This is a genomic window from Anoxybacteroides tepidamans (assembly GCF_014201465.1).
Classification (GTDB): domain Bacteria; phylum Bacillota; class Bacilli; order Bacillales; family Anoxybacillaceae; genus Anoxybacteroides; species Anoxybacteroides tepidamans.
In genome coordinates this window covers 158,176-215,200 of sequence record NZ_JACHEP010000001.1, presented here as the reverse complement: position 1 = coordinate 215,200, position 57,025 = coordinate 158,176, and the positions used below count along the sequence as shown (strand labels likewise).

The following is a 57,025-nucleotide window of genomic DNA, read 5'->3' as shown; positions in this document are numbered from 1 at the left end:
CGTCCGCAAATGGCAACCGTTCGCCCGAAAGTCATGAAAGCGTTACCACCAGATCCGTCAAGAACAGGAAAAATAGTAGAAGAACATATTAAACTGCGCGAAGAAGAGATGCGGACGAAAGTGTTAGAGATTGTAAGAGAGACGACGAAAAAAGCGCGCATTGATGAAGCAGATATTATTGTTGCTGGCGGAAAAGGGATGGGCAGCAAAGAAGGATTCCAACTCATTCATCAGCTCGCAGAAGTGCTTGGCGGTGCGGTTGGGGCGAGCCGCGATGTCGTGGAGGCAGGATGGATTGACCATCATCACCAAGTCGGACAAACGGGTGTGACGGTGACACCGAAAATTTATTTTGCGATCGGTATTTCGGGAGCGATTCAGCACGTCGTCGGCATGCAAAACTCGGAGTTGATTATTGCGATTAATAAAGACGCAAACGCGCCCATTTTCCAATCATGCCATTACGGAATTGTCGGCGATGCGTTTGAAATTGTGCCGCTATTGATTGAACGGTTCAAAGAAGAGATTTCTAAAATAAAGGCGGCAGCTGGAGCGAAGGAGGGGATTGCCAATGCCTGAAAAATTTGATTGTATCGTCGTTGGTGCAGGGCCAGCGGGAACGGCTTGTGCCTATGAACTAGCAAAAGCAGGGGTAAACGTACTGCTGCTTGAGCGCGGCGAATATCCTGGCGCGAAAAACGTCATGGGCGGTGTGTTGTATCGGAAAATGATGGAAGACATCATTCCGGAATTTTATAAAGAAGCTCCGCTTGAACGGCCGATTGTCGAACAGCGGTTTATGATGATGGATAAAGAATCGGCCATAACGTTTAGCTATAAAGGGTTAGAGTGGGGACGTGAACCGTACAACAACTTTACCGTATTGCGTGCGAAATTTGACCAATGGTTTGCGGAAAAAGCCGTCGAACAAGGAGTGCTACTTGTTTGTGAAACGGTGGCGGTCGAATGTATTGTTGAAAACGGCCACGTCGTCGGTGTCCGTACAGACCGTCCAGATGGCGACATTTATGCCGATGTCGTTGTGTTAGCGGACGGCGTCAACTCCCTTTTAGCAAAACAGCTTGGCTTCCATCGTGAATGGCGACCGGATGAAGTCGCTTTAGCAACGATGGAAATTTTAAAACTCGATAAAAACATCATTGAAGACCGGTTCAATCTCGAGCCGAACCAAGGCTGTACGATCGAAATTTTTGGCGATGCAACAAAAGGTATTTTAGGAACCGGATTTTTATATACGAATAAAGATACGTTAAGCGTCGGGGTCGGAACGCTTTTATCAGGATTAATTAAACATAAAATTAAGCCGTATGAGTTGCTTGAGCATGTGAAAAATCATCCAATGATTCGCCCATATATTCAAGGAAGCGAACCAGTCGAATATTTAGCGCACTTAATTCCAGAAGGCGGTTATCATTCGATTCCGAAAGTTGCGGGCAACGGGGTGCTCGTCGTCGGCGACGCTGCACAGCTTGTCAACGCGATTCATCGCGAAGGATCGAATATGGCGATGACATCCGGACGGTTGGCAGCGGAAACGATCATCATGGCGAAGTCGCAAAACGACTTTTCCGAAAGCATGCTCGACCAATACCGAATGAAACTCATGGAAAGCTTTATCGGGCAAGATTTGAAAAAATACAAAGATGCGACGCATCATTTTGAGCGATTCCCGCAATATTTTGAGCAATACATCCCGATGCTCAACCGCGCAGCAAGCCAAATGTTTACGGTCGACGGCGCATCAAAATGGGAGAAACAGCAAAAGATTTGGCGTGACCTCGGCTCGACGAAACAAAAATTTAAGCTGGCGCGCGATATGATGAAAGCATGGAAGGTGATGAAATGATGAAGGCGCAAACGATTGAAGAAAAACAATATTTAGTCCGCTTCAATGCCGATACGAAATCACATCTTCACGTGCTGGATCCGAATATTTGTTTAACGAAATGCCCGGATAAAATTTGTACGATTTTTTGCCCAGCGTCTGTCTATAAATGGGAAGAAGTCCGGATGCACGTCGGCTATGAAGGGTGTCATGAGTGCGGCAGCTGTCGCATCGGCTGTCCGTATGAAAACATTCAATGGGAATATCCACGCGGCGGCTATGGCATCGTCTTCCGTCTAGGGTGATCGCCATGTTTCACATCGGAGACTGCGTCGTCTATGCCCTTGATGGAACGAGAGGAATTGTGTTAGAGGTGACGGATGATCGTTGTCACGTCTTATGGGAAGACTACTTCGTCAGCTGGGAGAAAAAAGAGTTACTAACGATTGATGAGGAATTAACAAAAAAACAAACGATTCGCTTTTCAAATACAAGCCACCTTTTGTCATAAGGGTGGTTTTTTTCTATGGGATACAGGGTTTTTTGTTATACTATGTTTCATAGATACATAGAGAAAGGACAACGAACGATGGGACGAGAACATTTGTTATTAATCGACGGGATGGCGTTATTGTTTCGGTCGTTTTATGCGACAGCGCCGAGATGGATGATGAATAGCCGTGGCGTGCCGACGAACGCCGTATATGGGGTAGTGAAACAAATCGAAGCAGCGACAAATGTGCTTCAACCGACGCATGTTGTTTGTTGCTGGGATATGGGAAGCACGACGTTTCGCACCGAATGGTTTCCAGACTATAAGGCAAATCGTGGCGAGCCGCCGCATGAATTAATTCCTCAGTTTGATTTAGCAAAAGAAGCGGTTGCGATGCTCGGTATTCCGAATATCGGTGTGCTTGGTGCGGAGGCGGACGATTGCATCGGCTCACTTGTGAAGCAATATCGTGATGAGATGCGCATTTCGATTATGACCGGAGACCGCGATTTATTTCAGCTTCTTTCAGAGCATGTCACCGTCTATTTGTTGGCAAAAGGCATCGGCAACTATGAGGCGTACACGCTCGAACGCTTTATTAAAGAAAAAGGGATTCAGCCACAGCAACTTATCGATGTGAAAGCGCTCATGGGCGATGCAAGCGACAATTACCCAGGCGTGCGCGGCATCGGAGAAAAACAAGCGTTTAAACTTATTCAACAATACGGTTCCATTGAAGGAATCATGGAAAACTTAGCGAACTTAACAAAAGCACAGCAACAAAAAATAACCGAACATCTCGACTTGCTTCATTTATCGCGCAAACTCGCGACTATTCATTGCGACATTCCGCTTCATTTGCGGTTAGACGAAGCAAAATGGGATGGAAGACGCAAGCGATTTGTGGAAGTGTTAGAAGCGATTATGTAGTAAGCAGCTTGTGAGTGAAAGAAGTTATTAAACATGTTTTAACCAGCCTCACGTGGAGGCTGGTTTTTTATGTCCGCACTTGCCCATTCCCGTACACGAGCGTTTTTGTTGTCGTGATGGCGCGCAAGCCCATCGGTCCGCGGGCGTGCAGTTTTTGCGTGCTAATGCCGATTTCAGCGCCGTATCCGAACTGTTCGCCGTCGGTAAAGCGGGTGGAGGCGTTATGGTACAAAACAGCGGCATCGACGCGAGCAAAAAACTGTTGGACGTGTTCGTTGCATTCGGAAATAATCGCTTCCGAGTGTTTCGTGCCGTAGCGATCGATATGCTCAATCGCTTCCTCGACGTTTTTAACAGGCTTCACCGCTAAAATCGGGGCTAAAAATTCGGTTGCCCAGTCAGCTTCCGTCGCTTCGCGGATGAACGGATAGATGGTCGCCAACTGTTTATCAGCACGCAGTTCAACCCCTTTTTCGTGCAACGTTTCAAGCAATTCTTTTGTATATGGCCACTTTTCGTGAATCAATACTGTTTCGACCGCGTTGCATACGGACGGGCGCTGGAGTTTCGCGTTCAGAACAATGTCGATCGCCATTTGTTTTTGCGCAGATTCGTCGATAAAAATATGGCAGTTGCCGACGCCTGTTTCTAACACAGGGATCGTGGCGTTTTCGACGACCGATTGAATAAGGCCAGCGCCGCCACGCGGGATGAGAACGTCTAAATATTCTTTTAAACGAAACATGTGTTGTGCTGTCTCACGGCTCGTATCTTCCAACAGTTGAATGGCGTCCGCAGGAATCGGAGATCGTTCTAGCGCCTCTTGCATAACGGAAACAAGCGCTTTATTTGAATGGATGGCCGATGAACTGCCACGCAACAATACGGCATTTCCTGTTTTTAAACAAAGACTTGCCGCATCGACGGTGACGTTTGGCCGCGCTTCATACACCATGCCGACAACGCCAAGCGGCACGCGAATTTGTTTGAGATGTAGTCCATTTGGTCGCGTCCATTCTTCAATCGTTTCCCCAACAGGATCTGGAAGGGTAATCACTTGACGGACGCCATCCACGATTTGCATGATCCGTTCTTCTGTTAATTGCAACCGGTCAAGCAACGAAGGGGATAGACCGTTTTCTTTGCCTGCGATCATATCTTTTTCATTTTCTTGTAAAATGTATGACTGTTGCGCAACGAGCGCATCAGCGATCATCGCTAACGCTTCATTTTTTTCTTCCGTAGACAACACGGACAATTGTTTTGTAGCCTGTTTTAATTGTTTCGCTTTTGTAATTAACTCGCTCATTTTTTCACATTCTCCTTTCGTCTTTAGCGTATAGGCACATTTCCGTTTTTCAAACATACCCAGTTATCGCGGTGAATGACTTCGGGGCGATTGTGGAGTGAATAACGTTTCGCCTCATCGCTCGCTAAGCCTTTCACTTTTTCTAAATCAGCAGATGTGTAATACACTTGGCCTCTGCCGATGACAGTGCCTTTTTGGTTGATGACTTCGACGACATCAAGGGCTTGAAATTGGCCGAATACGTTTGTGACCCCAGCGGGCAATAAACTTTTTCCTTTATGTAAAAGCGCCATTTCGGCTCCTTCATCAATTTCAATTGCTCCAGCTACCGGTGAATGGTACGCAATCCATTGTTTCCGCATTTGCATATGTCCTTGAAAAGGAGCGCCAATATATGTGCCGTCTCCTTTTCCTTCTAAAATGTCCAGCAGTTTTTCTTTTCCTTTTCCTGTGCCGACAAACACACTGACACCGAATGAGAGCGCCTTTTGCGCAGCGAGAAGCTTCGATTTCATCCCTCCTGTGCCGACCGATGAACCGCTGCCGCCTGCTTGTTCGATTAGCTCATCAGTAATTTCAGGAAGAAAATGATACTTTTTCGCTTCCGGACGTTTCGGGTTTTGGTCGTATAGCCCGTTAATATCGGTTAATATGATAAGGGCATCGGCATGTAAAAAGCCGCTTACAAGCGCCGATAATAAATCGTTATCGCCAAACGTTAATTCCTCGACCGAAATGGAGTCATTTTCGTTAATAATCGGCAGCACCCCGCGCTCAAGCAGTGTAGTCATCGTCGAAAATAAATTGCGGAATCGGTCGCGATTGTAAAAATCTTCTCGCGTTAACAGCAGTTGCCCTGTCACGATGCCAAATGCGCGAAATGCTGAAATGTAGCTTTGCATCAGCAATCCTTGCCCGACCGCTGCGGCCGCTTGCTTTCCTGCGGTCGTTTTCGGCCGCGAACGATATCCGAGCACACCAAACCCGGCGGCAACAGCACCGGATGAAATCAAAATTACCTCGTGGCCGAGTTGTTTTAAATACGAAAGCGCTTCGACATGATCCCGCAGCTTTTGTTCAGAAAGCATTCCGTTTTCGTCTGTCAGTGAACTACTTCCAATTTTCACAACGACACGTTGTTTTTTCACATAATCCCCCCTCAAATAAAAAAACACCTTTTCCGCCTTTCATCAAAAGGACGGAAAAAGCGTTCCGCGGTACCACCTTTTTTGGCGCATAGCGCCCAGCTCTTACCCCGTAACGTGGGGAGACGGCTTATGTTTGCATAAGCGGCCGTATAGGGTAGGTTCAATCGACTTTCCGTGAGGAACCTTCCAGCCTGCGAGTTCCACTCTCTTGCACGTTCCATCGATTTACTAGTCCCGTACCGTTTCCGAATATAAACGATTTTTTCAGAATTATCTACTGAAAATGCGATTTTGTCAAGATGTAATTGATCGTTTCACTATATTCCACGTTGCTTTCACAAGATATGTAAACAAAACAACGTTCAACAGCGAAGTGATGACCATTGTAAGCTCGTAAGGAGACGGTATGGATTCGCTATAAAGAATCGAATGAGTATTGATAAAATTGGTAAGGTTGAACCTAGCCTGAAACTTTGTCGCTGACACATCATTTCGTTTTTGAATATTTCAAATCGAATAAACGCTTAGAAACGTAGCAATGAAAAGAACAACAATGAGTCCCCATTTTATTTTGCTCACGAACATGGACGCCTCCCTTTTCATATTTATAGCGGGTATGCCCGTTTTACAACATCATAGTGAAAAAAGGAATAAGAAAGCATGTTTATTGCTGTTTTGTGTGTCCATCGTTTTAGAAAATGCTCTTCTCATCATCACGATGTTGTATTATAGTTAATGAATAAAACGAAAGGATGGGGGTAAAGAGTGCGTGTTTATATTTATACACTACTAATAGCATTGTATGTCACATCCCAATTTATTTCTGATCCGATTATCGACTATAGTATTGGGATTATGGCAATGATTGCATTATTGAGCTCTGTTTTTTATGCTAGGGGAGTTTATTTTATATCGGGGGCTATTTTTTTTATCGTTGGTACGATTTTATTTTTATACAATAGACTCCCGTGGTATACATTTGTTTTGCATTTTAGGCAAGTACTAGGGTTGCTTTCTCTTTTTTTCGTATTACCGTTTATGAACTCCTTAATTCGTGTCGGCCGTTATGACCAATACCTTAGTTTATGGTTGCAACATAAGATGACGGATATGAGAACGTTGTATAGGCGCAGTTTTAGCGTTTGTCATTTGCTAGGTTTGTTTCTTAATATTGCGACTGTACCGTTGTTAGTAAAAACACTTCGTATAGCGTTAAAGAAATTTCCAAACAACGTAGCCAATAAATTTTATACACAAAACTTATTGAGGGCATATGCGTTATGCTTGACATGGAGTCCGATGGAGGTCATGATTAGCACGACGATTGATATGACAAACGTGCGTTATTATACGATTTTCCCAATCTTGCTTTTTATAGCAGTCATAGTAGCGATGATTGATTGGATGCTTGCATCCTATAAATATCGTTCTCTTTCTTTTACATCGACCGACCAGATAATGGAACATCCGAATCAAGTGTATCAAAAAGTGATCCAGTTGTTAGCAATGTTAGTTGTATTTATTTTTGTTGTTTCATCGGTTCAGCATATACTTCATAAAGGATTTTTGTTTTCCGTCGTCATTTCGCTCGTTCCTGTGTCTTTATTATGGGCAGTGTTGATTCGAAGAATAAAACGGTATGTAATGATTGCGCTGCGGCATTGGAAAGAGCGGACGAAAGGGATGGCTAATTATTTCTTTATGTTTTTGAGTGCAGGACTTTTTGTAGAAATGTTGTCTCGTTCTCGGCTAAGCACGATGTTGGAGGAAGTGTTTCAAGTTGGAGCAGAACAAACGTTGTTGCTGTACGTGATGATTGGGATCTATTTTTTTGTTACTTCTCTCCTTGGGTTTCATCCTTTAGTTGGTTTAACGTTACTTGTGCCGTTATTACAACCGATTTTACCGACAACTTCTGCTGTGCCATTGTCGATTGTGTTAATATGTTGCAGTTTATCAACTGTTATGTATAGTCCGTATAATATATCGGTGTCGATTTTAGCGGAGGAATTAAACGAAAACCCATATCGTATCGGGAGATGGAACATCGGATTTGCAGTTAGTTATATGGCGGTAGGAATTTTAGTTGCGTTTCTTATTGAAAAACTGAGCCAATTGTATAACGGATAAAGGAGAAAAATTAAATAATCCGAATATTTTGTTGTTGACAACGGTTACAAAGGAACATATAATGAAGCTTAAATAGGCGCACTTTTTTGACAAATCACTAAATTCAGACATTTTATTAGATCGATCTAATTATGTTTCATTTTTTAACGTAGGCAATAGTTCAGTGGAAAAAAGGGGGGACACGTAATAGCACATATTAGATCGATCTAATATAAATAAGATCAAGTAGATAAGTGATTAAACAAGGTTGATATACATTAGATCGATCTAAAAACACTTTTTTACTACCAGCTAGTAATTTTAGTCATCATGAAGACGAAATCGAACCAATTGAATGATAAGCATTGATGAAATATTTGCTCATCATAAGGATAGCTGAGTAAATGAAAGCGTCCACATCGCCGATTGGAGTGGTGCAAAGGGTTAGAAGGAGAGGGCAACGATGAAACAAAGAAGTGCTTTAGATATGTATGCAAACGGAACTGCTTGGTGGGATACGTCCATCAGCGATATTAAAAAAAATGAAATTATTATTAGAGGGTATCCGGTTGAAGAATTAATTGGAAACATTTCATACACGCAAATGCTTTATCTCTTATTGTGCGGAGAAATATTAAGTGAAAAAAAAGCGAAATTGTTGGAAAGTGTTCTCGTAGCAGGAGCGGATCACGGTCCGCGAGCCCCTTCAATTGCAGCAGCAAGAATGGCTGCTACTTGCGGAATATCATTTAATTCGTGTGTGGCTACAGGCATTAATGTCCTTGGCGATGTGCATGGAGGAGCCGTTGAACAAGCGATGCGATTGTTTTATTCAACAGAATCGCTTTTGGATGCACATCCAGAACAAAGTGTTTCTTCGGTTGTTAAAAAGCAGTTTGAACGTTTTCAGCGCGAAGGGAAGAAACTGCCAGGGTTTGGCCATCAATTGCATGATCACGACCCCCGTGTCAAACGGCTTTATGAATTAGCCCAACAGTTAGTGAAAGAAGGCGAAATACAAGGGTGCTATTTAATGATTGCAGAGGAATATCGGCTACAATTGGAGCGATGGAAACAGAAAAACATTACGATGAATATCGACGGTGTGGCCGCTGCCATTCAATGCGAGTTATCGATTCCCGCTGAAGCTGCAAAAGGAATTTTCGCGCTCTCAAGAGGAATGGGAATTGTTGCGCATGCTTTTGAAGAATTACAAAACGGCGTGTTAATTAAAGGACCGTGCCCGAATCGAGATGATTTAGTTCATTACTCAGGGCCTTTAAAACGTCATCTTGAAAAAAAGTAGGTGATGCAGTTGAGAAAAGCACAGCCATATATTAACGGAAAATGGATTCATTCAAATCGACCGACGGCACTTGTCAAGAGCCCTTACTCAGGTGAAGTGATTGGCGAGCAATGGTTGGCGACAACCGAAGATGTTGAAAGCGCTTTATCATCTGCGTATGAAGCGAAAAAAGAGATTGCTAGCATTCCAGCGTATGAACGGTCCAAAATTTTAAAAAAAGCAGCGATGTTGCTTGAAAACGAAAAAGAAACGTTTGCGAAGTACATTTCGCAGGAGCTTGGAAAGCCGCTGAAAAATACGTTGGATGAGGTGTCCCGTTCGATTGAAACATTAGAACAATCCGCTGAAGAAGCGAAACGATTAATGGGAGAAACGATACCTGGAGACGCTTCACATCGAGGAACGAAAGCGATCGCCATGACATTTCGTGTACCAGTGGGAGTAGTTGCTGCCATTACCCCATTTAATGCACCATTAAATCTTATTTGCCATAAAATCGGACCGGCATTTGCTGCAGGCAATAGTATCATTTTAAAACCTGCTCCGCAAACGCCGTTGATTGCCACGGAATTACTGAAATTATTGCTTGAAGCAGGATTTCCGGAGCGCGGCATTAACATGGTTCTCGGTGGAGTAGAGGTCGGGCAGCAAATGGTGAAAGATGATCGTGTAAACGTCATTTCTTTTACCGGCGGAGTGGTGGCGAGCCGAAATATATGCGCGCTTGCTGGCATGAAAAAAGTGCTGTTAGAACTTGGAGGAAACGCGGCGACGATCGTTCATGAGGATGCCGATCTGAAGCGGGCGGCGGCCTTGTGCGCGAAAACAGGATATAGCAATTCCGGGCAAAGTTGCATTTCCGTTCAACGAATTTATGTTCATGAATCTGTTGTGGAGCCATTTACACAGCTCTTGAAAAAGGAAGTGGAAAAGCTAAAAGTTGGCGATCCTCTATTGCCAGACACTGATGTTGGCTGTTTAGTCGATGAAGCGGCCGCACGGCGAGTGATGAGCTGGATTCAAGAAGCTGTAGCCTCCGGGGCCATGCTTATATGCGGAGGAATACAACGTGGTGCTACGGTCGAGCCTACTGTTCTTCTCAATCCACCGAAACGAAGCAAGGTCGTGTGTGAAGAAGTATTCGGACCGATTGTAAACATTCTTCCTTATCGCACGATTGAGGAAGCCATTGCCGAAGCGAATGACTCGTCTTTTGGCCTTCAAGCTGGGCTGTTTACAAATCGTATGGACATAGCATATAAAGTGGCACATTCGTTAGAAGTAGGTGGAGTAGTTATTAACGGAACATCCAATTTCCGGCTTGACCACTGGCCTTACGGCGGGGTGAAAAACAGCGGAATCGGCCGCGAAGGTCCTCGTTATGCCATTGAGGAGATGACAGAATTAAAAATGATTGTGTTTCAAATTCCAGAATGAGCGAAACGAACATGGTGGTGGACAGCGTGTTAGAACTATATTTAAAAAACCCAAACGAACTTGAATTGCGAACAGTAAATTCATTGCCTCCTCCAAAAGACGACGAAATAAAAATTCAGCTAATTTATGGAGGAATTTGCGGATCGGATTTAAGTGTTTTTAAAGGAAAGCTTCCTCATGCAACGTATCCTGTGCGGCCAGGTCACGAACTGTTAGGCATTGTAATAGAAAAAGGGGAGCATGCAGCATATGACATAGGAACAAGGGTCGTTGTTCTTCCAAATACGTATTGCGGAACGTGTGACTTATGTACAAAAGGCTATACGAATATATGCCGCAACAAAAAATCATTAGGAATCAATACGGACGGAGGATTTTCACAACAATTTGTTATTTCGTCTAAATACGTTTTACCGATTCCAGATGATCTGCAAGATGAACGCGCAGTATTAATTGAACCGTTTGCCGTGATTGTGCATGCATTCAAAAAGGTACACGTTACGAAAGGCACGACCGTGGCAATTATCGGCTGCGGCAATGAAGGAATGTTGGCAGCAGCGTTGGCACATCATTTAGGGGCGAAAGTGACCGCGGTCGATATTAATCCGAAGAAGCTTGAGTTAGTGAGAAAGATTGGCGATATTCGCGCTATTACTCCCCAAGAACTAAAGGCAGAAACGTTCGATGTCGTATTTGAAGCAGCAGGAACAAAAAGCTCGGTAGAACAAGCGGTACAGCTCGCTAATCCAGGAGGGATGATCGTTTTAATCGGCTTAGCGCAGGAAGCGAATTTTCCAATTGTTCATATTGTACGTAACGAACTGACGATACAAGGAACAATTATTTATCAGTTCCCCGCTGACTATTTACAGGCAATGGAATATTTGCGAGACCGATCATTTCCAATCGACCCTATCGTTTCAAAAATTTTACCGGTTACGGATTACGAATATGCTTACGAAATGGCCGCTTCCGGCAATTTCGGTAAAGTGATTTTAAGTTTCAAGGAGGTAGAACGTCAGTGAAAGAGTTAGTTGCTCAACAATTAGTGAAATATTTAGAAAGACGCGGTGTCGAGCATGTTTTCGGTCTTTGCGGCCATACGAACATTGCTGTACTAGCCGCATTGGAAAAAAGCACAATTAAGTTTGTCAACGTAAGGCATGAACAAATTGCCGCACATATGGCAGACGGATATGCGCGGGCGAAAAAAACAACATCCGTCGTTTTGTGCCATGTTGGTCCCGGATTGACGAATGCTGCTACCGGTGTGGCAAACGCTGCACTTGATTCGATCCCGATGGTCGTCATTGCCGGTGATGTGCCAAGCCATTACTATGGCAAACATCCACATCAGGAAATTAATCTTCATGCCGATGCTTCTCAATACGAAATTTATCGGCCGTTTGTGAAGCGTGCTTGGCGAGTCGAACGTCCAGAGTTATTTCCAGAAATTATTGAAAAAGCGTTCCAGCTAGCGGAAAACGGCAGACCTGGTCCAGTATTAGTGTCTGTTCCGATGGATATTTTTTCAAAAGAAATAGACGTATCATTGTTTGAAAAGCAAAATTATCATACAAAAACACTTCATAAACCTTCTATTGACGACGAAACAGCGAAACAAATCATAGGAATGATTCTTCGTGCCGAACGTCCGTTGTTTTATGTTGGCGGCGGAATTATGCTAGCGAATGCTGCGGCAGAGCTAAAAGAATTGGTCGATCATTTGAGCATTCCGGTTGCGTATACGTTAATGGGAAAAGGTGCGATTTCCGATGACCATCCGTTGACCCTTGGAATGACTGGATTTTGGGGAACAAAATTTGTGAATGATACTTGCCGAAATGCCGATGTTATTTTAGCATTGGGTACAAGGTTCTCAGAAGCGGATTGCAGTTCTTGGGAGTCGGAGTACACGTTTAATATTCCGACGACGAAATTGATTCATATTGATATTGATCCGAACGAAATCGGCAGAAATTATCCGACGGAAATCGGGATAGTGGCTGACCTGAAGCAAGCTCTCACTGTTTTAAATCGTGTTGCCAAAGAAATGGTTCCACGAGGTAGACAAAATGATGAACTGAAACAACAGATTGCTCAGTATAAACAAGAATTTAGAAAAAGCAACGAAGAACATATTCGCAATAATAGCTATCCAATACGCCCGGAACGCATTCTTCAGGAAGTGCGTGAAGTACTCCCACGAGATGCTTACATTACAACGGACGTAGGCTGGAATAAAAACGGAGTTGGACAACAGTTTCCGGCATATGAAGCTAGTACGATTCTCACACCTGGCGGATATGCAACGATGGGGTTCGGTGCTCCAGCGGCCCTTGGAGCAAAAATCGCTCAACCTGATAAAGTCGTTGTTTCTTTAGTGGGGGATGGAGGATTTGGTCAAAATCCAGCGGTGTTGGCGACAGCTGCCGAAGAGAATATTCCGGTTGTTTGGGTTATTATGAACAACTACGCATTTGGCACGATTGCTGGATTGGAAAAAGCACATTTCGGTACAACACATGGAACAGTGTTTCAGAGAGACGGAAAACCTTATTCGCCGGATTATGCAAGCATTGCAAGAGCATACGGTATTGAAGGAGTCAAAATTCAATCGGCAGAAGAGTTTAAACCAGCGTTGCAGCGTGCGATTGAATCAAACAAGCCGTTCGTCATTGATGTCGAGATGTTGAACGTTCCAACCCCAACAGCAGGACATTGGAACATCATGGATATTTACTCTCCAGGCAAGAAGGTGCATCATGTGTCTGTTAATATCTGAAAATTATATATTGACATAAATTTCAGAATTAGGGGGATGTGTCATGAAAGAAGAAATGAAAATTAAAGTGTTGGATCCGTTCAAAGATGCGAAAGCATTATGGTTGGGATTAGAGCAGCCAGAGCTGAACCAAATTCGGAAGGTGTTTCAACTTATTACGCCGGAAACGGTAGGATCAAAACATATCATGGCGGGCATTACTATTTTTTCTCCTGGAGAAGCTAGTTCGCTTCATAATCATCCCGGTTCTGAAGAAATGGATGTGGTGATTCGAGGCTCGGGAGAAGTCGTCGATGCTCATGGGAATCGCCGGACATTTAAAGAAGGGGATTATATGTTCATTCCGGACGGCGAATATCATCAACATGTTAATACAGGAAATGAGCCGCTTTGGTTATTATGGTGCTATAGCCCGCAAGGATATTTGCCTAAGGATTGACGATGATAAGGGGAGGATTTCCTCTCCATTTATCGTCGAGGAAACGTATGAAGCCGGGCAACGATGTGATGTTTAGTTTTCTCGGTTATGATGCTTTACGAGTTCTCATTGGAATTGACCCGAATTATATCTCGGACCAAGAAATAAAAAGGTTAATTCATTTAATCAATCTATGAGAAGAAGATACACATTTACAATCAAAAGTCAAAGAGATTATTCAGAAGCATCCCAATCATATGAAAACAAAAGTCGCATTATTGCTTCATCTTGAGCAATGTTACACGACAAACGGAAAGAGGGAGGAATATGAGTAGACTGCCATTAGAAGGAGTTAAAGTGTTAGATGTATCAACGATGATTGCTGCGCCATTTGGCGCGGTGTTGCTCGGAGATTTTGGCGCTGATGTCATTAAAGTAGAAATGCCAGAGAAAGGAGATACGCTTCGGCATGTCGGCCCTTTCCTTGATCACGAACCGTTACGGTGGCCTGGCCTATCGCGAAATAAAAAGTCGCTTACTCTTGATTTACGGAAAGAAGAAGGAATGAACATTTTTAAAAAGCTAGTAAGCAAAGTGGATATCGTCATTGAAAATTTTCGGCCTGGCACATTAGAAAAATGGGGAGGCGGATATGAGGAACTAAAAAAAATCAACCCTAATTTAGTGATGATTCGTGTATCAGGCTATGGTCAGACCGGCCCGTTCCGAGAAAAAGCGGGATTTGGCACACCGGCTACAGCATTTAGTGGATTTACGTATCTTCAAGGATTTCCTGACCGTCCGCCTGTCAGCCCTCCGTTCTCTTTAACGGATTATATTACAGGAATTTATGTGGCATTTGCAGCGGTGACGGCCATTTATTATCGGGATGCTCATCCAAATGGCGAAGGACAAATGGTCGATATCGCTCTTTATGAATCCGTGTTTCGCATGCTAGAATTTTTAGTTGCTGAATATGATCAGCTAGGAAAAATTAGAGAGCGGTCACCAGGTTTAGCAGGCCACTCAAGCCCAGCAGGAACTTTTATGACAAAGGATGGGCATTGGGTCGTGCTAGTGACAAGCACAGATTCTACGTTTGAGCGGTTAGCGAAAGCGATGAATAGAGAAGATCTTTTAACAAATGAGAAATTTTGTACAAACGAACGAAGATTGCAAAATAATGACGAAATGAATCAAATGGTTGCTGATTGGATTCAATCGATGCGGCGTGAAGAACTTTTACATCTTTTAGATGAATACGGTGTTCCGGTCAGCCCGATTTTAAATATTAAAGATATTTTCGAACACCCGCACTATCAAGCACGTGAGAATATTATTGAAGTGAAACATCCTCGCCTAGGGAAAATCAAAGTGCCGGGAATTGTTCCGAAATTTGAAAAAACACCGGGAACGATCCGGCATATCGCTCCTGATTTAGGAGAACATAATTATGAAATTTTACACGATATGTTGGGACTGTCGGAAACGGAAATACAAGATCTTCAAAATAAAAAAATTATATAAAGACGCTAAGCAGAGTATTTAAGATGTTTCATCGTTATTAATTCATTTTCAAAGGGGTGCGCTTATAAATGAAAAAATGGTTTGTTTTGTTGTTGGCTTGTATGTTGTCTCTTGTTGGATGTTCTTCGCAATCTTCGTCGGGAGAAAAAGATTCTGCAGGAAAAACAACGAGTCCAAAAGTTATGAAACTAGCTGTTGTGACATCAAAAGATCGATCGCTTACGAAAGGATTGTATAAGTTTGGTGAAATTGTCGAAAAAGAAACAGGTGGTTCGATTAAAGTAGAAGTTTATCCCGATGGTCAATTAGGTGGGGACTTAGCGGTTTTTGAAGGATTGAAAATGGGTTCAATTCAAGGGACGACGATGTCAACAGGACCAATTTCATCGTTTGCGCCGCGCTTTGCTGTGTTAGATTTACCATTTTTATTCAAAGATTCAGAAACCGCTTACAAAGTGCTTGACGGAGAAATCGGACAAGAGTTATTAAAAGACTTGCCGTCTGTCGGCGTCATCGGCTTAAACTATTGGGAAAACGGGTTCCGTCACTTAACAAACAATGTGAGAGAAGTTAAAAGTGTTGATGACATTAAAGGATTAAAAGTTCGGACATTAGAAAACGAGCTTCATATCGATTTATGGAAAGAGCTAGGGGCGACCCCTGTGCCAATGGCATTTACCGAGTTATTTACAGCATTGGAACAACATGTTGTGGATGGTCAAGAAAACCCTGTTGGAAACGTAAAAGCGAGCAAATTTTACGAAGTGCAAAAATACTTAACAAAAACAGGGCATGTGTACAACGCTAGCGTATTTATGATCAGCAAAAAGTTTTGGGATACACTCTCTGATAAAGAGCGAGAAATTATTACAAAAGCAGCGGAGGAAGTAAAAGATTATCAACGAAAATTAAACCAGCAAGAAGACACAGAATCATTTGACTATTTAAAACAGGAAGGAATGGTGATTACCGAATTAACTCCGGCAGAAAAACAAAAGTTTATTGATAAAGTACAACCGATTTATAAAAAATATGCAGCAAAATTCGGAGAAGATCTTGTAAACAAATTGATAGAAGCGGGAAAATAAGGCACTATGCCCATAACTCTTAAGAGGAAGTCCCTCTTAAGAGTTATTTTCCTATCACGGTCGCAAGGAGGAGTGGGGATGAAAAAGATTTTGTTTATGTTTGATAAGCTATTGCAAGTATTAATGGCATTATGCTTAGCATTTATGGCTATTCTTGTCTTCGGCAATGTTGTGTTGCGTTATGCCTTTCATTCTGGAATTACGTGGTCAGAAGAAATGTCGCGCTTTTTGTTCATTTGGATGGTATTTTTAGGATCCATTGTTGCATTGAAAGACGGAAGTCATTTAGGGATGGATCTTGTTGTGACGAAGTTGCCGGATCGCGTTCGCCGCATCGTTTTGATCGTTGGACAACTTATTATTCTATATATTTTAGGACTAGTGTTGCAAGGAAGCTGGAAAATGACGATGGATAGCTTGGAAAGCAAGGCTCCTGCTACGGGCTTACCTTTATCGTTTGTTTATGGAATTGGCATCGTATTAAGTATTGGAATGATTGTCATTACTTTTACTCAGATGTACAAGACGATATCTCAACATAAAAACTCCCCCATAAAAAAACTAGAAAATTTAAAGGAAGAACAGTATCGGGTTCGAGCATCAGGAGGTGAACAATAGTGTCGGTTGCTATTTTTGTCGGTTCGTTGATTGCTGTGATGGCGTTAGGTGTTCCAATTGCATTTGCGTTGCTCGTTAGCAGCGTTGGGCTCATGCTTTATTTAGATATGTTTGACAGTCAAATTATTGCGCAAAACCTTGTCAAAGGAGCTGATAGCTTTCCATTAATGGCTGTTCCTTTCTTTATTTTGGCAGGGGAATTGATGAATGCAGGCGGTATTTCTACCCGAATTGTGAACTTTGCGATGGCGTTTTTTGGACATATTCGTGGTGGATTAGGATATGTTGCGATTCTTGCTAGCGTTCTTTTTGCCGGTTTGTCCGGTTCGGCTGTAGCGGATGCAGCTGCTCTTGGTGCTATTCTTATTCCGATGATGGTGAAGGCTGGACATGATCGAAATCGTTCAGCCGGCTTGATCGCAGCAGGCGGCATTATTGCGCCAGTCATTCCTCCTAGCATTCCGATGATTATTTTCGGTGTATCGAGCGGGGTATCGATTACGAAATTATTTATGGGTGGCATCGTTCCTGGTATTCTTCTTGGAATTGGATTGATGATCACTTGGTGGCTGGTCGTACGCCGTGATCGTGCGGAAGTGCTTCCACGCAAATCGGCAAAAGAAAAGTGGAAGGCAACACGAGAAGCGTTGTGGGCACTTTTATTGCCTGTCATTATTGTTGGCGGGCTTCGCGGAGGGGTATTTACTCCGACAGAAGCGGCAGTAGTGGCGGCGTTTTATGCATTGTTTGTCGGATTAGTCATTTATCGTGAACTCAAAATAAAAGATTTATACGATGTTCTTGTCGCCGCAGCCAAAACGACAAGTGTGGTTATGTTTCTTGTGGCGGCGGCGATGGTTTCTGCATGGCTGATCACGGTTGCGAACGTACCGACAACTTTAATGAACATCCTTCAGCCGTTGATTGGAAAGCAAATGCTTCTTCTGTTTGCGATTCTTATTTTAGTGTTAATTATCGGAACAATGCTCGATTTAACACCGATGATTTTAATTCTTACTCCTGTACTTATGCCGGTTATAAAAATGTCAGGAATTGATCCTGTGTATTTCGGTATTGTCTTTATTCTTGCCGGATGTATCGGGCTGTTAACGCCTCCTGTTGGAACAGTTCTAAATGTTTCATGTAGTGTGGCGAAAATTAGCATTGAAGATATTTTAAAAGGCATATGGCCGTTTTTGCTCGTAGAAATAGTGGTTATTGTATTAGTCATTTTGTTTCCATCCATCATTACTGTTCCGCTTCAGTGGTTTACTGGTATGTGACAAATGCGATGATGAACCCGCCCCTTCTAGTGCCTTGGAATTGCAGGAAGGGGAATTTTTATGCTTGTAACTTTTGAGAAAACTAAATTAGTTGAATGCTCATAGTTTTAATGTAGAATGAATGGATTTTACTGCTGTACTTAGAAATATTGTGTCTTTAGTAGGAGGGGGAAGATTGCTAAGTTGCTACATTTCATGTACTCGTTTACAATATGTAATAAACGGTATAGCTATGCAACAGCGGTGGAGGAATTTGTATTATGACAGAAAAAAGAAGATCTCGAGTTACTCTGCAACAAGTAGCCAATCACGCTGGCGTGTCGCGGGCAACGGCTTCTCTCGTTGTGCGGGGAAGTCCGCATATTTCGAAAGAAACGCGAGAAAAAGTATTGAACTCGATGAAGGAACTAGGATATGTTTATGATCGGGTTGCTGCGAATTTACGGTCACATCGTTCTTCAACTGTTGGATTAATTATAACAGAAATTGGGAATCCGTTTTTTTCTGATTTGCTAGCAGGTGTTCATGAATCATTAGATCAAGAAGGATATACAGTCATTTTAGGAACTACATTTGATTCTCCGGCTAAACAAGACGAACTTCTTTCGACAATGCTTGAATATCGGGTCGGCGGAGTCATTATGAGTCCAGTTCCCGGCTGCTCTGTAGACATGGTTGAACGGCTTAAGCAATGGGGAATTCCGGTTGTTTTGGTGGCAAGAGAAGAACTTCCGATGAGGCAGTTTGATTATGTTGGAATTGATAACGTAGCCGGCGGAAGATTAGCGACAAAACATTTAATTCAACAAGGGCATCGGCGAATTGCGTTTATAGGTGGTTTTTCTGGCTCATCTGTGTGGAGGGATCGCAAAAAAGGGTACTGTGAAGCGCTTGAGCAGGCTGGCATTGAGCTTGATGAATCACTGTTGATCCAATCGCTAACGACGCGGAAAGGTGGAATGGAAGCGATGAAGCGCGCTTTAGAGCTTCCAAACCCGCCAACAGCTGCGTTTTGTTATAACGATGTCGTTGCGTTCGGGGCGATGCTTGGATTAAAAGAAGTGGGAATGATGCCGGGACGCGACATAGCGATTGTCGGTTTTGACAACATTCAAGAATCGGCTATCTTCCATCCCCCTTTAACAACAATTGCCGCGTTTCCGGAACGGATCGGCGTTCATGCAGCTCATATTTTACATAAACGCATGACAGGGGAAACAAGTGAACCAAAGCGCCTGATTTTGCAGCCGGAACTCGTTGTGCGAGAAAGTTCAAGCGGGATTCCTCATTCATCGTAGGGAAGGTGACTAAGTTATGAAGGAATATTCGGAACTTCCTCTTCGGGAGAAAAATATTGTATTAATCGGTTTTATGGGAGTAGGAAAAACAACGATCGGCCAACTTGTGGCCAAAAAGCTATATCGAGATTTTATTGATGTAGACCAAGAAATAGAAAATCGGCATCATATGTCAATTCCAGCAATTTTCGAGCAGATGGGGGAAGACTACTTTCGAAAAGTAGAGAGAGAGTTAATTGTTGACCTTTGCACAAATAAGCGATTGAAGGTTATTTCTCTCGGAGGAGGCGCCTATTTGCAAGAGGAAGTACGAAATGCTTGCTTATCCCATTGTATTGTCTTTTTTTTAGATTTATCGTGGGATTGTTGGAAAGAACGATTACCATTAATCGTTAATAATCGGCCGGTATTAAAAAATAAAACGTTAGAAGAAATAGAACGATTGTTCCTGCAGAGGAGAGAGGCTTATTCGATTCATAATTCCCGGTTGCTTACAAACGATCTTGATCCAGAAACAGCGGCAAACCAAATCGTTGAATCCATCAAATGGACATGGGAAGTGTATGAATCAAATGAGTAATAATCCTTACATTATGAAGCGAAAAATCGGCGAACCTATTTAGTTTGCCGATTTTTCTATTAATGCGATCCTTACGATTGCCCGTAGAGAATGCGGAGTTTTCGCTCATGCTGAATCGTTTTCGATGAGAGAAAATCAACCGTTTCTTGCGTTTCGGTTAGCTCAATGCGCAAGCTAGCGATTTTCATGTCAAGTCGATCAAACCGCTCATTCACTTCCGCACGAAATTCTTGCATTTCCGCGCGGAGCTGATCGCCCATTCCATGCATTTCTGCACGGAGCTGATTGCCCATTTCATGCATTTCTGCACGGAGTTGATCGCCCAATTCTTGCATTTCATGGTGAATTTTTTCCGAAAATAATTCGAGCGCTTTTACAATTTCCTGTAACAATACATTTTGTTCCATTATTTTCTCCTTCCCCATGTAAAATAGTGATAAACGATCCGTTGCGAACGTGAGGGACTACGATTGGCGATAAAGACTGCGAAGTTTTCGTTCATGCTGGAGCGTTTTGGAAGAAAGCAAATCAACGGTTTCTTGCGTGTCGGTTAACTCGTCGCGTAGTTCATCGATTTTTTCGTTTAGTTGCTCGAACCGTTCATTCATCTCTTGGCGGAGAGTATCAATTTTTGTTTCTAGTCTGCTTTCCACGTCACGAATTTCCGTGCGAAGTTGCTGCCCCATTTCATGCATTTCCGTGCGAAGTTGCTGCCCCATTTCATGCATTTCCGTGCGAAGTTGCTGCCCCATTTCATGCATTTCTGTGCGAAGCTGTTGTCCCATCTCTCGCATTTCGTGATGAATTTTGTCTGAGAATAACTCGAGCGCTTTGACAATTTCTTTTACAATCGTTTCTTTTTCCACTCTCTTTCACCTCCCTTTCCCTATTATAAAAGAAGAAAATACGAGAGCAAAGAGAAAAAGAGAGCCCCCTCATTGGCAAATGAATGAGAGGGCTTTTCTTATTCGGCTTCGTCATTAAACTTGTCTAGCATGGAAATGGTGTCAATCAAATGGTTGTTAAAAATTTGCCGGGCGATAGCTAATAACTCTTTAATCATTGGGTCGCGTAACGAGTAGACAACGCGGTTTCCGTCTTTCGTTCCGTAAACAATGTTTTTGCTTCGTAAGATCGCCAGTTGTTGCGAAACAGCCGATCCTTCACTGCCAATTAACGTTTGCAGTTCGTTGACGTTTTTATCTCCTTCACACAATAATTCTAAAATGCGAATTCGTAACGGATGAGCGAGGGCTTTAAAAAAATCCGCTTTAAATTGCTGCAGTTCTAAATTCAATGCCTATTCTCTCCTTTATTTCTTGATAACTCTTCATATCGATCGAGCGCCAATAAAATTCCTTCGATAATCGCTTCTGGTCGAGGAGGACAACCAGGGACATAAACATAGACAGGAACGATATGATCAATCCCACCGTAATTAGCATAAGTACGTCCGAAAATCCCACCGCTGCACGCACAAGCTCCAATAGCGACAACCATTTTTGGCTCGGAAGCAGCGTTGTACGTTTTTATAAGCGCCTCTTCTAAATGTCTCGTTACACCGCCAGTCACCATTAGCATATCTGCATGGCGAGGGGAGGCGACAAAATCGACGCCGAACCGTTGAATATCGTAAATCGGATTAGTTAACGTATTCATTTCAAAATCGCAGCCATTGCAAGAACCGGAATCGACATGGCGGATATGCAGGGAACGTCCGAGCACTTCTTTCATTCTTTTTTGCAGCGCCCATCGCAAATCAGCTGTTTGCTCTTTTCCGCTTTTCATTGTATCATACTTCCTTTCCCGTTGTTAAAAGTTTCGCTAATGTTGCTTGCTGGCTCACTGTTAGCTCGTTTTTATTTTTTGTCGCTAGCCGATACTCGTTTGTTAGTTGAATGGCGTTCGTTTCACATACTTCCGCACAAATGCCGCAAAAAATACAATGGGCATAAGATAAAGAAAGGGTGATGGCATCGTCGTTTTGCTGAAGCGTGATCGCCCCAGCAGGGCATGACGTTGCGCATGCTTCACAGCCGGTGCACTTACTCGATGTAAAAACCGGTTTTCCGCGGAAGCGTTCCGGTGCTTCTGTAAATAGCTCCGTTTTCGTGACTGTTTTTGTTCGCCATATTTTTCGAATAAGATCAAACATCGCTATCCCTCCCTTGCCTTTATCGGTCGCAACAAGCGTAGCACAGCTCGAAACTTTTATTAATGAGCGGAAAATCAGGGACGATATTTCCTTTCACAGCAAGCGGAACGGCCGGCCAGTTGCTATAAGTGGCCGAGCGGACGCGGTATCGGTAGACGGTTTGATTCGGTCCGATCATCACCCAGTGCACCGTTTCCCCGCGCGGCGATTCACACCATCCCATTGCCGAGCGGTAAGGAGTCAAGTTAGGAATGTTTGTGCGAATGTCGCCGTCTAGAAGCTGTTGTAATAGTTGCTTGATGATCGAAAACGACTCGAATACTTCATCGATTCGCACGCGTATTCTTGCAAGCACATCGCCTTCTTTATAAACCGGAACGTGAAAATGGACACGGTCATAGGCCGCATACGGTTGATCGCGACGAATATCGACCGATCTCCCAGAAGCTCTTGCAGCTACACCGACTACTTCTAAATCGTTCGCATGCTCAAGGCGAAGGATGCCGGTAGTAGCCATCCGATTGATCGCAATATCATGAGTAAGCAACAGATCGACCAATTCTTTAAACTCTTTTTTTACATATTGTAGCGTTTGATAAATATCTTCACGCTCTTGTTCGGTCACATCGGCCCGCATTCCGCCGAGGCTGACAACTCCACGCAAATAACGATGTCCAGTGATTCGTTCGTTTAACTGTTGCAACTCTTCTTTTAAGCGGGCTCCTTGGCTGATGCCGACTGCAAAACCAAATCCTGCACAAATATTCCCGACATCGCCGATATGGTTATACAACCGCTCTAATTCCAAAAATAGCGTGCGTAAATAGTCCGCGCGCGGCGGAATCGTGACATTGCCGGCACGTTCTATCGCTTGTGCAAAGGCAATGCTATGAGAAAGCGCGCACACGCCGCAAATTCGCTCCGCTAAAAACAACGCTTTCTGAACAGGCATTCCTTCACTTGCTTTTTCTAAACCGCGATGGGTAAAAAATAGCCGCGCATCTAAATGCAAAATTGTATCTCCGACCGCGCCGAAGCGGAAATGTCCCGGCTCAATAATGCCGGCATGAATCGGGCCGACCGGAATTTCCGTCACGTCTTCGCTGTCATATCGCATAAACGCTTCCCGGCTTTGAACGCGCGGGGCGTGCTGATCGAGCGGAAAATCTTTCCGTAACGGATGCAGATCTTCCGGCCAATCTCCGTGCAAAACGAGCGGGCGCGGGTCGGGATGCCCTTGTGGCCTGAGCCCTAACAAATCTTTAACTTCCCGCTCATACCAATTCGCAGCGGGCAATTGTACCGCAACGGACGGAAACGTCGGATCGAGCGGATTAATCAGTGTTTTTACGGTTAAGAAGTGGCGGAATCGATCAAATGAAAACACATAATACAGCGCGAAAAAGCCATGAATATCCCGCTCATCGCATCAGACCATCGTAAACAAGCGTCCTTTTTTTCATTCCAAAGAAACTGGCATATGTGAGGAAGGTCTGTTTTTTCAATGAGAATGACTGTTTCTTGTTCGCCGTTTGCTTCAATAGAATGAATTTTACTTCCTAACTGTTGCTTTATTCTAGCAAGCCATTGTTTTACCGTTTTCTCCATTACGATTTGCCCCCTTGTAACACGAAAGCCACTTGTTTAATGATTTCCTGAAAGAACGGCGGAACGTATAAGCCGAAAATGACAACGGCCAGCAGCGGAATAAAAAGCGCAGCCGTTGACCAACGATCGATCTCTTTCTTTTCTAGTTTAGCCGGTGCTTCTCCGAACGCCATCCGGACGACATAATACGTCATGCCGGAGAAAATGAGCACAATGAATAAAAGAAATAACACGATTGCCACAAGATGCCCGCTTTGAAAGCCGGCGGTCATGATCGTAAATTCGCTTACAAATATACTGAGCGGCGGTGTTCCGGTAATCGCAAAAGCGGCGATTAAAAAAATGCTTCCTGTCACCGGCATCGTTTTTAATACGCCGGAAATGCGTTCCATTCGTTTCGAATGGTATTTTTGATTGATGTTTCCGGCTGCGAAAAATAATAATGATTTCGCCATCGAATGATTAAACATATGAAGCACCGCTCCGTAAAGGCCGAGCGCTCCTCCGATGCCGACGCCAAGCGTAATAATGCCCATATGCTCGACGCTCGAGTAGGCGAGCATTCGCTTCACGTCGTGCTGGACGAGCATAAAAGTAACGGTGATCGCGATCGAAAATAAGCCGAAAAAGATCAAATATGGTGCCGCTTTCCCATCCAGCGCCGCATTGACGATCGTATATATGCGAAAAATGCCATAAAGCGCTGTATTCAACAATACTCCTGATAATACCGCACTGACTGGAGAAGGGGCTTGGCTATGCGCATCCGGCAGCCAAAAATGCATCGGCGCCAATCCGGCTTTTGTGCCAAACCCGACTAGCACAAAAATAAAGGCGATCAGCGTCCATTGCGGATTTAACTGTCCAGCGGCGCGGTTTAACACCGTCCAGTTTAACGACTCGGCACTTTCGCCGAACAAATCGACGCCGGATAAATAAAGAAAAATAATGCCGAGCAGGGCAAACGCAATGCCGACACTTCCCATGATTAAATATTTCCACGCCGCTTCTAATGACGTTCCTTTTCGATAAAAAGCGACTAAAAGAGCGGATACTAATGTCGTCAACTCGATGCCGACCCAGAGCAGACCGATATTGTTCACGACGCTCACCGCTAGCATCGTCCCGATAAAGAGGTGGAACCATAAATAATAATGGCGCACTTTTTCTTCGCTGATAATCCGTTCCGCTACTTCGTGCCGCATATATCCGACCGAATAAAGGGAAGCAACAAAACCGATGATTACAATCAACACCACATTAAAAGCGCTTAACGCATCAATATAGATAAAATGATGCCACCCTGTCACCGGCGCATCAAAAAATACGTTTCGTGCAATGGAAAGACCGATGAAGACGTTCAGCACTGCACCGATTATTTGTAGCTTTTCGCCAATGCGGTGATTTTTTATTTGCCAGCATAGTACCGCTGTTATTAAAGGAACGATAAGCAACAACGAAACTTCTTCCATTTTGATCATCCCTTCAAACTTCTCATATTTACTATATTCAAACTTTCAAAAGTAGAATGAATGCGAAGCGATAAAATACCAATAATCACGACCGTTACGAGCATATCGAAGAAAATGCCAAGCTCGACCATCATCGGCATGCCGTAGCTAATCGACTGCGCCACTAAAAACAGCCCGTTTTCAATCGTAATGAGCCCGATTCCTTGCATGAGCGCCTTTTTATGGTCGATCATAATAAACGTTCCGAGAAACACGAGCGTAATCGATACCGGAAGATACGGCGCTCCGAATTTCGTGCTCGGAAGATGAAGGCGGGAGGTGACATAAAATCCGGCCACTGACAGAATAATGGAGATCAATAATGAAGTATATTTCGACGTAACCCGCTCTACCCGACGATGGACGTCAATTTTTTTAATGGTGTAATGCAAAATTGCCGGAATGATGATCGCTTTGACAATCAATGTCAACAACGCGGCAATCAACAAATGTGAAAGTTTCGTTTGATACCACATCGCACCTGCCGTAAGGGCAAGGATAAACGATTGAAACGCTAAAATTGGCACAGAATCACTTATTTTCCGGATTTGCAATAACCAAATGGCGCTAACTAGTAGTAGCATAGCAATCCATTGTTCCATTCATGATCCCCCTTTATTCAAACACCCGAAGTAAAATGGCCATTAAAGACAAAATCATCGATGAACCGAGCAGTTTCGGGACTTTAAACAGCCGAATTTTTGCGTACATTGTTTCAATGAAAGCAAGAAGCATGCCAAGAGCAACTAGCTTTGCAACATATAACAAAAACGACAGAACGATTTGTGAAACATTACCGGAAGCAGCAATTCCCCATGGGAAAAATAAATTGATGAAAAGACTTAAAAGCAATAGCTGCTTCATTTGTGCTGCCCACATCATCAATCCTAAATACCGCCCGGAATATTCTAATAACATTCCTTCATGAACCATCGTCAATTCTAAGTGGGTATCCGGGTTGTCCACCGGAATGCGTCCTGTTTCGGCAATTAATACGATGAGCATGGCGAAAAAAGCAAGCCCGTAAGACGGTGAAAACCAGCTCCATCCATCGCTTGTTAAGGATGCGATGAGATCTGGCAGCTTTGTTGTCCCGCTTGATAAAAGGACGGCAAACACCGCCAGCAATAAAGCAGGTTCTGCAATTGCGGATAACGCTATTTCCCGGCTTGATCCCATGCCGCCAAAAGACCCGCCGGCATCGAGGGCGCTAAATGCTGTGAAAAAGCGGGCGATGCCAAACAAATACACAACAAGGATAATATCTCCCATAAAGCTCAAACCGTTGTTTGTTATATAGGTCGGGATGAAAAGGCCGGCCGTCACAATCGAAACAAACACGATATACGGGGTAGCGACCGACAGCCATGACGAATGCAACGAAAGGACGGCATCTTTTTTCATAAACTTGATCAAGTCATAGTACGGCTGCAAAACGCTTGACCCGATGCGGTTTTGCATGCGCGCTTTCGTTTTTTTGATGATCCCTTGTATGAAAGGGGCTATACAGATGATTGTTGCCGTCTGCAAAAAAGCGACAAAAATGATCCATCCCATTTGCTTCACCTACCGAATCCAAAGTAATAAAACGATCAACGTGATAATCATATAGGCTAAGTAGCTTTGTAAATTTCCGCTTTGAATGGCTCGTAACCGTTGCGAGAGAAGCACGGTGCCGTGAATGAGCGGACGGTATAATTTTGATTCAATCATCGATTCTGTTTTTAAGCGATGGCGAATCCGTTTCGGATAATAGGCGTATTCTCCTTGCACGTCCACGCTCCGTTCGATTCCGTATAGCCGTTTGAAAATCATTAAGACAGGGTGCGAATAAGACGTGCCGGTATATTCCATCGATGGAAGAATCGGTGTTCCGCAGTTCCACGTTTCATCGAAGCGGTTGTTGCTTTTTCCAACCGAAGCACGAAGCGATATAAGAATGAGTGTCGATAAAAAGAGTAGTATCACCAGTACTCCTCCGAGCGAGATGGACTCGGACGAATGTTGGAACGGCACATACAACATGGCGCGGCCTGTCAATGATTTGTGAAAATAACTTTCTACAATGCGATTTGTCATGTGCAAAACAAAGCCCGGCCACATTCCGAGAATGAGCGTTCCAAAGGCAAGGATCATCATACCGAGGCGCATGGCGATTGGTACTTCTTTGACATGCGCAGCGCGCGGTGTACGCGGCAACGCGAGAAAAGCGGTTCCGAAATGTTTGACGACACTGCCGGCGACAAACGCTCCCGTCAATCCGAGCGCGGCCGCTGCGAGCCCTCCCGCTGTTTTCCAGACAGGATGATCGAGCGAAAACGAAAGGTGAAGCAACGATTGGAACGTCGCCCATTCGCTTATAAATCCATTGAACGGCGGTAGAGCGGCGAGCGACATGCCACCGATCAAAAAGAGCGATGCGGTCCATGGCATTTGCCGGATAAGTCCGCCGAGTTCGTTAATATTTTTCGTATGCGTCGCATAGAGGACGGAACCAGCTCCCATAAACAACAGTCCTTTAAAGATGGCATGATTGAGCACGTGATATAACAGCGCCGTCAGCGCTAATGCTCCTAATAGCGGTTCGTGGTAGGAGCGAAATAAAAGAGAGGCCCCTAAGCCCATAAAGATGATTCCTATATTTTCCGCACTGCTAAACGCAAGGAAACGTTTCATATCATTTTCCGCGACTCCGAATAAAATTCCAAGCGCTGCGGAAATCACCCCAATGCCAAGGACGACAGCTCCCCACCACGATGTACCGTCTCCTAAAAAGTCGTAACTGACCCGAAGCAACCCATAGACCGCGGTTTTAATCATCACCGCAGACATCAAGGCAGATACATGGCTTGGTGCCGCCGGATGAGCCCGTGGTAGCCAAACGTGAAGCGGAATTATTCCCGCTTTCGTCCCAAACCCGATCAACGACATGAGAAAAATCATGTTTTTAACGGAAGTGGGCAAATCGGACGCGGCTTGTGTGAATGACTGAAAATCAAGGCGATTCGTAAAGAAAAAGAGCGTTAAAAAAGAAAGAATAATAAAAACCGTTCCAAAATGGGTCATCACTACATACACGTACCCGGCTTTACGAATTTCCGGCTTTTCATGCTCGAACATTACTAAGAAAAAGGAAATAAGAGACATCAATTCCCAAGCAATTAAAAATGAAACGCTATTATCGACTGTGACGACGGCCACCATCGACAACAAAAAAATGTTAAAGCCGCTGCCAAGTAGGCCGACCGGTTTTTTTTCGTAATATTCTGTGACGTATCCGATCGAATAGAGCGACACGGCAACCGTTAACAAAGAAATCACGAAAAGGAAAAAGGCGGAAAGCATATCCACTCTAAACCGCAAAACAATGTCAGACATGATTGTCCATGCGGTGACGGAAATCGATTGTTTTGTCGATAAGACGAGCCACGCGGCCGCCGCTCCGAGCAGTCCGCCGATAAGGGCGCTGCTATGGGCAAGAAAGTTTGCCCATTTAGCACGTCGGCTGAAAAAAATAGCGCCGAATGCGCCCAATACGAAAAACAGTAAAGATAGCACAAACAGCCATATTTCGAAGACTTCCATATCATCACCTCTGAATAAATGTATTATTTAATATTCAATAATTCAAATATACTAAGTTATATAAATTGATACAAGGGGGAAAATTCATCTCGAATTGATATTATGTAAAATTCATCATATAGCAACCACGGAACGTACCATCGTGACAATATTTTCGCGATGATTCGGCAACTAGGATATCCGGAGTATCTACAGACTATATTATTTATAACGATTTGAGAAAGAGGAATAGAAGTATGATGAAAAGTAAAAACGAATGAATAAGATGGGACAAATTCCAACTGTACGTATAAATTTACAAAAACAGCTTCTGACGTTCGCCTCAAAAGCCGTTTTTGATTCCCTCTACTGGTCGTTTATATTTTCCCTGCATCATCCGCCGCTTTTCTCCCTTTGTAAAAAACGCGCTCTTCTTTCAACGGTTTTTCTTTCGCCGTCATGGCATGCGGAGTGATTTTGATGACGACGGTGCGGCTTCCCAGCGAAGAGCGGTATGATTCGACGTGATGTTTGGAAAGCGGCAAGGAAAAGTAGCCGGGAACATATTTATTCAGCAGCTGTTGCATAGCTGCTGTCGCTTCCTCTAAATCAGATACGATGCTCGCTTCTCCGAACACCATGACGCTCATATAGCCGGTATCCGTTTTGGCCGGCACCGGGTGTACCATCGTGCCGAAGTTTTCGCTGACCGTAAAACAAACGCGCGCATTTCGCTTCAGCATTTCCATTTTTCGCCCTTCTTCCGCACCGTGAACATAAATGGCACCGTTCCACCAAACGAAATTCAACGGAACGACATATGGTTCATGGCCGTCGGCAAGTCCTAAAAACCCTGTTGGCGCCAACGATAAAAATGCGGAAATTTTTTCTTCGTCATGACACTCTAGCATCGGTCTTCTCATCGTAAACATCGCTTCTTCCTCCTTATCGCTTTTGTTATAATCATTGTAGGAAGATTGTGGCATGATTCATAGTGACAGTTTCGAACATTTTTTTAGGGTCAGGAGGACGAGGATGATCGAGTTAACTCCCAATTTAGACATCACGAAGCGTACACCGCTTTATGAACAGCTCTATGAATATATGAAAAATGAAATGTTGCAAGGACATATCCAAAAAGGCGTGCGTTTACCTTCCGTTCGCGCGCTTTCCAAATACTTGGGCATCAGCCGAAACACTGTTGAAGCTGCGTATGCGCAACTCGTGGCGGAAGGATATGTCGAAAGCAAACCGCGGCAAGGATTCATCGTGAAGGAATTCGATAAAGAGTGTTTGCCAAAGCCGCTTTTCCAAAAAACATATGAAACTCCGAAGCCCGCCGAAACCGTCAAACAAGCATACGATTTTCGCTACGGCAACATCGACATCGCCCATTTTCCGATGAAAGCGTGGCGGGCGTGCATGAATGAAGCGATGGACACACCGCCGGAACAACTGCTATGGTATGGGGAACGGCAAGGGGACATCGAACTGCGGGAGCAAATCGCCCATTACTTATTTCAAGCGCGCGGCATTCACTGTTCTTATGAACAAATCGTGATCGGTGCCGGCATTCATCAAATGACAGGACTGCTTTGTCAGCTTTTCTCGCAAGAAACAGATACGATTGCGATGGAAAATCCGTCATATGATGGAATTCGCACCGTATTTGCCAACCATCGCTACCGAGTTGTCCCGATTTCTCTTGAAAAAGATGGTCTGAATATAACAGAACTCGAGAAAAGCGAAGCAACTGTCATATATGTCACCCCTTCGCACCAGCTTCCGCTCGGGATGGTGCTGCCGATTGGGAAACGGCAAAAGTTATTAAAATGGGCTGAAAAAACAGATGGTTTCATTATCGAAGACGACTATGACAGCGAATTTCGCTATGAAGGAAAGTCAATTCCGTCTTTAAAAGCACTCGATACACAAGACCGGGTTATTTATGTCGGAACGTTTTCGAAAGTATTAACGCCTGCCATCCGCGTTTGTTATATGGTGCTTCCAGTTCGTTTATTAGAAGTATTTCAAAACACGTTTTATAACTACAACCAGCCGGTCGCGACGATCGTCCAAAAAGCGTTGGCTCTTTTTATGAAAAAAGGCTATTTAGAGCGGCATATCCGTAAAATGCGCAACGTGTATGCGAAAAAGCGGCAAGCGCTGATTGCTGCGATTGACGAAAATTTTGGTACTGATGCCACGATTATTGGTGAAAAAGCGGGATTGCATTTACTTGTTCGCTTCCGACATGTGACCGATGTCAGCGGTCTCGTCGAGAGGGCGAAAAATGAAGGAATCAACATCTACTCCGCCGCGAAATATTGGTTTGACCCAACCACGTCGCCCCCTCCTTACATCTTGTTAGGATTTGGCGGAATGAGCGAACATGAGATAAAGGAAGGGGTGCGACAGCTGAGAGAAATCGTTCGATCAGATTTTGTTTCGTGAAAGTTTAATGAGATGGCTAGGAGTGAACAAATAAGGTGGAAGTTTCGATGTAATTAACTATGCAGCGGAAACGATTCATCTTTCTTTTAAAAAAGAAGCGGTCTCAAGCTGAGACCGCTTCTTCAAAAATGTCGCAATGTTGCTCAAGGATGGTTTGCTGTAATTCGTCAAGCGATGGTGCTTCGTTTTCAAATGTATATAAACCGAGACGAACGAGCGAGTACTCTTTACCTGGATCAAAAACAACTTCGACAATTTCTTCTGTCCCGCAATCAATTTCTTGAACGCAATCAGCACTTAACACACGAACGTCTACCGTTTTGTATTTTCCTAATAAAACGTGATACCCTTCTTTTAGCTCTTCCGTAAAAATGGATTCCATGCTCATCAATTCGTGAACGATCATTTTAACACTCCCTCGATTTTCATAAGAATATTCCATACAAAATATACTACAACATTCAAAAAAATGTATCTTTTTTTATAAACGTTCAAAAAATCGTCATAAACGTTTGAACGTTATTTGATCACCTGCTGCTTGAAGTATGTGTTTCCTATTTTTATGAAAATGAGCATGGACATTATAACTAAAACGGTCCAAATAATGGTATAATCAAAAAAGTGCATAAATACGTTTGTTTTTGTTAGGAAATGGAGAAGGTGACGGGGTGTGCAGATGGAAATTATTCTTATTCGGCACGGGAAGTCTGAATGGCAAGAAAACGGGTGGATAAGTCGAGCTGAGCTCGCCGGATGGATCGCAGCGTACGACGCGCACGGCATATGTGCACATGATTTGATCTCTTCATCGACGCTGCAAAAAATAAAACGAGCCAACGTGCTGATCACGAGCCCGTTACCGCGCGCGATTCATTCGACCAAACGGCTTTTGCCGTCTTGTCCGGTAGAGCAAAGCGAGCTGTTTCGTGAAGTGGACACGCCTGTTCCATTTGCCTGTCTTCGTTTTTTTCGTTTGCCGGTGCATCTATGGCTCGTTTTGGCACGGCTCTGTTGGTTTTTCGGGTATGCGCGTGGTGTGGAATCTTATTTGCAAGCCGTCATTCGTGCGGAAAAAGCTTGTGATCTGCTTATTGAATACGCCCGCAAATATGGAACAGTAACGGTTGTCGGACACGGGTGGTTTCACCGATTTGTCGGAAAGCAGCTGGAGAAAAAAGGGTGGAAACGAACCTCCGCAAAGCGCGCGGCACATTGGCATGCCTGTTCGTATACATTGAATTGACAAAACGTCATCATGCCCCGGTTATGCGATCGTTCACATATTTTCCCTTCTTCTGTCATAAACATGAATGAGAAAGAGAGAACGGGAGAGGGGAAGATAGGTGAAGGAAAATGAAACGGTGATGCCGGATGACGAAAATGAAGAAAAGGCGCTGTCGACGCGCTTGGAGCAGCGCAGACAAGCGGCGCAACAGCAAAGAATCCGGCTGTTTTTATGGACAGTCTTCGTGTTGCTCGCCCTTTTTGTTTTCACCGTTACCGTCATAAAAGGATACGGGATGCTGAAAAATGAAATGGGGAAAGAAGTTGCTATCCGTAAATTAGAGGAGGCGCTAAAAGAGAAAGATTGGGACGTACTAAAAACGTATATTCGAAGCGACACTGTGCCTGTCAACGAAAAAGCGTTAGCACCGTTATTGCTGTATTTAGACAAACATCCGAAGGCGTATGCCGCTCTTCGACGCGATTTAGAGCAGCAATGGAAAGAAAAACATGTATACATAAAAGGGCTGACATCGATTCCGCCGGTTTTTACAATGAAAGTGTATGAAACGCAGTTTTTCATGTTTAATCAATATGTCTTTGAGCCCACTGTTTATTCATTCGTCGTTCGCATCGAAGAAGACGCGCCAGTTCTTGTGAACGGAGAAAAAGTGGAAGGGGAAGCAACGAAAGAACCGCTTGTGAAAAAGTACGGCCCGTATCTTCCGGGGATGTACGAAGTAACTGTAATCACCAAACAAAAACAAAAAACGAAAACCGTCGTTTTATTCGGCGGGGAGCGGGTGAGGGAAGTGACGTTTTAATTAAAAGGGTGTCCGAATGACGGGACACCCTTCAATTTGTATTCGGTTCGTATATATGCGCACAGATCATTTAATAGGCGAATGCTGCATGGACGACTGCGGTTATGACGATTTCTTGAGTCTGGATCGGTGGTGCGGCTCCTTCTGCGAGAACGATTGTCCGCGGCGGGGAAAGGGTGAAGGAGTTGCTTTGTTCTTTGATTTCGATTGGAACGTCATGCAACGGAAGCTGGAGAGTATGGGCGAGAACGAATGCTTTTTCTCGGGCGTTTTTTACCGCCATTGCGAGTGCTTGTTGATAATGCGGTTGCTCGTTCGCGAGTTTAAACTGAAGCTGGCGGGCAATGTTCGCTCCGTTGGCTACCGCCGTTTCGTAAATGGCCCCAACCATTTTTACGTCTTTGACGGTAATGTCAAACATATGCTCGACTTCATATCCTGCTAGGACAGCTGTATGGTTGGTGTACGTATATTTCGGATAAATCGAAAATGAGGAAGTATCAATGTCTTCATGGAGGATACCGATCGTTTGCAACGCTTGAATCATCGCATTCGCTCGTTTTGCGTTTTCTGAAAGTGCTTCTAAGGCGCTTGCATGCTCGGTGCGAATTCCGATTGTAATAATAACAGTATCCGGCTTAACATAGAGCGTTCCTTGGCCGGTGACTGAAATCGTTCGTGTAGAAGGCTCCATCGGTGGTTGTGTATAATAAGAATGCACACGGAAATCGTGCATGAAAACCACCTTCTTTCGCTTACGCTGCTTTATGCTGGTCATCTTCGCTCGCCCGCCAATAATAGACGCGTGGCAGTCCGAAATAGCACCAATATTCTTGCAATAATGTGATCCCGACAAATATGACCATTTGCCAATCGATCTGTTTCACGATTTTCATCTCCTTTTTTATATCAACATATTCTTCTGTCAAGTTGTCTTATTCATTTTGTAATAATGAAACAAAAGGAGCGACTGTTTCGTATAAAAAATAGGACATGTTATAATGTGAGTAAATCTTTCGCGAGGAAGGGATTAACAATGAAGCGATTGTTTATGACTTTATGGCGGTGGTTCGTTTCATGGAATGTCGGTTTTGTAACAGCGATCATCGCCTTCTTTTTGTTTGATTATCAATTTTTCCTTTCATTTGTATCAGGAACAGCGGCGATGCTTGCTACATCTGTTTACATGAAACGAAAAGCGCGTCGCATTGTCGCAAACGGCCTTTTAAAAGAAGAAAAAGACTATATACGCACGCAGCTTGCCGAAGCATGGAAAAAATGGAAGCGAATGCGGCGGGCGCGCTTGAAAGTTCGTTCGCTTGTGATGTGGCAGAAAATCTCACATATAAGTGCAACGGTCGAAAAAATGATTCGTGCCGTCGAACAACACCCGCAAAAATTTCGGATTGCCCAATCGTTTTTTATTCACGAATTAGATTCAGCGGTAACGATGATTGAAAAATACGTTTATTTGATCCATCAACCGGTTCGAAACGCAGAAATGAAAGAAGTGTTGCGCAAAACGGAACAATTGCTGGATGAACTGATTGCCGCGGCTGAAAAGCGGTTGTTGGAAATTCTTTCTGATGATGTGTTTGATTTGCAGGTAGAAACGAAATTGCTTGAGCAATCGCTCGAACAACAAAAACCGTTAGAGAGCAGTGAATGGAGAAAGGAGAGGGACTATGAAACCGTTCGATAACGAAGAGTGGACAAGCTCGCTTGATTCGCTGTTGGAAAACCCGTTTTCTTTACCGGCGGAACAAAAAGAGATGGCGGTGGAGGAGCGCCGTCCGGTGAAGCTGATTGATACGTTAAAGCAAGAACATCGCGAAAAAGCGCTCCAGCTTTCGAAACAAATTGATCCAAGCAATCAGCAGGCGATCATTCAATACGGGGTGGCGGCGCAGGCGGAACTGTCGAAGTTTTCGCACGCGATTTTAAATCACGTTCAAACAAAAGACGCTGGACCTGTTGGTGAGGTCATTAGCGAATTGATGAGCAAAATTAAAGAAGTGAATCCGGACGATTTATTGCCGGCGAAAAAAGGATTTTTATCGCGATTATTCGGATCTGTATCGAAGTCGCTGCAAGGAATGGTTGCCAAATATCAAAAAATCGGTGTCGAAATCGATAAAATTGCCGATCAATTAGAAAAGCACCGTCAGCTATTGTTTCGCGACATTATGATGTTAGAAACGTTGTACGAAAAAAATAAAGAGTATTTTGATGCGCTCAATATTTATATTGCCGCGGCAGAGTTAAAACTCGAAGAATTGCGGACGAAGCTCATTCCGGAAAAGCGGGCACAGGCGGAAAAGTCAGGAAATCAAATGGAGATGCAGGAAGTGAATGATTTGTTGCAATTTGCAGACCGTTTGGAAAAGCGCATTCACGATTTAAAATTAAGCCGGCAAGTGACGATTCAAACAGCGCCGCAAATTCGCATGATTCAGCATATGAACCAAACGTTAGTGGAGCGCATTCAATCGTCGATTTTAACTGCCATTCCGCTTTGGAAAAATCAAGTCGTCATCGCTTTGACGTTATTCCGTCAGCAAAGGGCGGTGGAAGCGCAAAAACAAGTAACCGAAACGACGAACGATTTGCTGCTACGCAATTCGGAAATGTTGAAAATCAATAGCATTGAAGTGGCAAAAGAAAACGAGCGTGGACTGATTGATATTGAAACGTTAAAGAAAACGCAAGAAAACTTAGTGGCTACATTAGAAGAAACACTAAAAATTCAGCAAGAAGGCCGCCTCAAACGCCAGCAAGTAGAACGGGAGCTAGTCAACATGGAAGAACAATTGAAACAGACGCTTGCCTCAATGAAGCGATAAGAAAAGCAATTAGACAGTGATTCAGAATGTGAAAAAGGCTGACATTTGCTCAGCCTTTTTATTTTAATCCGCTGGACGATTTGGTCCTTCTAACTTTTTGTCCCCATACCCTAGTGGTTGTTTGTTCGTTTCTTTCTGCAACTGTTTGTTGTTAGCCTCTGTTTGCTTGTCTGTTTTTTTCATTACGTACTCATCCTTTCTTTATTTATTGCTCGTTACGTAGTGTGGCGCTTTTTTTGCTTTTTATCCAAAAATATTTGTAAGATTTTTTAACAAACTTTTTTCGTTTGTAACCGTTTACTTTCGAAAAAAAGAGTTGATTAACACTTTTTTATGTAATATATTATAACAAAAGATGTTAAAACAAATGACGGAAAGGGAGATGGAAATGAGTCCGAAAGAAATTTCGTTGGCACTTGATTCGTTATGGGTGATGATCAGCGCCGTATTGGTCATCGGCATGCAAGCGGGCTTTGCTTTGCTGGAAGCTGGATCGACGCGAATGAAAAACTCAGGTCACGTCGCGGGAAAACAAATTTTAAGCTTCGCAATCGCTTCCCTTGCATTTTGGGCGTTTGGCTTTGCGATTACGTTTGGCGCAGGAAACAGTTTCATCGGCACGGAAGGATGGTTTTTAAAAGAAGGAAAAGGGACGTTTGATTCGCTCTCGTGGGCGAACGTACCGCTGTCGCTTAAATTTTTGTTCCAGCTCGGCTTTGCGGGAGTTTCCTTGGCGATTGCATGGGGAGGTTTTGCAGAACGTGCGAAATTATCTGTTTATTTTATATTCGGAACGATTTTTACAATCGCCATTTATCCAGTCATCGGCCACTGGGTATGGGGCGGCGGCTGGCTTGGAACGATGGGGATGCAAGATTTTGCTGGCTCTACAGTCGTTCACTTGCAAGGGGCAATTGCAGCGTTAGTGGCAACGATTTTGCTTGGGCCGCGCATCGGAAAATTTAATAAGGATAAGACACCGAACGTGATTCCGGGTCATAACCAAGTTTATACAGTGATTGGCGGCTTTATTTTATGGGTCGGCTGGTTTGGATTTAATGCCGGAAGTACGATGGCCGTAGGGGATGGATTTTTCGGTTATGTGGCACTAACGACGAACTTGGCAGCAGCAGCGGGAGCGATCGCGGCGATTGTGACCGCGAAAATCATGGTTGGAAAAGCGGATATTCCAGCGACGGTCAACGGTGTATTGGCAGCGCTTGTCGCGATTACGGCTGCGTGTGCGTTCGTCGAGCCGTGGGCAGCCGTTGTAATTGGAGCGGTAGCCGGTTCATTTACATTCTGGACTTCTGTTTACTTTGAAAGAAAAGGCATTGACGATCCGATTTGTGCGTTCTCTGTTCATGGGATTGCTGGAGCGATTGGCACAATTTCGACCGGGTTTTTTGCTTCTCCACGTTTAGTAGAGATTACCGGAATCGGAAAAGCAGGGCTTGTATATGGCGGCGGATTCCAACAGTTGATTGTGCAAACGGTTGGGGTGTTAGGAGCGGCAGCTTATGTTGCGATCGTGTCCTTTGTGATCTTGTTTGTCTTAAAGAAAACGATCGGACTCCGTGTGACAGCAGAACAAGAAGTTTCTGGCTTGGATATTAGTGAACACGGTTCGTACGGTTATCCAGAACAATTGGATCCTGCACTTGTGAACCATTCAAAAACAGTGGTTCAATAAGAAAAAAACCGGATTGGCATGTCCATCCGGTTTTTTTAGAAAAGGAAGATCAACATGGAATCGTTATACGAGCTCATTCAACAAATTGATCAAGCCAAAACGATAAACGAGCTAAGCGTTTATCATCGTGAATTAGCTTATCGGCTACGAAATGTGATCGAAAGAGATGTAATTGCTTCCCTTTCCCATGCGCTAAGCGATGTTCATGATGCACTTGTTAAAAAAGCGGTCATGTTGGCGGAAGAAGAAACGATTCAAGCAGGGGTCGGTATTCTTCCTGAGAAGTGGTGCTGGTATGTAATGGGAAGCATGGGGAGAGGCGAGCCGACGGTATGGACTGACCAAGATAACGGCATTTTGTTTGAATGCCCACCGGAGCAAGAGGAGGAGTGTTATGCGTTCATTCGTCATTTAGCGAAGGTTGGAACGAGCTATTTGCACGATATCGGCTATCCGTATTGTACGGGGAATGTCATGGCGACGAATCGGCGGTGGAGCCAATCGGTTCGGGCGTGGGAACAGCAAATGGCAACGTATATCGCCCATCACTTTCCAGACGATATTCGCTTTTTGTTGATTGCGATGGATATGCGGCCGATTTATGGAGTAAGCGAATTGGTTACAGACTGTAAAACATCGCTTATTGAACAGATGAGCCGCCATTCGGTGTTGTTGAAACGAATAGGGGAGCACGTCATTTTTCCTCGTGTTCCGCTTGGTTGGTTCGGCAATTTTTATATTGAACGATGGGGCCGTTATAGCGGCTGTCTTCATTTAAAACATAGCGGTTATGTGCAGCTGGTAAATTCGTTAAAATTTTTATCGTGTGTAGGAAACATTTCCGCCATGACGACGTGGGAAAGGTTAGAGCACATCCGCGATCGATCGCTATTGCCTGTTTCAATTGCTGAAAACGTGCATGAAGCGTTTTTAACATGCGTCTATTTTCGATTAAAATATTCACTAGAAGCAGCCGATCGTGATTACGTTCCGTTACATGTTCTTGATACGCGCGAACGGACTCGCTTAAAAAAGGCGATGAAAGCTGCCCAAATGTTACAGCGTACGGTTATGCGGCAAGTGAGGGGATGGCGCGATGAATGAGCAACATCGTTTTTGGCAGCGGGCGCTGCGCATGCTGTCGCTTGGGGTGCCGATTGAAAAAGTATCATCGGTATCCGAAAATGAACGCCATACATTTCAGCAGGAAGTATGGGTTCGTACATTATTAAAAGAGCAGCAAAAGAAGCATATTGATATGAATATGCATCTTGAACACATTCCGTTTATCATTATTGATACGGAAACGACTGGGTTTTCACCGCAGCACGGGGATGAAATTTTTTCGATCGCTGCTGCTAAAACGCGCAATGGCCAGCTGAACGATTTTTATTTTCGCTTGATTCGTCCGGAAAAAGAGATTCCGGAGCATATTTCGCGGTTAACCGGAATCCGTATGGAAGATGTGCAATCGGCCCCGCGTTTGAAAGAGGAAATGAAACATTTTTTATCGTTTATTAGCGACGGATTGATTATTGGCTATCATATCAGTCATGATTTATCGTTTATGAATCATTTTCTTTGGATGAACTATCGAACGAAATGGACAGGGCGTTTTTTAGAAATGCAGCAAGTAATGGAAATGATCCATCGCCCCGCGCTATTTCCGACATTAGATGAGGCGCTTTGTCATTACAAGATTCCGTGCGAAAGACGGCATACCGCTGATGGAGATGTGCAGGCGATGGTAGAATTATGGAAAAGGATATTAGAAGATTTGAAGCAAAAACAAATCGAAACACTGTATGATTTATACACGGCGTTAAGTGTGATGCCGAGGTAAAAGAGGCTACTCAAAAAGTTGTTTGATCTCAAATGAGACACAATATACAAGTTTCTTACCATTGTTCTGTGCGTATATTATGGTAGCTAAGAAGGGTATCCCATTACTTTGGGGCACCCTCTTTTGTCTTATAGCGGCTTTGTCGGCGTCGGTTTGGCGTAGCCTTCCTTATATTTTTCATCGATTGTTTGTCGAATTTCTTTCATCGATTTACCTTGTTCGTATTCGGTGATCGATTCGGCGGCAATTTCTAAGCAAACGCCGCATTTTGTGGCGTGATTATCCCAAACGATTGAGCCATCTTTTTTATTTTCATACACAAAACAGTCATAGTTGTTTTGGTGACCGGCAGACTCGCCGCAGCCGCAATAGCAAGGAATGTTTTCGAGTAGCTTTTGATGTTTCGCTACTTGTTGATAAAGAACGGCCATATTTTCTTCATATTGACTTAAAAAAGCAGGGAGGTGGTCAATGGATTTCGTCGTCTCCCGTACATCACCCGAGTTTGTCGTATAGACATTCGAATGATTTTGCTGTTCTTTCGCTTCGTTTGCAGAGCAGGCGCTCATCAACAAACTGAGCGATAACATATACGCTGCGACCGTTGTAGAACATTTCATTTATTTTCCCCTTCCTATCGTTTTACGTACTTCGAATCTAGCATAAGTGAAAAGAAACAGCAAGTTTTTGAAAAGGTGTGTTGCGAACGCGGAAAAGCAATTCGCTTCGATTTTTGAAAAATTTTATCCATTTTATTGATTTTTGACGCTAGATTAGTAAAAATGAAAGTACAAGACTAGGATAAAAGAGTAAGCAGTTTTTTATTGCTGATAGTAAAAAATATACTGGAGAGGTAATTACTGATATGGTGGACAACTTTGTTGCTTTTTTTCAACATTTTGCAGATGCCATTGCGTTCATTGATTCGAATGGGCGTATCATACATATCAATCCAGCGTTTAAAACATTGTTAGGATGGGACGAATGCGATATTGAAACACTTGGTTTTTCAGTAGACGATTTTGAACGAGTAAAGTGCGGTCATGCTGTACACTATGCGGAATGGAACGTAAAGAAAACAGATGGAAGCTGTGTTCCTGTCAGTGCATCACTCATCCCGATTCATCAAGAAAACGTTTTCACTATTTTATGCGTATTGCGCGATCGAACAGAGCAAAAGCAGATGGAAGCGGCGCTGCAAGAAAGCGAAAAATGGTTTCGGATTATCGCTGAACATTCATCCGACTACATTTTAATTCTTTCAAATGAAGGAAAAGTAACATATGTTTCTCCTTCATTTGAGAACGCGTTCGGTATTGTTCGAGAAGAATGTTTGAAGAACGATTTGTTTCGTTACGTACATCCGGAAGATGTGTTACTTTTACAAGAAAAATTACAAATGTTATATGAAACGAACGAGCAACAAACCTTAGAATTTCGTAGACTCAATCAACAAGGCGAATGGGTATGGATGGAAGCGCATGGAAAAGCGATTTTAAATAAGGATGATCAGCTTGATTACATTGTTGTTACAGCGAAAAATATTAGTGAGCGCAAAAAATATGAAGAAAAATTGCATCAGCTCGCTTATTTTGATTCGTTAACCGGCATTGCCAACCGCAGTTATTTTGAAAAATATATAAGTCAGCTTGTTGACGAGCAGACGACGTTTGCCTTATGCTATTTGGATTTTGATAAATTCAAATGGATTAACGATCATTTTTCGCATCAGGCGGGAGATTATTTTTTAAAAGAAGCGGTCAAACGAGTACAAACCGTGTTGCGTCCCGATGATTTTTTTGCGCGAATTGGCGGTGATGAATTTGTGCTATTGTTGACGAATGCAACAAAAGAAAAAGTGTCCGAGTTAGCGGAGCGGTTGATTCAGGCGTTTCACCAGCCGTTCCGTTACGAAAAACAAATGATTCAATCGACGCTTTCGATCGGCATTGCGTTTTTTCCTAGCGATGCGGACGACCAAGAACAACTGATGAAATATGCCGATCAAGCACTTTACTATGTGAAAGACCGCGGAAAAAATGGCTATTATTTTTACCAGCCCGTTCAAAATCGCACGACGACGATTAAACGGGATCTCCCATTTGCAATTATGCGCGAACAGTTTTATTTATGTTATCAGCCGAAAATTGAACTAGAAAGTGGTGCGGCGATGGGAGTCGAGACGCTGCTTCGCTGGCGGCATCCGAAACTTGGAGAAATTCCGCCGCTGGAGTTTATCCCGTTTGCGGAACAAAGTGGATTTATTTTTGAAATTACTTTGTGGGTATTAGAGCAATCATGCCGGCAAGTAAAGGAGTGGCAAGTCCATTTTCCGCGGTTAAAATTAGCGGTAAATTTATCTCCATTTTTGTTGAATCGAAAAGAACTGGTCGGTCATGTCATTTACATATTGAATGAAACCGGTTTTGCACCGGAGCACTTAATTTTAGAAGTGACAGAAAGTGGATTGATGGAAAATATTGAAACAGGCAAGCATATTTTAACAGAGTTGAAAAACACCGGTGTGCAAGTGGCGATCGATGACTTCGGTACCGGTTTTTCGTCGCTTGCATACATTCGTAACTTGCCGGTCTCACTGTTAAAAATTGACCGCAGCTTCATTCAAGGCATTGTCGAAAATTCAAAAGATGCAACGATCGTCGATACGATTATTCATTTAGCGAAAAGCCTTGATATTCAAGTACTTGCAGAAGGGGTCGAAACGAATCACCAACTATCGCTCCTTCAACAAATGCACTGTGATTTCGCCCAAGGCTTTTATTTCAGCAAATCGCTCGAAGCGGAAAAGTTAAAGCAATGGCTTGAACAATATAATCAATCCAACACTCCCTCTAACACGTGATTGTTAGGGGGCATTTTATGAGGGGGAAAGGGAATGCTTACATTATATTTGACAAGACACGGGGAAACAGAATGGAATATAGAAAAACGTATGCAAGGCTGGCAAGATTCGCCGCTGACGGAAAAAGGCAGAGAAGATGCGCGCCGGCTTAGGAAAAGGTTAGAGGAAGTCGATTTGACAGCAATTTATGCGAGCACAAGCGGACGGGCGCTTGATACAGCAAAGATCATCCGTGAGGAGCGGTTGATTCCGATTTATCAAGAGGAAAGATTGAGGGAAATCCATCTTGGGGATTGGGAGGGGAAAACACATGATGAAATTCAGCGGTTCGATCCCATTTCGTTTCACCATTTTTGGAATGAGCCACACCTGTATGCCCCGAAGCGCGGGGAACGATTTATTGATGTACAAAACCGGGCGTTTGCCGCATTGAAGAACATTATCGACCAGCATTCTTCAGGGAATGTTTTAATTGTGACGCACGGGGTTGTATTAAAAACGATCACGACCCGCTTGAAACAAGCCCCGCTGGAAGAACTTTGGGCTCCGCCGTTTATGCACGGTGCGAGTCTTACAACCGTTCGAGTGAAAGACGGGAGATTGGAGTTGCTTGTAGAAGCAGATGTGTCGCATTTAGAGGAAGTGAAAGAAGTGTAACAAAACATCCCGCTTCCTTGTATAAAAGGAGAGCGGGATGTGCATTAAATGAACCTTAACCATTGTGCGATATGAGCCGTTGTAAAGGTGACGGCAATCGCAATACCGGTTGGAAGCGCGAACGCCACAAACGTCCACTTTTTGCTTTTCGTTTCTTTATAAATATTGATGAGTGTTGTTCCACACGGATAGTGAAGCAATGAAAATAGCATCATATTTAATGCTGTCAGCCACGTCCAACCGTGATCAATGAAAATTTGTTTCAGAGAGCGAAGCCCATCGACTTCGGTTAATGCTCCTGTCGATAAATACCCCATCAATAAAATCGGAAGCACAATTTCATTGGCAGGGAGCCCTAAAATGAACGCCATCAAAATGTAACCGTCGAGTCCTAACTGGCGGGCAAACGGATCAAGCAAATGGGCGATATAAGCAAGGACCGTTGTATCACCGATATGAATGTTAGCTAACACCCATGTCAGCACGCCAGCTGGAGCAGCGACTGTTACGGCCCGTTTTAAGACGTAAACGGATTTATCCAATGTGGAGCGAACAATCGTATCCCATATTTTCGGCCGCCGGTATGGCGGAAGCTCGAGCGTATAATGGGTCGGCACGCCGCGTAACGCGGTTTTGGATAATACCCAAGAAACAGTGAGGGTGACGACGATGCCAAATACGACCATCGCGACGACCACACTTGCTGTCATCAACGTTTTCCAGCCGCCTGTATAGCCAGCTGCCATAAAGAGGGAAGCAAGCAAAATTAACGTCGGCCATCTGCCGTTGCAAGGGACAAAGTTGTTCGTTAAAATCGCTAGCATTCGTTCACGCGGCGACTCGATAATTCTTGTCGACATGATCGCCGCAGCGTTGCAGCCGAATCCCATCGCCATCGTCAGCGACTGTTTTCCGTGCGCCCCTGACTTTTTAAACAATCGGTCCATATTAAAAGCGACGCGCGGAAGATATCCGTAGTTTTCGAGCAAAGCAAAAATCGGGAAGAAAATCGCCATCGGCGGCAACATGACGCTCACGACCCATGTTGTGCCACGGTACAATCCTAGCACGAGAATTCCGTATAGCCATTCTGGGGCATGCATTTTCTCAAAAGCAAGCGTTATATATCCTTCAAGCCATCCGAAAAATTCAGCGAGCAGCGAAGAAGGAACGTTTGCGCCAGCAATTGTGATATAAATAACGACGGCAAGCATCGCCAGCATAATCGGAAATCCCCAGATTTTTGAAGTAAAAATACGATCGAGCTTTTCGGTTTCATGCAATTTTTCCTGTTTCGTGTACGTAACCGTTTCCTTGCAAATCGCTTGAGATGTTTGAAAAATGGCCGAAACGATTTGTTCACGCGTATCGTCGCCTGATAAGTGTTGAGCTTCTTTCAACAGCTCATCAAATGGATTTGGCGGAACAGTGGCATCCATAGTGCGCCCCTCCTTTTAATAAATGATGTGGTTGGCTTTGTAACGCATGAAGAAGAGAAGTGTCTCCATCTAAAAGGCGAAGCGCGATCCAGCGCGCAGGGTATTCATCGCCGATTACTTCTTTGACAAGAGGAAGAAGCTTGGCGATTTTTTCTTCGATCGTGCGGCTGTACGAAATCTTGGTCGGCTTTGTTTGGATTTCACCATGAACCATCCGGGCGATTGTTTCGAGCAATTCATCGATTCCTTCTTTATTGCGCGCCGAGATCGGCACGACCGGAACGCCTAATTTTTTAGAAAGCTTAGCGATATCAATGATAATTCCTTTCTTTTTCGCTTCGTCCATTAAGTTGAGGCAGACGATGACACGGTCGGTCATTTCTAATACTTGCAGCGCCAAATTCAAATTTCGCTCAAGCGCGGTTGCATCGAGTACAACGAGCGTGACATCGGGTTTAGCAAAAATAATAAAATCACGTGCTACTTCTTCATCAGCCGAGTTCGAGTATAACGAATACGTTCCGGGAAGATCGATGATTCGATATTGTTCATCTTTATAGGTGAAAAAACCTTCGGCGTGAACGACTGTTTTCCCCGGCCAGTTTCCTGTATGTTGCCGCAAGCCCGTTAAGACGTTAAATAACGTGCTTTTCCCTGTATTTGGGTTTCCTGCCAGCGCAATTGTATACTCATGATTGTTTGTCATCGCGGATCCTCTCCCCGTAAATATTAGAACTTTCTTCGTTTCTTAAAGCGATCGTCGTATGACTCACCCGATAAGCCGTCGGGTCGCCTAACGGGCTTTTTTGCAATACGGTGACTTCGCAGCCCGGCACAAACCCTAAATCAAGCAATCTCCGCTTCATTGTTCCTTCTATATTAATCTTTGTGATACGAAAACGTTCTCCTGGCTGAGCATCACATAAACGTTCGAGTTTTACTTGAGTCATAACAGTTTCCCTCCTGTTAACAATTTGTACAGAGGTTATAATTTTTCCTTAAACCAACTTTTAATCTTATCTTATTCAGCGAATGTCATTTTGTCAACGATTTTGCTTATTTTTTAGAGAAAAGAGCATATTCCTTATACTAGAAAAAGATGTTATTATAGAAATAGTCCGAATTTTTTATATTTTTGTTCGGAAACAAAGGGGAAAGGTGGTGAAGTCTGCGCAAAACATGTCCGTTTTGCGCAGGGAGAAATGAAAGCGGTTACGGACGGGGATATTTTATGGACACCAACGAAAGAACAAATCGAACAGTCAAGCGTAAAAAAGTATATGGATTGGTTACAAGCGAAAAAAGGACTTACATTTGACTCGCATGCGGCGTTATGGAAATGGTCGGTTGAACAACTTGAGCAATTTTGGGAAACGGTGTGGGAATATGGCGACGTTCAGTCGTCTGCCCCGTATGCGTGTGTGCTTGAGGAGCGAAAAATGCCGCGGGCAAACTGGTTTCCGGGGGCACGGTTAAACTATGCAGAACATATTTTTCGCAACATGCAGGAGAAGCCGGCGCTTTTGTTCCGTTCTGAGCGTGTTTCGCTACGTGAAGTGACGTGGGCAGAGTTAAAACAACAAACGGCGGCGGTCGCTTCGGCACTGAAAAAACTTGGCGTGAAACAAGGCGATCGTGTCGTCGCTTACATGCCAAACATTCCGGAAACGGTCGTAGCGTTTTTGGCGTGTGCGAGCATCGGGGCAATTTGGTCAAGCTGCTCTCCGGATTTTGGCGCCAACAGCGTCATCGATCGCTTCCAACAAATTGAGCCGACGATTTTGTTTGCGGTTGACGGTTGTCAATATAACGGAAAAACGTTTGATAAAGTGCCTGTTGTCAAAGAGCTGCAAGAAAAGCTTCCGTCGTTAAAAAAGACGATTGTCGTTCCGTATTTGCGTGACGATGTAAGTGCGTGGGACGATTCTGTTTTATTATGGACGGACATGTTGCAAGCAGAAAGCGAACTTGTGTATGAACAAGTGCCGTTTGCCCATCCGCTATGGATTTTATATTCTTCTGGAACGACCGGATTGCCAAAGCCGATCGTGCAAGGGCATGGCGGTATTTTATTAGAGCATTTAAAAATTTTATCGATTGAATGCAATATTACACATGATAGCACGTTTTTCTGGTTTACGACGACCGGTTGGATGATGTGGAATTTCTTAATCGGCGGTTTGTTAGTTGGGGCAACGGTTGTTCTGTACGACGGCAGTCCGACGTTTCCGGATGCCCATGTATTGTGGGAGCTGGCAGAAGAAGCGAACATCACGCATTTTGGCACAAGTGCAGCGTTTATTAACGTTTGTATGAAACAAGGGATTCAGCCGAAAGACAAGTACGACCTTTCTCGTTTGCAAGCCGTTCTTTCGACAGGGTCGCCGCTGACGACGGAAGGGTTTGTTTGGGTGTATGAGCACGTGAAAGAAGACGTTTGGCTCGTATCGTGCAGCGGTGGGACAGATGTGTGCACCGCGTTTGTCGGCGGATCTCCGCTGTTGCCTGTTCGTGCTGGCATGCTGCAATGCCGCTCGCTTGGGGCAAATGTGCAAGCGTTTGATGAACATGGAAATTCGCTTATTAACGAGGTTGGGGAGTTAGTCATCACCGAACCGATGCCGTCGATGCCGCTCTTTTTCTGGAACGATGAAAACGATCGCCGCTATAAAGAAAGCTATTTTGATACGTATCCAGGCGTGTGGAAACATGGGGACTGGATTAAAATCGATGAACAAGGCAGCTGTGTTATTTACGGCCGCTCGGATTCGACGATTAACCGCGCCGGCGTCCGTATGGGCACGAGCGAAATTTACCGAGCAGTCGAAACGGTGGCCGGCATTCTAGATAGTTTAATCATTGACTTAGAAGTGATGGGGCGGAAATCATTTATGCCGCTGTTTGTTGTCCTTCAACCAGGGGTAGAACTAGACGACGCATTAAAAAAGCAAATTAAGGAAGCAATTAAAGCGCAAGTATCGCCGCGCTTTATTCCAGACGACATTTATCAAGTCGAACAAATTCCAAAAACGTTAAACGGAAAGAAAATGGAAATCCCAATTCGCAAAATTTTATTAGGCTTCCCGCTTGAAAAAGCGGTGAACGTTGGCTCGATGGCGAACCCTGAATCGCTTTCCTTCTTTATTGAGCTGGCGAAACAGTGGGAAAATCACATCTCGAACGTATAACAAAGCTTGAGGTTGTTGTCGTTTGGCAACAACCTTGATGTATGATGTACAATAAAGTGGAAGGAGGGAGGAAAGTTGTATCAGGGAAAAGTTGTTGTTATTACAGGGGCAGCTGGGGGAATCGGCCGAGCGTTAGCGAAAGCGTATGCCGAACAAGGAGCGACCATTATCGTAACGGATAAAACGGATGAAGCGCAGCTTGTTGCTAAACAGCTGCAAACAGAAGGGTATGATGTGCATTCGTACATATGTGATTTAACCGTACCAACGGAGATTGAGAACATGTTTCGAGAAATTGACAACATGTTTAGAAGAGTCGATGTGCTCATTAATAACGCTGGATTTGGCATTTTTGTGTCGCCTTATGACTTGACGGTCGAACAATGGGATGACGTCATCAACACGAATTTGCGCGGCGCGTTTCTTTGCGCAAGAGAAGCGGCGAAAATCATGAAAACGCACGGTGGCGGAGCGATTGTCAATATTGCATCGACACGCGCGTTGATGTCGGAACCAAACTCCGAAGCGTATGCTGCTTCTAAAGGTGGAATGTTGGCGCTCACCCATGCGCTAGCGATGTCGTTTAGTGCTGACCGCATTCGCGTAAACGCGATTTGTCCAGGCTGGATTGAAACGAAAGCATATGAAACGCTTCGGCCAAAAGACCATGCCCAGCATCCCGCAGGACGTGTTGGCAAACCAGAAGATGTGGCGCGCGCCTGCCTTTATTTCACCGATCCGAACAACGATTTTGTCACCGGCACTCATCTTGTCGTCGACGGCGGCATGACAAGAAAAATGATTTACGAAGAATAAGAGGCGGCGTGCGCCTCTTTTTCATTGCGAGAGAAAAATATTGTCTGCATGAATGGAAAAATGACCAAATAGCTGAACAGGAATAGTGTCTTCCTTAAAATACGTACCGTAAAGTTGAAACGCTCCGTCTTTTAACACATGCACTTCCACATACTCATGAATCGGATCGACAATCCAATATTGCCGCACTCCTGCTTGTTCGTAACGTTTATATTTAATTAAACGATCTTTTTTAGCGGTAGACGGTGATAGCACTTCGACAATGACATCAGGTGCCCCGATAATGCGTTCGTCGCTAATTTTGTTTGGATCGCAAACGATCACAATATCTGGCTGAACCCATTCGTCATTAGAAAAGCAAACATCAATTGGGGAAACGAACACGCGGCATGTTTTCCCGCGTAAATGCATCACAAATTCCGCGCTGAGTAACGTGACGACTTGTTGATGTTTAGGGGTAGGAGCGGGAGCCATATCGTAAATTTGTCCATCGATCGCTTCACATCGAACAGAGTCGTCGAGTTGCAAATAATCGGCATACGTCAACGGTTTCCGTTCTTGTGGAAAAGCCATACTGTCACCAACCTTTCCGATCGTTATTTTCTATATTATAGCACGAGTGTTGATGATCCGTTATTTTACTTTATTAGATAGTTAAAACAGAGAATGAAGCAAGCTTTTGGGACGAGTACTTTTAGAATACTCTCTTATTTTCGTGAAAATATTGAAAATAAATTCTTTTTTTCTGTGAAAATAAACGATCCATGAGCGTTGTTTTCATGTTTGGGTGGAGAGTAAAAATTACTCATGGATGTTTTGTTAGTATATACATTACATTTGTTATGGTGTACGGGTTATAGTTAGGAAAGAAAAGGAGCATGTATTTTTGTGAATGCAGCATGATTCCCTTTTCCGACAGAAATGAGGCATATAAGGTGAAAGCCGCGAACATGAACGATGTTGAATGGATTCCCAATTGTATCTACATCCAGATGTCTAATGCCATCTTAACTTAAATTTAATCAAGGATTGCTGTTTTGCAAAAGAGCCATTACCACTTTTTATTTCATTTGCTATGTGAGAGGGTGAATAAATAATGCCAATTATTACTGTAAAAATGGCTAAGGGGAGAACAATTGAGCAGAAGCAGAAATTTGTTGAAAACATCACAAAAGAAGCGGCTAGAACTTTAAATGTAAAAGAGGAATGGGTCACAGTGATTTTCGATGAATACGACAGAGAAAACTGGGCTTCTAACGGGCAATTGCATTTACTGAAATTTGGTCAGGGATTCGGGAAGAAAGGTGCAGAGTAATAAGTCATGCGATTGTTGTCATCAATTTGGTATTTTCATGCATTAAAAAAGAAAGGAGGGCCTCACCGCAAAGGTAACTAGCTCTCCTTCTTTATTTACAGACAGAAAGACGCCTTTTTATTTACTGTGACATTTCCTCTGTATAAAATGATTGTGTGGACGCTTATTATCTCAATCATTTTTCGAAAATTTGAATGGATTAAATTGAATTCAATAGTATAAGCACTGCAAAAAAGTGCGCGACAGATCCCCCTAATACAAACAAGTGCCAGACGGCATGATGAAATTTAAAGCCGCGCCATACGTAAAAAACAGCGCCGACTGTGTACAAAATTCCGCCGATGACTAAATATAACACTCCATTTGGCGAAAGACCGGAAACGAGCGGTTTCCATGCGAATACAATCAACCAGCCCATCACGATATAGATGATCGTCGATGTGTATAAAAACCGATCGACAAAAAAGCATTTAAATACGGTACCGACGAGCGCAAGCCCCCAGACGATGCCAAACAACGTCCAACCTATAACGCCTTTCACCGCTAAAAACAGAAATGGGGTATACGTTCCGGCGATGAAAAAATAAATGGACGAATGGTCGAAAATTTCAAACAATCGCTTCCACCGCCCTTCCGGCAATGCGTGAACGATCGTTGATGACAAATACAAAATAAGCATTGTGCTCCCAAACAAAGTAAAACTAACGACGTGCCATGCATTTCCGTACATCGCAGCCATGACCGTCAACATCACGAGAGCGGCCACGCTAAACAGTGCCCCAACCCCATGCGTAAGCGCATGCACGATTTCCTCTTCTTTTGTAAACGTATGGGTATTGGCCAAATCATTCAGTCCTTTCTTCACCGAAAAACAATTTTGTTCATTTTAGCATAAGCAGCGCTTAAATATAAAGAAATATTAGCAAACTTTTCTTCATTTCCATTTTTTGTTCCGATATAATTAAAGAAAAAAGGCGGGATGAATATGGCTGTACGAAAAGAAAAGCAGCAGTGGACATATAAAGATTATATGAATTTACCTGAGGAAGTTCGTTTAGAAGTATTCGATGGCGACATCATGAATATGGTTCCATCCCCAACACCTGCCCATCAACGTGTTCAGCGTTATTTGCTCGCATGCTTCTCCAATTATTTAAGCGGAAAAACTTGTGAAGTGTTCGGGGCGCCAATTGACGTATGTTTATTTGCCGAAAAAGAAACCGCCCCATCCGCAATCAAAAGTTGGGTTCAACCTGATTTGCTTGTTGTTTGTGACAAAGAAAAAATCGGTGATCACTATATCGTAGGGGCACCTGATCTAGTGATTGAAATCCTATCTCCGAGCACGGCCAAGATCGATCGTGTTGTAAAATTTCATCTATATGAAACAGCGGGCGTGCGAGAATATTGGATTGTCGATCCGCTAAACGAATATGTCGAAACATTTTTGCGAGGAGAAAATGGATTTGCGTTGAAAAACATATATGCGAACGAAGACACGGTCGAGGTAGGCATTTTTCCGGATTTGCAAATTCCTCTTAATCAAATTTTTATGTCTAAATGAAGGATGTGATAAAGCGTGAATATGCAAACGCAATTGGAAAGGCAACGAAACACGAGGAAATGGCTCGTCCCGTCGCTTGTTGGCGTGTTGTTGCTTGCTGTCATTGCCTGCGTCGGGATTTCCGTTTATGTCGGCTGGAATTTGACGCATAAAGAGCGAAAAGCAGTCGTAGAGACGCCGAAAGCTTACGGAATGGCTTATAAAGATGTGACATTTACAAGTAAAGACGGCGGACTAAAGCTGAAAGGATGGGTGATTGAGCCAACGAAACAAGCGAAAATGACGGTCATTTTTTCTCATGGCTACGGTGGCAACCGCTACGAACCAAATGTGCCGTTTTTACCGCTTGCTAAGGCACTAACAGACGAAGGATATCGCGTCATGATGTTTGATTTCCGCGCAAGCGGCGAATCAGAAGGAGACATGACAACGATTGGCGCGAAAGAAAAATACGATTTGCTCGGTGTCATTGATTACGCGAAACAACACCACTCCGAACCGATCGTTCTTTACGGGGTGTCGATGGGAGCGGCAACCTCGATTTTAGCAGCAGGTATGGATCAAGATGTAAAGGCGGTCATTGCCGACAGTCCGTTTAGCGATTTAGAAGGATATTTGCGGACGTATATGCCTGTATGGACGCACTTACCGAACGTTCCGTTTACGTACTTAATTATTACTCTTATTCCGATGATTACTGATTTAGATCCAGCGGAGTCGGTTCCGATCAAAGCGGTCGATGCGATTGCGCCACGTCCGATTTTATTTATTCACAGCAAAGCCGATCCGTCCATCCCGTATGAAGAAAGCGTAAAGATGTACAACAAACATCCAGATGTATTTGAGATTTGGCTTACCGAAAAAGCGAAGCATGTGAAAAGTTTTGCGATGTACAAAGACGAATATATCAAGAGAATACTTGCGTTTTTAGAAAAGGTGCAAAAACAATGAAAATCATCTTATTTGACGGAGTATGTAATCTTTGTCATGCATCCGTACAGTTTATTATTCAACGCGATCCACAGGAGGTGTTTCGTTTTGCCTCCTTGCAAAGCAACGTTGGACAAACGCTCGCGCAAAAGCTTTCTCTTCCTTCCGTTGACAGCGTTATCTTGCTCGAAGGGAATCGCTACTATACAAAATCCAGTGCGGCTCTTCGTATATGTCGACAGCTTACAGGTTTTTGGGGAATATTGTATATTTTTATGATCGTACCGAAACCGTTTCGTGATCTCATCTACGATTGGATCGCGAACCACCGATACCAGTGGTTTGGAAAAAGAGAAAGCTGTCTCATTCCGACGCCGCATATTCGTGAGCGATTTTTAGATAGTTAAATAATTGAGAACTGTCTCGATGGAGGCAGTCTTTTTGTATAATGAAATAAAAACGAAAAGGTGATGACGATGCGAATCGTGACAGCTTCCGAAATGTACGCTATTGACCGCTATACGACCGAACAAATCGGAATAAGCGAAGATTCATTAATGGAAAATGCCGGACAAGCGGTGGCGAGAGTGTTATGCGAACGAATTCAGCCGGCCGCGCGTATTGCGGTGTTAACGGGAACAGGCAACAATGGTGGCGACGGATTTGTTGTTGCGAGAGTGCTGAAAAGCTACGGTTACATGACCGATTTATGGCTCATCCCGCCGAAGGAAAAAGTAAAAGGTGCTGCGAAAAAAGCGCTTGAAATCTATGAAAATTCGGGGGATGAAGTAAAAAACTATATAGGCAATGAACAGGAATTTTTCGAGCAAATTCATCGCTATGACGTTCTCATTGATGCAATGCTGGGAATTGGCGTCAAAGGATCCATCAAATCACCTTATAAAGAAATCATTGACAAGGTCAATCAAATAGACGAGCTTACAGTATATGCTGTTGATGTTCCAAGCGGTGTTCCTGCTGATGGCGGCGAAGTAGAAACAGCGATCCGTGCGGATGTAACGATTACGATTCAATGCCCAAAACTTAGCGCCTATACGTTCCCAACGGCTGATTACTATGGTGAACTGATCGTTGTCGACATCGGCATTCCACCGCGTGCACTCGAAACAACCGCCACGTTTCGTCAAGCATGGGTGGAAGAGGACGTTAGAAGGACGCTGCCAACAAGAAACCGTTCATCGCATAAAGGGACATATGGAAAAGGAATCGTGATCGGCGGATCGCGCAACATGACAGGAGCGATCACGCTCACCGCTAAAGCAGCGTTAAGAAGCGGAGCAGGGTTGTTGACAATGGCGATTCCGGACGATATTTATTCGGTAGTTGCAAATCGGATTCCAGAAGCGATGCAGCATCCTTGCCCATCGGAAAACGGTTCTTTTGCTGGTGACATTGATTTTGCTCAACTGGATATCGATGCGATTGCCGTAGGGCCGGGGATGGGAAGAACGGAAGGGACGAAACGAATCGTTCAAACCGTTCTTGAGCAAGATGTTCCGGTTGTGTTGGATGCGGATGCGCTATTTTTCTGGAACGAGTACGCTTCGTTTGTCAAAAAGAGAACAAGCCCAACGATTGTCACCCCCCATCCGGGCGAACTGGCGCGCATGCTCGGTGTTTCGATTCATGATGTGGAAAAAAACCGCTTTGGGGTTAGTAAGCAATTCGCGATGGACTACGGCTTGTACGTCGTATTAAAAGGACCGTATACGATCGTTACAACGCCAGATGGAAAGCAGTACGTCAATACAACAGGCAACCCAGCCCTTGCCAAAGGCGGAAGCGGCGACGTGTTAACAGGAATAATTGTCGCCTTTCTGATGCAGCATGATTCCGTACAAGCAGCCGTCAGCAACGCCGTATGGGTTCATGGGAAAGCAGCCGACTTCCTTGTGCAAAAAGGGCATTCACCGTTTAGCGTGCTCGCTACCGATGTAATAGATGCCATTTCGCCTGTCTTGTTCCAGTTAAGGGAACGGATTAAATGATGTTTCCGTTAAGCGGGAATGCGCTCATGATTCGTTTTTCAGATGAAATCAATGATCAAGCGAACCGGTTCGCCCAACAATTTGCATGTTGACTTTACTAGCAATTTTGCTTACCGCTTTCATGCGGGTGATCTAGTCGTGATGCGAAAAACGGTGCAAATAGTGTTCGAGGAGTGATTGTGGTGCGCACACCCCGGTTTTTCCGGCTTGCTTGGGCTTGGCAGCCGCAATATGAGTGTCACGCCTGATGAAGTATATGCGTGCGTTGTTTATCAAAATGGAAAAACGTCGTTCACCATTATACGGGAACGACGTTTCGCTTTTTAGTTGGCTGTTTTCAATAAATGAAGCTCTTCTTCGGTGCGGGCGATGCGGCTAATTTGGTAGTCCAATCGCTGATGGATGTAGGCGATGTCCTCTTTTGTCGCCATTTCACGTCGGATTTGGGCAATTTCGTGCCGCATCGCATCTTGAATGCTGCGCTGCTCCAACTGATTGTCGCGAATGGCTTTGATCATTTGCGTATTTTCTTCCATTTGCACTTTTAGCCAGTAAATCTCTTCTTCTTGTTTGTCTATTCGTTGTTTAAGTGCTTCGATTTCTTGCTTCATCGTTTGCATTTCTTGCTTCATCGTTTGCATTTCTTGTTTCATCGCTTGAATCTCTTGTTTGACCCATTGCATATCTTCTGACAAGTTTTGGACAAGATTTACAAGTTGGAGGAGAAGTTGTTCTTGCATTCGTGCTCACCATCCTTTCGTTTTAGAATGTACGACATTCCCGAAGATCATCTGCAGGAGAGAAACAATGATGGCAGAAAAGAAGGAATAGGGGAAATGTCTTTCGAAATTATCATAACATATTCCGACAACCATCCACTATCATTTACTGCTAAAAAGGTGGTGAAAAAATGAACGTGTCTATTCGTTTAGCAAGAGAAGAGGAGGCATTTATCGTCCATCAAGTGATGATCGCAGCGTTTGAAGAATATCGTCAGATGGATGTTCCTTCAAGTGCGTTGAATGAAACGGTTGATTCGATTCGGCAGAAGTTGCGGAGTGGAACAGAGCAAGCGCTACTTTGTTTTAACAGCAATCAGCCGATCGGCACCGTACGGTTCACGATAAACGGGGCGTCACTTTATTTCTTCCGTTTATCCGTTTGTCCGAAAGCTCGCGGCAAGGGAGTAGCAAAGGCGATGCTTCATTGGCTAGAAGACTATGCAAAAGAGTGCAAAGTACAAGAGATCGGTTGCAGAGTTCGGGCGTCTATACCGAAAAACATTTATTTGTACGAATCAGCCGGATATCATATTTGTGAAGAAAAAATAGTGATGAGCAACGACGTTATCCCTGTTAAGACGGTAGTGATGAAAAAGTATCTCGCCAAATAATTTCTGACTTGTGATGATATGACTAAGCGACACTGTCCGTGACCAGAAAGGACAGATGTTGTTTAGTTGCACATAAACAGCTTATAGAACTATGTTCTAAATAATCAAAATAAACATAAAAAACAAAATCCTTAATAACATAAAAGAAAGCTACAATGAAGGAGAAGGAAAATGAAAGTCATCGTATTCGATTTAGACGGAACATTGTATGAAGACACGCATCATTTTGATTATTACGCCAAACGGATTGAAGAGAAGCTGAGAGAAGAGAAGCGTACATTTTTTCGAAAAGATTATGAAGCGGTGCTTTTCGGAACACATCCACTCAAAATCGGAAGCGTCTATGATGCGGAAGAAGACTTGATTCTTTTGCTGGACGGCGATGGTTTTGTCCACAGCGTATACGAATGGAATGGAAACAAATGGTCGGATGACGACGTACAAACGAAATATCCCGAACGTATAGCAGTCGATTTGGACAATATGTTAAGCATCGGCGATTTATGGTGGGTGCCAAGCGCCCTCGGCCGGCATTACGGCTTGACCAACAAAGAAACGTATGCCGCCTTTCTCGAAACAAGAACGTTTATGATGAGTCCTCATTTCACAATGGAGCGAACGGCTGGGTTAGCCGAGTTGCTCACTCAACTGCGCCAGCATCTTTTTTTAGTTTTAATGACGAACAGCCCTAGACCGGACAGTGAAGCGATTCTTGAAAAATTAGGCTTATCGAACGTCTTTCATAAAAAAATTTTTCAAGCAAAAAAGCCAGTGGATACAGCCAAGCATTTAAAAACCATCTGTCTAGAGGTTGGTGTCCGCTATGAGGAAATCATGAGCATTGGTGATAATTGGAGAAACGACATTTTTCCAGCCAAACAACTTGGCTGCCAAACGATTTACATCGATCCACATCAAATCGGAACAAACGAAAGCGCGGACGTTGTCGTGCGGAAT

At 43.9% G+C, this 57,025-nt stretch carries 61 protein-coding genes and 1 pseudogene (2 of these 62 running past the window's edge); 38 read left to right on the top strand and 24 right to left on the bottom strand.

All coding sequences use genetic code 11. The annotated features are described in order from the left end of the window. From HNQ34_RS01120 to HNQ34_RS01100, 5 genes are all read left to right on the top strand, one after another. Positions 1–579, top strand: partial view of an electron transfer flavoprotein subunit alpha/FixB family protein gene (locus HNQ34_RS01120; RefSeq protein ID WP_183250923.1) — the 3' portion only. It extends 471 nt beyond the left edge of the window; 579 of the gene's 1,050 nt are visible here — the last part of the coding sequence; its start codon lies off the left edge, out of view; it ends in the stop codon at positions 577–579. Then, complete coding sequence (locus HNQ34_RS01115; RefSeq protein ID WP_183250922.1) at positions 572–1,867, top strand: FAD-dependent oxidoreductase; 1,296 nt, start codon at positions 572–574, stop codon at positions 1,865–1,867. Before HNQ34_RS01120 ends, HNQ34_RS01115 begins: the two co-directional genes overlap by 8 nt. Continuing rightward, positions 1,849–2,151: a ferredoxin family protein gene (locus HNQ34_RS01110; protein WP_025948820.1), complete on the top strand. Its 303-nt coding sequence runs from the start codon at positions 1,849–1,851 to the stop codon at positions 2,149–2,151. Before HNQ34_RS01115 ends, HNQ34_RS01110 begins: the two co-directional genes overlap by 19 nt. 5 nt (positions 2,152–2,156) lie before the next feature. After that, positions 2,157–2,357 carry a hypothetical protein gene (locus HNQ34_RS01105; protein ID WP_183250921.1) on the top strand — a complete coding sequence of 67 codons (201 nt, stop codon included), beginning with the start codon at positions 2,157–2,159 and terminating at the stop codon, positions 2,355–2,357. Positions 2,358–2,435: 78 nt separating this feature from the next. Further along, a complete protein-coding gene (locus HNQ34_RS01100) occupies positions 2,436–3,269 on the top strand; it encodes a 5'-3' exonuclease (RefSeq protein WP_183250920.1) in 834 nt (277 codons plus the stop codon). 67 nt (positions 3,270–3,336) lie between these two features. On the opposite strand, the gene HNQ34_RS01095 is transcribed toward HNQ34_RS01100, so the two are convergent. Both HNQ34_RS01095 and proB read right to left on the bottom strand, forming a co-directional pair. After that, positions 3,337–4,578 (bottom strand): glutamate-5-semialdehyde dehydrogenase, encoded by a 1,242-nt coding sequence (locus tag HNQ34_RS01095; protein WP_183250919.1) that lies wholly within the window; start codon positions 4,576–4,578, stop codon positions 3,337–3,339. A gap of 23 nt (positions 4,579–4,601) precedes the next feature. Next, on the bottom strand, positions 4,602–5,726 hold the full coding sequence (gene proB, locus HNQ34_RS01090; RefSeq protein WP_183250918.1) for a glutamate 5-kinase: 1,125 nt from the start codon (positions 5,724–5,726) through the stop codon (positions 4,602–4,604). A 765-nt stretch (positions 5,727–6,491) separates the two neighbouring features. Here proB and HNQ34_RS01085 point away from each other — a divergent pair. From HNQ34_RS01085 to HNQ34_RS01030, 12 genes are all read left to right on the top strand, one after another. After that, complete coding sequence (locus HNQ34_RS01085) at positions 6,492–7,856, top strand: hypothetical protein (RefSeq protein ID WP_183250917.1); 1,365 nt, start codon at positions 6,492–6,494, stop codon at positions 7,854–7,856. Positions 7,857–8,298: 442 nt separating this feature from the next. Next, complete coding sequence (locus tag HNQ34_RS01080; RefSeq protein WP_183250916.1) at positions 8,299–9,141, top strand: citryl-CoA lyase; 843 nt, start codon at positions 8,299–8,301, stop codon at positions 9,139–9,141. 3 nt (positions 9,142–9,144) lie between these two features. Then, positions 9,145–10,578: an aldehyde dehydrogenase family protein gene (locus HNQ34_RS01075; protein WP_183251297.1), complete on the top strand. Its 1,434-nt coding sequence runs from the start codon at positions 9,145–9,147 to the stop codon at positions 10,576–10,578. A gap of 26 nt (positions 10,579–10,604) precedes the next feature. Continuing rightward, the gene (locus HNQ34_RS01070; RefSeq protein ID WP_183250915.1) at positions 10,605–11,603 is read left to right on the top strand and encodes a zinc-dependent alcohol dehydrogenase; all 999 of its coding nucleotides are present in this window, start codon (positions 10,605–10,607) and stop codon (positions 11,601–11,603) included. Next, positions 11,600–13,363, top strand: coding sequence for a thiamine pyrophosphate-binding protein (locus tag HNQ34_RS01065; RefSeq protein ID WP_183250914.1), 1,764 nt, complete (start codon positions 11,600–11,602; stop codon positions 13,361–13,363). The genes HNQ34_RS01070 and HNQ34_RS01065 overlap by 4 nt, the downstream gene beginning before the upstream one ends. Before the next feature lie 43 nt (positions 13,364–13,406). Continuing rightward, positions 13,407–13,802 (top strand): cupin domain-containing protein, encoded by a 396-nt coding sequence (locus tag HNQ34_RS01060; RefSeq protein WP_246363642.1) that lies wholly within the window; start codon positions 13,407–13,409, stop codon positions 13,800–13,802. Positions 13,803–14,108: 306 nt separating this feature from the next. Beyond that, on the top strand, positions 14,109–15,308 hold the full coding sequence (locus tag HNQ34_RS01055) for a CaiB/BaiF CoA transferase family protein (protein WP_183250913.1): 1,200 nt from the start codon (positions 14,109–14,111) through the stop codon (positions 15,306–15,308). A 68-nt stretch (positions 15,309–15,376) separates the two neighbouring features. Further along, entirely contained in the window at positions 15,377–16,396 is a 1,020-nt protein-coding gene (locus HNQ34_RS01050; protein WP_183250912.1) for a TRAP transporter substrate-binding protein, read from the top strand. 78 nt (positions 16,397–16,474) lie between these two features. Beyond that, entirely contained in the window at positions 16,475–17,014 is a 540-nt protein-coding gene (locus HNQ34_RS01045; RefSeq protein WP_183250911.1) for a TRAP transporter small permease, read from the top strand. Continuing rightward, a complete protein-coding gene (locus HNQ34_RS01040; protein ID WP_183250910.1) occupies positions 17,014–18,297 on the top strand; it encodes a TRAP transporter large permease in 1,284 nt (427 codons plus the stop codon). The genes HNQ34_RS01045 and HNQ34_RS01040 overlap by 1 nt, the downstream gene beginning before the upstream one ends. A 260-nt stretch (positions 18,298–18,557) precedes the next feature. After that, a complete protein-coding gene (locus HNQ34_RS01035) occupies positions 18,558–19,595 on the top strand; it encodes a LacI family DNA-binding transcriptional regulator (protein WP_183250909.1) in 1,038 nt (345 codons plus the stop codon). Positions 19,596–19,611: 16 nt separating this feature from the next. Then, the gene (locus HNQ34_RS01030; protein ID WP_183250908.1) at positions 19,612–20,175 is read left to right on the top strand and encodes a shikimate kinase; all 564 of its coding nucleotides are present in this window, start codon (positions 19,612–19,614) and stop codon (positions 20,173–20,175) included. Between the two features lie 71 nt (positions 20,176–20,246). On the opposite strand, the gene HNQ34_RS01025 is transcribed toward HNQ34_RS01030, so the two are convergent. The 11 genes from HNQ34_RS01025 to hyfB all read right to left on the bottom strand — a co-directional run bounded on the left by HNQ34_RS01025 (position 20,247) and on the right by hyfB (position 29,034). Continuing rightward, the gene (locus HNQ34_RS01025) at positions 20,247–20,582 is read right to left on the bottom strand and encodes a hypothetical protein (protein WP_183250907.1); all 336 of its coding nucleotides are present in this window, start codon (positions 20,580–20,582) and stop codon (positions 20,247–20,249) included. A gap of 57 nt (positions 20,583–20,639) precedes the next feature. Further along, on the bottom strand, positions 20,640–21,041 hold the full coding sequence (locus HNQ34_RS01020) for a DUF1640 domain-containing protein (protein WP_183250906.1): 402 nt from the start codon (positions 21,039–21,041) through the stop codon (positions 20,640–20,642). Between the two features lie 98 nt (positions 21,042–21,139). After that, complete coding sequence (locus HNQ34_RS01015; protein ID WP_066324312.1) at positions 21,140–21,472, bottom strand: ArsR/SmtB family transcription factor; 333 nt, start codon at positions 21,470–21,472, stop codon at positions 21,140–21,142. Beyond that, positions 21,469–21,963: an NADH-quinone oxidoreductase subunit B family protein gene (locus HNQ34_RS01010; protein WP_183250905.1), complete on the bottom strand. Its 495-nt coding sequence runs from the start codon at positions 21,961–21,963 to the stop codon at positions 21,469–21,471. Before HNQ34_RS01010 ends, HNQ34_RS01015 begins: the two co-directional genes overlap by 4 nt. 4 nt (positions 21,964–21,967) lie before the next feature. Next, positions 21,968–22,330, bottom strand: coding sequence for a 4Fe-4S dicluster domain-containing protein (locus HNQ34_RS01005; RefSeq protein ID WP_183250904.1), 363 nt, complete (start codon positions 22,328–22,330; stop codon positions 21,968–21,970). A 19-nt stretch (positions 22,331–22,349) separates the two neighbouring features. After that, on the bottom strand, positions 22,350–23,717 hold the full coding sequence (locus HNQ34_RS01000) for a hydrogenase large subunit (RefSeq protein WP_312856074.1): 1,368 nt from the start codon (positions 23,715–23,717) through the stop codon (positions 22,350–22,352). Then, the gene (locus HNQ34_RS17345) at positions 23,684–23,938 is read right to left on the bottom strand and encodes a hypothetical protein (protein WP_246363639.1); all 255 of its coding nucleotides are present in this window, start codon (positions 23,936–23,938) and stop codon (positions 23,684–23,686) included. The genes HNQ34_RS01000 and HNQ34_RS17345 overlap by 34 nt, the downstream gene beginning before the upstream one ends. Next, positions 23,938–25,410 (bottom strand): hydrogenase 4 subunit F, encoded by a 1,473-nt coding sequence (locus tag HNQ34_RS00995; protein ID WP_183250903.1) that lies wholly within the window; start codon positions 25,408–25,410, stop codon positions 23,938–23,940. Before HNQ34_RS00995 ends, HNQ34_RS17345 begins: the two co-directional genes overlap by 1 nt. Positions 25,411–25,415: 5 nt before the next feature. Next, positions 25,416–26,051, bottom strand: coding sequence for a hydrogenase (locus HNQ34_RS00990; RefSeq protein ID WP_183250902.1), 636 nt, complete (start codon positions 26,049–26,051; stop codon positions 25,416–25,418). 13 nt (positions 26,052–26,064) lie between these two features. Next, positions 26,065–27,006 carry a respiratory chain complex I subunit 1 family protein gene (locus HNQ34_RS00985; protein ID WP_183250901.1) on the bottom strand — a complete coding sequence of 314 codons (942 nt, stop codon included), beginning with the start codon at positions 27,004–27,006 and terminating at the stop codon, positions 26,065–26,067. A gap of 9 nt (positions 27,007–27,015) precedes the next feature. Beyond that, entirely contained in the window at positions 27,016–29,034 is a 2,019-nt protein-coding gene (gene hyfB, locus HNQ34_RS00980) for a hydrogenase 4 subunit B (protein ID WP_183250900.1), read from the bottom strand. Positions 29,035–29,160: 126 nt separating this feature from the next. Between hyfB and HNQ34_RS17880 the strand changes: the two are divergent. After that, positions 29,161–29,253: pseudogene (locus tag HNQ34_RS17880) on the top strand (DinB family protein); the annotation flags it as partial. Positions 29,254–29,390: 137 nt separating this feature from the next. On the opposite strand, the gene HNQ34_RS00970 reads toward HNQ34_RS17880, so the two are convergent. After that, the gene (locus HNQ34_RS00970; protein WP_183251294.1) at positions 29,391–29,936 is read right to left on the bottom strand and encodes a pyridoxamine 5'-phosphate oxidase family protein; all 546 of its coding nucleotides are present in this window, start codon (positions 29,934–29,936) and stop codon (positions 29,391–29,393) included. A 112-nt stretch (positions 29,937–30,048) separates the two neighbouring features. Between HNQ34_RS00970 and pdxR the strand changes: the two genes are divergently transcribed. Further along, entirely contained in the window at positions 30,049–31,467 is a 1,419-nt protein-coding gene (gene pdxR, locus HNQ34_RS00965; protein WP_221277223.1) for a MocR-like pyridoxine biosynthesis transcription factor PdxR, read from the top strand. A 103-nt stretch (positions 31,468–31,570) separates the two neighbouring features. Here the strand turns inward: pdxR and HNQ34_RS00960 are convergent, their stop codons facing one another. Further along, a complete protein-coding gene (locus HNQ34_RS00960) occupies positions 31,571–31,873 on the bottom strand; it encodes a hypothetical protein (protein WP_183250899.1) in 303 nt (100 codons plus the stop codon). Positions 31,874–32,143: 270 nt separating this feature from the next. Here HNQ34_RS00960 and HNQ34_RS00955 point away from each other — a divergent pair, with 270 nt between their 5' ends. Further along, entirely contained in the window at positions 32,144–32,710 is a 567-nt protein-coding gene (locus HNQ34_RS00955; RefSeq protein ID WP_183250898.1) for a histidine phosphatase family protein, read from the top strand. A 100-nt stretch (positions 32,711–32,810) separates the two neighbouring features. After that, positions 32,811–33,515, top strand: coding sequence for a TcaA second domain-containing protein (locus tag HNQ34_RS00950; protein WP_183250897.1), 705 nt, complete (start codon positions 32,811–32,813; stop codon positions 33,513–33,515). 70 nt (positions 33,516–33,585) lie between these two features. On the opposite strand, the gene HNQ34_RS00945 is transcribed toward HNQ34_RS00950, so the two are convergent. Together HNQ34_RS00945 and HNQ34_RS17670 are read right to left on the bottom strand one after the other, a co-directional pair. Next, positions 33,586–34,251: an SIMPL domain-containing protein gene (locus tag HNQ34_RS00945; RefSeq protein ID WP_246363635.1), complete on the bottom strand. Its 666-nt coding sequence runs from the start codon at positions 34,249–34,251 to the stop codon at positions 33,586–33,588. 19 nt (positions 34,252–34,270) lie between these two features. After that, positions 34,271–34,402: a hypothetical protein gene (locus HNQ34_RS17670; RefSeq protein ID WP_281375873.1), complete on the bottom strand. Its 132-nt coding sequence runs from the start codon at positions 34,400–34,402 to the stop codon at positions 34,271–34,273. Between the two features lie 149 nt (positions 34,403–34,551). On the opposite strand from HNQ34_RS17670, the gene HNQ34_RS00940 reads away from it, so the two are divergent. The 5 genes from HNQ34_RS00940 (at position 34,552) to HNQ34_RS00920 (ending at position 39,894) form a co-directional block, all read left to right on the top strand. Then, the gene (locus tag HNQ34_RS00940; RefSeq protein ID WP_183250896.1) at positions 34,552–35,217 is read left to right on the top strand and encodes a 5-bromo-4-chloroindolyl phosphate hydrolysis family protein; all 666 of its coding nucleotides are present in this window, start codon (positions 34,552–34,554) and stop codon (positions 35,215–35,217) included. Next, complete coding sequence (locus HNQ34_RS00935) at positions 35,201–36,358, top strand: toxic anion resistance protein (RefSeq protein WP_183250895.1); 1,158 nt, start codon at positions 35,201–35,203, stop codon at positions 36,356–36,358. The genes HNQ34_RS00940 and HNQ34_RS00935 overlap by 17 nt, the downstream gene beginning before the upstream one ends. Positions 36,359–36,746: 388 nt before the next feature. Further along, the gene (locus HNQ34_RS00930; protein ID WP_183250894.1) at positions 36,747–38,051 is read left to right on the top strand and encodes an ammonium transporter; all 1,305 of its coding nucleotides are present in this window, start codon (positions 36,747–36,749) and stop codon (positions 38,049–38,051) included. Positions 38,052–38,105: 54 nt separating this feature from the next. Continuing rightward, positions 38,106–39,155, top strand: a complete 1,050-nt coding sequence (locus HNQ34_RS00925; RefSeq protein WP_183250893.1) for a DUF294 nucleotidyltransferase-like domain-containing protein — start codon at positions 38,106–38,108, stop codon at positions 39,153–39,155. Further along, positions 39,148–39,894 (top strand): exonuclease domain-containing protein, encoded by a 747-nt coding sequence (locus HNQ34_RS00920; protein ID WP_183250892.1) that lies wholly within the window; start codon positions 39,148–39,150, stop codon positions 39,892–39,894. The genes HNQ34_RS00925 and HNQ34_RS00920 overlap by 8 nt, the downstream gene beginning before the upstream one ends. 128 nt (positions 39,895–40,022) lie before the next feature. Here HNQ34_RS00920 and HNQ34_RS00915 read toward each other — a convergent pair whose 3' ends face one another. Further along, positions 40,023–40,514 (bottom strand): PCYCGC motif-containing (lipo)protein, encoded by a 492-nt coding sequence (locus HNQ34_RS00915; protein WP_183250891.1) that lies wholly within the window; start codon positions 40,512–40,514, stop codon positions 40,023–40,025. A gap of 245 nt (positions 40,515–40,759) precedes the next feature. Between HNQ34_RS00915 and HNQ34_RS00910 the strand changes: the two genes are divergently transcribed. Together HNQ34_RS00910 and HNQ34_RS00905 are read left to right on the top strand one after the other, a co-directional pair. After that, positions 40,760–42,757, top strand: coding sequence for a sensor domain-containing protein (locus HNQ34_RS00910; protein WP_183250890.1), 1,998 nt, complete (start codon positions 40,760–40,762; stop codon positions 42,755–42,757). A 33-nt stretch (positions 42,758–42,790) separates the two neighbouring features. Further along, positions 42,791–43,414: a histidine phosphatase family protein gene (locus HNQ34_RS00905; protein WP_183250889.1), complete on the top strand. Its 624-nt coding sequence runs from the start codon at positions 42,791–42,793 to the stop codon at positions 43,412–43,414. Positions 43,415–43,458: 44 nt separating this feature from the next. On the opposite strand, the gene HNQ34_RS00900 is transcribed toward HNQ34_RS00905, so the two are convergent. The 3 genes from HNQ34_RS00900 to HNQ34_RS00890 are packed head-to-tail and all read right to left on the bottom strand — an operon-like array spanning position 43,459 to position 45,803. Further along, a complete protein-coding gene (locus HNQ34_RS00900) occupies positions 43,459–44,853 on the bottom strand; it encodes a ferrous iron transporter B (protein WP_183250888.1) in 1,395 nt (464 codons plus the stop codon). Beyond that, positions 44,822–45,559 carry a FeoB small GTPase domain-containing protein gene (locus HNQ34_RS00895; protein ID WP_183250887.1) on the bottom strand — a complete coding sequence of 246 codons (738 nt, stop codon included), beginning with the start codon at positions 45,557–45,559 and terminating at the stop codon, positions 44,822–44,824. Before HNQ34_RS00895 ends, HNQ34_RS00900 begins: the two co-directional genes overlap by 32 nt. Further along, complete coding sequence (locus HNQ34_RS00890) at positions 45,543–45,803, bottom strand: FeoA family protein (protein ID WP_183250886.1); 261 nt, start codon at positions 45,801–45,803, stop codon at positions 45,543–45,545. Before HNQ34_RS00890 ends, HNQ34_RS00895 begins: the two co-directional genes overlap by 17 nt. Positions 45,804–46,055: 252 nt before the next feature. Here HNQ34_RS00890 and HNQ34_RS00885 point away from each other — a divergent pair, with 252 nt between their 5' ends. Together HNQ34_RS00885 and HNQ34_RS00880 are read left to right on the top strand one after the other, a co-directional pair. Then, entirely contained in the window at positions 46,056–48,041 is a 1,986-nt protein-coding gene (locus tag HNQ34_RS00885) for an acetoacetate--CoA ligase (protein ID WP_183250885.1), read from the top strand. 75 nt (positions 48,042–48,116) lie between these two features. Further along, positions 48,117–48,857: an SDR family NAD(P)-dependent oxidoreductase gene (locus HNQ34_RS00880; protein ID WP_183250884.1), complete on the top strand. Its 741-nt coding sequence runs from the start codon at positions 48,117–48,119 to the stop codon at positions 48,855–48,857. A 21-nt stretch (positions 48,858–48,878) separates the two neighbouring features. Here HNQ34_RS00880 and HNQ34_RS00875 read toward each other — a convergent pair whose 3' ends face one another. Continuing rightward, complete coding sequence (locus HNQ34_RS00875) at positions 48,879–49,430, bottom strand: Uma2 family endonuclease (RefSeq protein ID WP_183250883.1); 552 nt, start codon at positions 49,428–49,430, stop codon at positions 48,879–48,881. Positions 49,431–49,953: 523 nt separating this feature from the next. Between HNQ34_RS00875 and HNQ34_RS00870 the strand changes: the two genes are divergently transcribed. Further along, positions 49,954–50,172, top strand: a complete 219-nt coding sequence (locus HNQ34_RS00870; protein ID WP_091700765.1) for a tautomerase family protein — start codon at positions 49,954–49,956, stop codon at positions 50,170–50,172. Between the two features lie 199 nt (positions 50,173–50,371). On the opposite strand, the gene trhA is transcribed toward HNQ34_RS00870, so the two are convergent. Beyond that, positions 50,372–51,016 (bottom strand): PAQR family membrane homeostasis protein TrhA, encoded by a 645-nt coding sequence (gene trhA, locus HNQ34_RS00865; protein ID WP_183251289.1) that lies wholly within the window; start codon positions 51,014–51,016, stop codon positions 50,372–50,374. A 141-nt stretch (positions 51,017–51,157) separates the two neighbouring features. Here trhA and HNQ34_RS00860 point away from each other — a divergent pair, with 141 nt between their 5' ends. The 5 genes from HNQ34_RS00860 (at position 51,158) to HNQ34_RS17665 (ending at position 55,002) form a co-directional block, all read left to right on the top strand. Next, positions 51,158–51,736, top strand: a complete 579-nt coding sequence (locus HNQ34_RS00860) for a Uma2 family endonuclease (RefSeq protein WP_183250882.1) — start codon at positions 51,158–51,160, stop codon at positions 51,734–51,736. A 21-nt stretch (positions 51,737–51,757) separates the two neighbouring features. Beyond that, positions 51,758–52,687, top strand: coding sequence for an alpha/beta hydrolase (locus HNQ34_RS00855; protein ID WP_183251287.1), 930 nt, complete (start codon positions 51,758–51,760; stop codon positions 52,685–52,687). Further along, a complete protein-coding gene (locus tag HNQ34_RS00850; RefSeq protein ID WP_183250881.1) occupies positions 52,684–53,073 on the top strand; it encodes a thiol-disulfide oxidoreductase DCC family protein in 390 nt (129 codons plus the stop codon). Before HNQ34_RS00855 ends, HNQ34_RS00850 begins: the two co-directional genes overlap by 4 nt. A 69-nt stretch (positions 53,074–53,142) precedes the next feature. Then, a complete protein-coding gene (locus HNQ34_RS00845; RefSeq protein ID WP_183250880.1) occupies positions 53,143–54,675 on the top strand; it encodes an NAD(P)H-hydrate dehydratase in 1,533 nt (510 codons plus the stop codon). Positions 54,676–54,852: 177 nt separating this feature from the next. Beyond that, a complete protein-coding gene (locus tag HNQ34_RS17665; RefSeq protein WP_268852964.1) occupies positions 54,853–55,002 on the top strand; it encodes a LamB/YcsF family protein in 150 nt (49 codons plus the stop codon). Here the strand turns inward: HNQ34_RS17665 and HNQ34_RS00835 are convergent. Beyond that, entirely contained in the window at positions 54,999–55,415 is a 417-nt protein-coding gene (locus HNQ34_RS00835; RefSeq protein ID WP_183250879.1) for a hypothetical protein, read from the bottom strand. The genes HNQ34_RS17665 and HNQ34_RS00835 overlap by 4 nt on opposite strands. A gap of 170 nt (positions 55,416–55,585) precedes the next feature. On the opposite strand from HNQ34_RS00835, the gene HNQ34_RS00830 reads away from it, so the two are divergent. Both HNQ34_RS00830 and HNQ34_RS00825 read left to right on the top strand, forming a co-directional pair. Continuing rightward, positions 55,586–56,068, top strand: coding sequence for a GNAT family N-acetyltransferase (locus HNQ34_RS00830; RefSeq protein ID WP_183250878.1), 483 nt, complete (start codon positions 55,586–55,588; stop codon positions 56,066–56,068). Positions 56,069–56,239: 171 nt separating this feature from the next. Beyond that, a protein-coding gene (locus HNQ34_RS00825; protein ID WP_183250877.1) for an HAD family hydrolase crosses the window boundary here: on the top strand, positions 56,240–57,025 show its 5' portion. It continues 54 nt past the right edge of the window; 786 of the gene's 840 nt are visible here — the first part of the coding sequence; its start codon is at positions 56,240–56,242; the stop codon falls past the right edge of the window.

Excerpts from the sequence above, each read along its gene's own strand:
- HNQ34_RS00890 (WP_183250886.1), bottom strand. The coding sequence starts at position 45,803 with ATGACTCAAGTAAAACTCGAACGTTTATGTGATGCTCAGCCAGGAGAA.
- HNQ34_RS00990 (WP_183250902.1), bottom strand. The coding sequence starts at position 26,051 with ATGGAACAATGGATTGCTATGCTACTACTAGTTAGCGCCATTTGGTTA.
- HNQ34_RS00925 (WP_183250893.1), top strand. The coding sequence starts at position 38,106 with ATGGAATCGTTATACGAGCTCATTCAACAAATTGATCAAGCCAAAACG.
- HNQ34_RS00835 (WP_183250879.1), bottom strand. The coding sequence starts at position 55,415 with ATGCAAGAACAACTTCTCCTCCAACTTGTAAATCTTGTCCAAAACTTG.
- HNQ34_RS00895 (WP_183250887.1), bottom strand. The coding sequence starts at position 45,559 with ATGACAAACAATCATGAGTATACAATTGCGCTGGCAGGAAACCCAAAT.
- HNQ34_RS01050 (WP_183250912.1), top strand. The coding sequence starts at position 15,377 with ATGAAAAAATGGTTTGTTTTGTTGTTGGCTTGTATGTTGTCTCTTGTT.
- HNQ34_RS00845 (WP_183250880.1), top strand. The coding sequence starts at position 53,143 with ATGCGAATCGTGACAGCTTCCGAAATGTACGCTATTGACCGCTATACG.
- HNQ34_RS01100 (WP_183250920.1), top strand. The coding sequence starts at position 2,436 with ATGGGACGAGAACATTTGTTATTAATCGACGGGATGGCGTTATTGTTT.
- HNQ34_RS00900 (WP_183250888.1), bottom strand. The coding sequence starts at position 44,853 with ATGGATGCCACTGTTCCGCCAAATCCATTTGATGAGCTGTTGAAAGAA.
- HNQ34_RS01075 (WP_183251297.1), top strand. The coding sequence starts at position 9,145 with ATGCAGTTGAGAAAAGCACAGCCATATATTAACGGAAAATGGATTCAT.
- HNQ34_RS00850 (WP_183250881.1), top strand. The coding sequence starts at position 52,684 with ATGAAAATCATCTTATTTGACGGAGTATGTAATCTTTGTCATGCATCC.
- HNQ34_RS00915 (WP_183250891.1), bottom strand. The coding sequence starts at position 40,514 with ATGAAATGTTCTACAACGGTCGCAGCGTATATGTTATCGCTCAGTTTG.
- HNQ34_RS00955 (WP_183250898.1), top strand. The coding sequence starts at position 32,144 with ATGGAAATTATTCTTATTCGGCACGGGAAGTCTGAATGGCAAGAAAAC.
- HNQ34_RS00935 (WP_183250895.1), top strand. The coding sequence starts at position 35,201 with ATGAAACCGTTCGATAACGAAGAGTGGACAAGCTCGCTTGATTCGCTG.
- HNQ34_RS00985 (WP_183250901.1), bottom strand. The coding sequence starts at position 27,006 with ATGGGATGGATCATTTTTGTCGCTTTTTTGCAGACGGCAACAATCATC.
- HNQ34_RS00920 (WP_183250892.1), top strand. The coding sequence starts at position 39,148 with ATGAATGAGCAACATCGTTTTTGGCAGCGGGCGCTGCGCATGCTGTCG.
- pdxR (WP_221277223.1), top strand. The coding sequence starts at position 30,049 with ATGATCGAGTTAACTCCCAATTTAGACATCACGAAGCGTACACCGCTT.
- HNQ34_RS01005 (WP_183250904.1), bottom strand. The coding sequence starts at position 22,330 with ATGTTTGATCTTATTCGAAAAATATGGCGAACAAAAACAGTCACGAAA.
- HNQ34_RS00930 (WP_183250894.1), top strand. The coding sequence starts at position 36,747 with ATGAGTCCGAAAGAAATTTCGTTGGCACTTGATTCGTTATGGGTGATG.
- HNQ34_RS00995 (WP_183250903.1), bottom strand. The coding sequence starts at position 25,410 with ATGGAAGAAGTTTCGTTGTTGCTTATCGTTCCTTTAATAACAGCGGTA.
- HNQ34_RS00905 (WP_183250889.1), top strand. The coding sequence starts at position 42,791 with ATGCTTACATTATATTTGACAAGACACGGGGAAACAGAATGGAATATA.
- HNQ34_RS01035 (WP_183250909.1), top strand. The coding sequence starts at position 18,558 with ATGACAGAAAAAAGAAGATCTCGAGTTACTCTGCAACAAGTAGCCAAT.
- HNQ34_RS01115 (WP_183250922.1), top strand. The coding sequence starts at position 572 with ATGCCTGAAAAATTTGATTGTATCGTCGTTGGTGCAGGGCCAGCGGGA.
- HNQ34_RS00870 (WP_091700765.1), top strand. The coding sequence starts at position 49,954 with ATGCCAATTATTACTGTAAAAATGGCTAAGGGGAGAACAATTGAGCAG.
- HNQ34_RS01055 (WP_183250913.1), top strand. The coding sequence starts at position 14,109 with ATGAGTAGACTGCCATTAGAAGGAGTTAAAGTGTTAGATGTATCAACG.
- HNQ34_RS01105 (WP_183250921.1), top strand. The coding sequence starts at position 2,157 with ATGTTTCACATCGGAGACTGCGTCGTCTATGCCCTTGATGGAACGAGA.
- HNQ34_RS01025 (WP_183250907.1), bottom strand. The coding sequence starts at position 20,582 with ATGGAACAAAATGTATTGTTACAGGAAATTGTAAAAGCGCTCGAATTA.
- HNQ34_RS00960 (WP_183250899.1), bottom strand. The coding sequence starts at position 31,873 with ATGATCGTTCACGAATTGATGAGCATGGAATCCATTTTTACGGAAGAG.
- HNQ34_RS01060 (WP_246363642.1), top strand. The coding sequence starts at position 13,407 with ATGAAAGAAGAAATGAAAATTAAAGTGTTGGATCCGTTCAAAGATGCG.
- hyfB (WP_183250900.1), bottom strand. The coding sequence starts at position 29,034 with ATGGAAGTCTTCGAAATATGGCTGTTTGTGCTATCTTTACTGTTTTTC.
- HNQ34_RS01095 (WP_183250919.1), bottom strand. The coding sequence starts at position 4,578 with ATGAGCGAGTTAATTACAAAAGCGAAACAATTAAAACAGGCTACAAAA.
- HNQ34_RS00910 (WP_183250890.1), top strand. The coding sequence starts at position 40,760 with ATGGTGGACAACTTTGTTGCTTTTTTTCAACATTTTGCAGATGCCATT.
- HNQ34_RS00830 (WP_183250878.1), top strand. The coding sequence starts at position 55,586 with ATGAACGTGTCTATTCGTTTAGCAAGAGAAGAGGAGGCATTTATCGTC.
- HNQ34_RS17345 (WP_246363639.1), bottom strand. The coding sequence starts at position 23,938 with ATGGAGAAAACGGTAAAACAATGGCTTGCTAGAATAAAGCAACAGTTA.
- HNQ34_RS00940 (WP_183250896.1), top strand. The coding sequence starts at position 34,552 with ATGAAGCGATTGTTTATGACTTTATGGCGGTGGTTCGTTTCATGGAAT.
- HNQ34_RS00885 (WP_183250885.1), top strand. The coding sequence starts at position 46,056 with ATGAAAGCGGTTACGGACGGGGATATTTTATGGACACCAACGAAAGAA.
- HNQ34_RS01045 (WP_183250911.1), top strand. The coding sequence starts at position 16,475 with ATGAAAAAGATTTTGTTTATGTTTGATAAGCTATTGCAAGTATTAATG.
- HNQ34_RS01110 (WP_025948820.1), top strand. The coding sequence starts at position 1,849 with ATGGAAGGTGATGAAATGATGAAGGCGCAAACGATTGAAGAAAAACAA.
- HNQ34_RS00945 (WP_246363635.1), bottom strand. The coding sequence starts at position 34,251 with ATGCACGATTTCCGTGTGCATTCTTATTATACACAACCACCGATGGAG.
- HNQ34_RS00875 (WP_183250883.1), bottom strand. The coding sequence starts at position 49,430 with ATGGCTTTTCCACAAGAACGGAAACCGTTGACGTATGCCGATTATTTG.
- HNQ34_RS01030 (WP_183250908.1), top strand. The coding sequence starts at position 19,612 with ATGAAGGAATATTCGGAACTTCCTCTTCGGGAGAAAAATATTGTATTA.
- HNQ34_RS01010 (WP_183250905.1), bottom strand. The coding sequence starts at position 21,963 with ATGAAAAGCGGAAAAGAGCAAACAGCTGATTTGCGATGGGCGCTGCAA.
- HNQ34_RS01080 (WP_183250916.1), top strand. The coding sequence starts at position 8,299 with ATGAAACAAAGAAGTGCTTTAGATATGTATGCAAACGGAACTGCTTGG.
- HNQ34_RS00970 (WP_183251294.1), bottom strand. The coding sequence starts at position 29,936 with ATGAGAAGACCGATGCTAGAGTGTCATGACGAAGAAAAAATTTCCGCA.
- HNQ34_RS00855 (WP_183251287.1), top strand. The coding sequence starts at position 51,758 with ATGCAAACGCAATTGGAAAGGCAACGAAACACGAGGAAATGGCTCGTC.
- HNQ34_RS00860 (WP_183250882.1), top strand. The coding sequence starts at position 51,158 with ATGGCTGTACGAAAAGAAAAGCAGCAGTGGACATATAAAGATTATATG.